This window comes from Kitasatospora sp. NPDC090091, assembly GCF_044747365.1.
Lineage (GTDB): Bacteria > Actinomycetota > Actinomycetes > Streptomycetales > Streptomycetaceae > Kitasatospora.
In genome coordinates, this window is the sequence record NZ_JBIVDY010000010.1 from 225,056 (window position 1) to 282,726 (window position 57,671).

Consider the following 57,671-nt stretch of genomic DNA (forward strand, 5'->3'; position numbering starts at 1 on the left):
GCGGCCCACCACCCGGGCGATGCGGCCACGTTCCGGATCGACCCGCGGGTCGGCCTGCGGGAGGACGACTTCGCGACGCTGGGAGCGTGGGCGGCCTCCCTGGACTAGGCCCTGTCCGCCGGCTCAGGAAGCCGGCGTGCCGGACGCCCCGCCCAGGACCGTGTCGAGTGCGGCCAGGAAGCGGTCGGTCGTCGCTTCGTCCCGGACGGCGATCCGGAGCCAGTCCCCGCCCAGGCCGGGGAAGGTGTCCCCGCGGCGGACGGCGAAGCCGTGCTCGCGCAGCCGGGTGCGGACGGCGGCCGCGTCCGGCAGCTCGATCAGCACGAACGAGGCGGCCGGCTCGCCGTGCACGCGGACGGACGGGAAGGCGGCGAGGCCCTTCAGCAGGTGGTCGCGGTGCTCGGCCAGGAGCCGGGCCGCCGCCTCGGCCTCGGCGAGCGCGGCCGGTGTGCTGCAGGCCTCGGCGGCGGCCAGGGCGGGGGTGGAGACCGGCCAGAGCGGCTGGGCGGCGCCGAGCGCGGCGATCAGCGGGGCCGGGCCGAGCACGTAGCCGATCCGCAGGCCGGCCAGCCCCCAGGTCTTGGTGAGGCTGCGGAGCACGACCACCTGGCCGGGCAGGTCCCGGACGGCGGCGAGGGACTCGGTCTCGCCCGGCACGGTGTCCATGAAGGCCTCGTCCACCACCAGCGTGCGGCCGGGGCGGGCGAGGGCGGCGACGGCCTCGGCCGGGTGCAGGACGGAGGTCGGGTTGGTCGGGTTGCCGAGCACCACGAGGTCGGCCTCGTCGGGCACGGCGCCGAGGCGGAAGCCGTCCGACGGGGAGAGCAGCACCCGGTGCACGTCGTGCCCGGCGTCCCGCAGCGCCGCCTCGGGCTCGGTGAACTGCGGGTGCACCACGGCGACATGGCGCGCCGCCAGCACACGCGCCAGCAGGACGAACGCCTCCGCGGCGCCGGCGGTGAGCAGGACCTCCGCGGCCGGGCGCCCGTGCCGGGCGGCGACGGCGGCGCGCGCGGCCGTCCCGTCGGGGTAGGCCGCGAGGTCGCCGAGCGTGGCCGCGAGCCGGTCGCGCAGCCACTGCGGGGGCGTGTCGGTGCGGACGTTGACGGCGAGGTCGACCAGGCCGGACCCGTCGGCGCGGACCTCGGCGTCCCCGTGGTGGCGCAGGTCGGGCTCGGTGGGGGAGGCGGGGGTCACGGGAGGTCTCCTACAGCGGGTGCGGGTGCGGGTGCGGGTGCGGGTGCGGGGTGCGCGGGCAGGGGGTCGGGCCGTGCCGGCCCGGACGCCGGGGCGTCGGCGGGGCCGCCCGGCACCCGGACGACCGCCACCGTCGCGGCGGCCGATTTGCGCTTGGGGACGACGAGTTCGCCACCGGGCGCGCTCGCCAGCGCCGCCGCCTCGGCGACGCTGACCGACCCGACCGCGGCGGCGACGGCGGCGGACGGATGGGGGACGGCGACGCCTGCCAGCACCTCGGCCGGGTGCTCGTCGACGTCCGTCCCCAGCCCGGCGGCCGCCCGGCGGACGGCGGGGTGTCCGGCCTTGCCGGCCAGGGTGGCGAGCCGGACCACGGACGTGCCGGGCAGCCCGGCCTCGGCCAGCGTCCGCCGGATCAGCCCGAGCACCTCTGCCGGCGCGGTCGAAGGCCGCAGGCCCACGCCGACCACCAGCCCGCCCGGCCGGAGGCCCGCAGCCTCGCCCGGCCGGGGGCCCGCCCCGGCGCCCGGCTCGTCCACGTCCGGAACGCCGTCCGAACCCCTCACGCCGTCACGCCCTCACGCCCTGCTCACGTCCCTGCTCCTGCGCGTCACCCGCCCGACACCTCCGCGGCAGCCGGCGCCGGACGACGGCCACCCGAGGCGGCCGAAACCCGTCGGCGCGCCGGAGGGCCGAGGCCCCCGGGGGCCCGTACCGGGGCGGTCGGAGCCCCCGGAATCCCACCACGGCCACGACAGAGGGGTCAATCGGGACAGCTGTGACCTACGACGGGCCGCCAGTCTCGGCCGCCGACCGCTGTTCGCCTGTTCTTCACCCCGCCCCCCGGGCACGCGCCACCGTGCCGCTCCTACTGTTCTCGGCGCTCCAGACCCGGCGCTCCCCGCCGCCGGGCCACCTCGTCCCGCCCCCAGCAGTTCCCGATGCACGGAGGACAACGATGCCCGAGACTCCCGACACCGTTGACATGAACGCCGCCGCAGTGGCCCCCGCAGTGGCCCCCGCCGCGCCGAAGCGCTCCCGCCGCCGCACCCTGACCGCCCTCGCCGCCGGAGTCGCCCTGACGGCCGGCTCGCTGGGCCTCTGGGCCGTCACCGGCACCGCCGCCCAGGCCGCCACCCTCCCGGCGCCCGACCACATCGTGGTCGTCGTCCTGGAGAACCACGCCTACTCGCAGCTCATCGGCAGCTCCAGCGCGCCGTACATCAACAACACCCTCAAGGCCGGCGGTGCCAACCTCACCCAGTCCTACGGGCTCACCCACCCCAGCGAGCCCAACTACTACCAGCTGTTCTCCGGCTCCAACCAGGGCCGCACGGACGACAGCTGCGTGAAGGTCGGCTCGATCGGCGCCCCCAACCTGGCCTCCGAGCTGATCGCCGCCGGCAAGACCTGGGGCAGCTACAACGAGGGCCTGCCGAGCCAGGGCTCCACCGCCTGCTCCAGCGGCAAGTACGCGCAGAAGCACAACCCGTGGTTCGGCTTCAGCAACGTGCCCACCAGCACCGCGTACACCTTCAACCAGTTCCCGACCGACTACACCCAGCTGCCGAAGGTCTCCTTCGTCATCCCGGACCTCTGCAACGACATGCACGACTGCTCGGTCTCCACCGGCGACACCTGGGTCAAGAACAAGCTCGGTGCCTACGCCGCCTGGGCCAAGAACAACAACAGCATGCTCGTGCTCACCTTCGACGAGGACAACCGCCTCTCCGGCAACCGCATCCCCACCCTCTTCTACGGCGCCCACGTCACCCCGGGCTCCTCCAGCTCCACCACCTACAACCACTACAACGTGCTGCGCACGCTGGAGGACCTCTCCGGTCTGACCACCCACGCGGGCAACGCCAACACCGCCGCCACCATCACCGGCATCTGGAACTGACGCCCGTGTACGTCGCGGAATCCCGCAGCTCCAAGGCCCCCGTCGCCCCGGCTCCGCAGCCGGGGCGGCGGGCGGCCGCCGCCGTGCCCGGCACCGTGGTGGTGCTGGGCGCCGTCAGCCTGGTGACCGACGTCTCCTCCGAGATGGTCAGCGCGGTGCTGCCGCTCTACCTGCTCACCGGGCTCGGCCTCTCCCCGCTCGGCTTCGGCCTGCTGGACGGCATCCAGAACGGCTTCAGCGCCCTGGTCCGGCTGGCCGGCGGACACCTCGCCGACCGGCCCGGCCGCGACGGCGCGCCCCGGCACAAGGCGGTCGCCGCGTTCGGGTACGGCCTGTCGGCCCTCTGCAAGCCGCTGCTGCTGCTCGTCCACACCGTGCCGCTGATCGGCGCCGTGCTGGCCGCCGACCGCACCGGCAAGGGCCTGCGCACCGCCCCGCGGGACGCGATGATCTCGCTCGCCACCGAACCCGCCCACCGCGGGCGGGCGTTCGGCGTGCACCGGGCGATGGACACGGCCGGTGCGCTGCTCGGCCCGCTCGCCGCCTTCCTGGTGCTCCGGCTGGCCGGGGGCCCGCTGCTCGCCGACGGCGGCGACCGGCACGGCTACGACGCGGTGTTCGCCGTCAGCGCCTGTGTGGCGGTGCTCGGCGTGCTGCTCCTGCTGCTGTTCGTGCCGAACCGCCTCACCCCCGCCGCGGACGCGCCCCCGGCCGCCGGGCGCCCGCGGCTGCGCGACGGCCTCGCCCTGCTGCGCCTGCCCGAACTGCGCCGGCTGACCCTCTGCGCCGTCCTGCTCGGCCTGACCACCGTCAGCGACTCCTTCCTCTTCCTCCTCGTGCAGCGCCGGCTCGGCCTCGCCACCGACCTCTTCCCGCTGCTGCCGCTCGGCACCGCCGGCGCCTTCCTGCTGCTCGCCGTGCCGCTCGGCGCCCTGGCCGACCGGGTCGGCCGCCGCCGGCTCTTCCTGGCCGGCCACGGCGTGCTGCTGCTGGCGTACGGGCTGCTGCTCTCGCCGCTGAGCGGGCTGCCGGTGGCGGTCTGCGTGCTGGTGCTGCACGGCGCGTTCTACGCCGCGACCGACGGGGTGCTGGCGGCCGCCGCGGCCGACGCCGTCCCGGCCGAGCGGCGCGGCGCCGGGCTGGCCCTGGTCGGCACCGGGCAGGCGCTCGCCCGGTTCGCCTGCTCGCTGGTGTTCGGCGCGCTGTGGAGCGCCGTCGGCGGCACCTCGGCGCTGGCCTGCTCGGCCGTCGCACTGGCGGTCTGCGTGGCCGGGGCCGCCGTGGTGTTCCGTGAACCCGCCGCCGTCCCCGTGCACGACCCCACGACGACCGACCGCACGACCGACCGTACGACCGACCCCGAGGTGCCCTCGTGACCACGTCCCTCCGGAACCGCACCCGGGTGCTGATCCTGCTGCTCGCCGTGCTGCTGCTCGGCTCGGTCGGCACCGGCGCGGTGCTGTACGCCGCCGACCGCTCCGCCGAGCGCGACCGGGCGCAGCCCGGCGGCCCGGTGGTCACCCGCGGCACGGTCTCCCTCAAGCCCGGCCAGGCCGGCACGCTGGTCTTCCGGAACATGGCCTGGGGCCCGCACCGGGACGAGCTGGCCACCGTCGCCGCCGACCACCCGGACGGGCCGCGGACCGCCTCCGGCGTCCAGTGCCTGCGCTTCCACACGGCCGGCGGTACCGGGATCTGCCTCCAGGCCGAGCGCGGCGCGCTGCAGGACAGCTACCGCGCGGTGGTGCTCGACGACCGGCTGCACGAGCTGCGCTCCTTCCCGGCCGCCGGGATTCCGACCCGCTCCCGGGTCTCGCCGTCCGGCCACCTCGCGGCGTGGACGGTCTTCGTCAGCGGCGACTCCTACGCGGGCACCGACTTCTCCACCCGCACCTCGATCGTCGACGTCCGCGACTGGAACCTCCGGGACAACCTGGAGGACTTCGACCTGATCAAGGACGGCAAGCCGTACCGGGCGCCGGACGTCAACGTCTGGGGCGTCACCTTCGCCGACGACAACACCTTCTACGCCACCGTCGCCACCGGGGGCCGCACCCACCTCGTCCGCGGCGACCTCGCCGCCCGCACCCTCACCACGCTCCACGAGAACGTCGAGTGCCCCTCGCTCTCCCCGGACGGGACGCGGATCGCGTACAAGAAGCGGGTCGCCGACGCCTCCCCGGACGCGCCCTGGCGGCTCTACGTGCTCGACCTCGCCACCATGACCGAGACCGCCACCGCCGAGCAGCGCAACATCGACGACCAGGTGCTCTGGTCGGACGGCGCCACCCTGCTCTACGCCCTCCCGGGCGACTTCGGCGCCGACCTGTGGACCGTCCCGGCGGACGGCGGCGGCGCGGCCGTACGGCTGCTCGAAGCCGCCGTGGCCCCGGCATATCCGGGCTGATAGGGCCGGTTGGTCCCACTCGGAACTTCGAGCGTAGTGTCCACGTCGACACTACGAGTCGAGCACGACGAGTGGCGGCGGCGCCACGACGCGTCGACGGACCGGGGGAGCAGGAACAGTGACGCAACGAGGGCCCGACGGCGGGCTGTCGCCCGAACGCATGTCCAGCGACTCCTGGCCGGCCCTGCACGGGCGCCCGGTCCTGCGGCGGACGGTCGCCATCGGGCTGGTGCTCTCCGTCGCGGCCCTGGCGGCCCTCGCCGTCCGGGGCGTCAACGCCCTGACGCTGGGGCGCGGCGCGGTCGAGACCGACCGGGACCGCGCCGAGCTGCTGGCCGGGCTCCACCCCTCCCAGCACCCGGGCGCGGGCCGCTACTACGTCCCGGTGGGCGCGGTGTACACCCACCTCGCGGACGGGGCGCCGGTCGCCTACCTGCACTACCGGCTGGCCGGCGGCCAGGACGTCGGTGTCGGCGACTTCCTGCGCACCTACGGCCTCCCGGCCCCCGGGCCGACGGCCCCGCTGCCGACCGACCTGACCGCGGCCCTGGGCGGCGACGAGCCGGACACCGCCCAGGAGCTCACCGACGCCGAACCGGCGCAGCCCTCGCCGTCCCCGACGCCGACGGCCACCCCGGAGGCCACTGCGACGGCCACTCCGTCGCCGTCGCCGACGGCCGGGCTCTCGCCGGCCGCGACTGCGACTCCGACCCCGACCCCGACCGTCGCGCCCTCGCCGACCGCGACCGACGGCGCGTCCCCGGAGCCGGCGGGGCCGTCGCCCTGCCCCGACGAGGAGCCGTCGGACGAGACCGCCGCCGAGGACGGGGACGGTACCGAAGCCGCTGCCCCGTCCCCGTCCGGCCTGCGCTCCGCCGACGACCCCGAATCCCCGGCCCCGTCCCCCTCCCCGACCGCCTCGCCGAGCCCGGACCCGACCGCCACGCCCACCCCGACCCCGACCCCCACTCCCACCCCCACGCCCACGCCGGCCCCCGTCCACCTCGTGCCGGGCCGCCGCATCTACGTCGCCACCATCCCCAGCGGCCTCCCCGGCGCCGCCGACATCTACGTCCGCGCCATCGGCGGCTGACGGGGCCACCAGGCCCTGGGCGGCCGGAGGTGCACCCTCCGCGGCCGCCTGCAGTGGCCCCCGAAACCGCACGGCCCGGCACCGGGCACGGCACGGGGCGGAGCGGGAAGTCGGACCGGCCGACTTCCCGTGCGCGTCGGAACGGGGTGGGCAGTGAAGCTGAGGACGACGATCCACCGGGTCCGGCTCGGCCGGGACGAGTACCGGGTGATGACCGCCGCCCCGCGCGACGGCCGGGCGGTGCTCCACGACGGCGACTGGTCGCTCCAGCTGTACGCCGACCGGCCGGCCGCCGAGGACCTCGCGGCCGCCTGGGCCCTGTCCGGACGGGTGAGGGCCCCGACCGTCGGACGGTCGGGGCCCTCATCGGGTGCCGGGCGGGTCGGTGCCGGGCGGTTCAGTGGTGGACGGGTCCGTGCTGCCGGGCCTCGGCCTGCTCCTGGAGAAGGCCGGCGATCCGGTTCAGGTCGTTGACCACGTCGAAGAAGGTGTTGATGTCCTGGGTGGAAGCGCCGTTGACGGCCAGGTAGAAGGTGTGGAGGCGGCCGTGGCCGGCGGCCAGGTAGCCGCCGAGGGTCTCGGCGCCGACGGCGAGCCGCTGGTTGACCGCGTCGAGGCCGACCACCGAGCCGGGCTTGGCCCACACCTTGCCCTTGCCGGGGCAGGTGGGGCAGCCGTCGCAGGCGAAGGCCAGCGAGCCGTCCACGCCGAGGATCGGCAGCGCCTCGCGGAACCGGTCGGCGTCCGGGGTGCCCTGCCAGTAGTGCAGGATCTCGTTCTCCACGTCGGGGGTGACCCGGTCCACCGGGTTGCCGCCGCGGCCGTCGAGCAGCTGCACCTTGGTCGGGTCGATGCCGGCCTGCCGCAGGAACGCGTTGATGCCGCCGAAGCCGTCCGCGCACTCGTGGCTGCCGGCCGCGACGGCCATCAGGCAGATCCCCAGATTGGCCCCGAGGTTGTGGCTCACCTTCAGGATCAGCCGGGCGTACTGCTCGTAGACGGGGGAGACGTACGCGGCGACGCGCTCGGTGCCGTCGTAGGAGGGCGGCAGGTCACCGACCGGGTTGGGCCCGGTCGGCGGGGCGGTGACGGTGACGCCGGCCCGGGCGAGCGCCTCGATCAGCGCGGTGCGGCCGAAGGCGTTCGGGTCCTGGATGTGGGAGACCCTCAGGGTGGGCTGCGCGTCGGCCGCGATGGTGCCGGAGACGGTGATGCGGGTGCCGTCCGGCGAGGCGGTGACGACGAGGTCGGTGGTGCCGCCGGCGGCGACCGTCCGCACGGTCGACTCCACCTGGTACGGCGCGACCTGCGGCCGCCAGCTGAGCTCCGCCGGTTGGCCGGGGGCGGTGGGGGTGGTCAGCAGGTCGATGAGGTTGTCGTTGATGATCAGCGGGGTGGGGCTCGGGTCCAGCTCGGAGAAGGACGTGAAGAGCCGGGGGTCGATCGCGACGTCCCCGTGGACCTCGGTGATGCCGGCGGCGCGCACCTGACCGGCGATCTCGTTCAGGCCGGCGAGCGGGTTCTCGGGCGTCAGCGTCGCCCCGGGGAGGTCGTTGGCGTAGGTGTGGTCGATCGGGGTGAAGTCGACGGTCCCGTCCGGCTTGGTGCGGCCGCCCATGGTGAGGTCGCCCTGCGCGACCAGGACCAGCGAACCGTCCAGGACCGGGCCGCTGCGGGTGCCGAGGGCCTGCACGGGCGTGGTGAACCGGTGGTCGCCGCCGAGGGTGTGCCAGGTGCTGGAGACGCTGACCAGCTTGGCCGTCGAACCGGGGATGAAGAACTGGTTCGGGTAGAGCGAGTGGATCACCTCGCCCGTCGTGTCGTCGATCTCCAGTAGGCCCCACTGCGCGTGCTCGTAGGCCGGCTTGTTCATGATCGCCAGGATGTCCGGGCTGAGCCCGGCGTCCTGGACGGGGGCCGCACCCGCCGTCCCGCCACTCATGACGGTGGCCGCCGTCGCGGTGACGACGGCGGCCACGGCACGCAGGCCTCGGGCAATCGCTCTCGATCTCATGAACCCACCTTCCGGGCGGTACCCCGACCGCTCTGACGGTCGGTCGACCCGGCCAGGCATACCGCGCCGCACCCGCCCGCCGAACACCCGCCCACGCCGTTCACCCGCATGCCGCCCCGGACGGCGCAGCGTGCTGCCGCCCGGGGGCGGCGTACGGGCGAAGGGCGCGGGCAGGGCCCGACGGCCGGTCGACGCCCGGCGTGTGCCCCGTTGAGGCCGCGTCAGGAGGCGGTGCGCGTCAGGCGATGGTCACGTCCACCTCCATCTGTTCGGCGCCCGACGATCCGGCGATGTCGAGGGTGACGCCGCTCCAGGTGCCGTCCGGCTCGTTGAGTGCGGGGACGGTGTTCTGGCCGATGCTGGTGTTGCCGAGCGAGGGGTAGAGGTCGGTGTTGTCACCGCGGTTGCCGGTGCCGAAGATCTTCGCCAGGTCGCGCCGGCCGTCGGCCTGCAGCAGCTCGATGGCGAGGTGGTGTTCGTCGTTGACGTTGTCGATGGCCTCGTCCACCACGTAGGCGGCGATGCCCTGGTCGGGCAGGAAGCGGTCCTGGCCGGACTTCCGGCGGTACTCGACGACGATGTACTGGCTCTCCTTCATCCGCTGCGGGTTGCGGACGAAGAGCAGGTCGCCGCCCTCGGCGACCGGCCGCAGCACGATGCCGCGGGTGGTGCTGACGACCTCCTGCGGCACGGTCCAGCCGTGGAACATCCGGAGCATGCCGTTCGGGAAGACCGGTGTGATCCCCTCGTTGCCCCAGGAGCCGGCCGCCATCAGGCAGTAGTTGCCGAGGCCGTTGGAGGTCGTCGCCTCCAGGCGCCCGGTGTCGTAGAAGTCGGCCCAGCGGGCGGCGAGGTGGCCCCACTCGTGGGCGCAGACGCCGACCGCGCAGTCCTCCGGGACGGTCAGGAAGGTCTGCACCCGCAGCTTGGGGCCGACCTCCACGCCGTTCACGTCGGGCGGGTTCCACTTGAGGCTCCAGAGGTCGCCCGGCTGTCCGGACTGCTCGGCGCCGGAGCCTGCGTGGACGATGAACAGGGCGGTGACGAGGTGCTCGCCGAGGGCGTCGAACCCGGTGAAGTCGATGCCCTCCTGCTTGGCGAGCGCCAGGGCGTCGGCGGCCATGCCCTGGGAGTTCCGCGGCGGGTTGCCCATGCCGGACTGGTCGTCGGCGTAGAAGGAGAGCGGGTGCGGCAGCCGGAACCAGCCGTGCACCTCGCCGACCACGTCGATGCCGCCGTTCGCCGGGTGGGTCGGGTCGAAGCCGCTGACCAGGCGGTAGAAGTCGCGCATCGAGCCGGTGGCGAAGGTGTCGGTGCTGAACAGCATCTGCTCGAAGTGCCCGACGGTGTGGTCGGGGCCGTGCGGCAGGTCGGGGAAGTCCACCAGCAGCACCAGGGTGCGGACCTCGTCCTTCAGCCGCTTGGTCGGTCGGGTGATCAGCTGGGCCCCGGTGCTGGGGCCGGGCCGGACGGCGCCGTCGTCGAGGCCGATGACGTTCTCGCCGCGCCGCCGGGAGCGCCAGACGTAGTAGTACTGCTCGAAGGAGACGTCCTCCGGCAGCCGCCGGCTCTCGACGAGGTCCTGGTAGCGGGCACGGAGTTGGGCGAACGCCTTGGGTGCCAGCGGCACCGGGCAGGCGTGGCGGTGGTCGGTGGGGTGGTGATGCAGCGGGGTTAAGTCGATACGCATCGTGACGGCTCCCTGAGCCTGTCCACCCCGCGGGGGCGGCTTCGGCGACCCCGCCGAGTGGGCGGTCGCCGGCAATCGGTCGGCTCGCCGGAGGCGGTCGGGTCTGGCCGGTACCGGTTGCGATTGGGGCGATATGCGGTTTTCTGTCCCCATTCTGACGCCCGGACGGGGGCGGCACCAGACCCGAGGGGCCGTCGGTTCGGCTCAGCCCGCGCGATGGGCCGCCGCGGCCGCCGCGAACGTGGCGGCGAGCTGTGGTGATCCCGCCCAGTGCAGGTGCAGATACGAAGCGTGAACGTTCGCCCCGCCCGTGCCCGGGCCCGTGCTGCCGCCCGCACCCGCTGCGCCCGCCCCCGCGCTGACCGCGAACCCCTCGGTGCGCGGGCCCGTCGGCAGCCGCCAGCCCCACGCGGGCCGTTCCCCGGCCGCCGGCTCGCAGACCGTGCGGTGGAACTCGTGCCCGCGCAGCCGGGTGCCGGCCGGCGCCAGCGGCGAGTCGTGCAGCGCCACGGCCTCCCGGTACCCGAGGGTCAGCCGCTCGGTCATCCGGGCCGTGGTCTCCACCACCCCGCACATCGGCAGACCGTCCAACTCCCGCCCGAGGTAGAGCAGTCCGGCGCACTCCGCGGCGATCGGCCCGCCCGCCGCGGCGAACTCGCCGATCGCCTTCCGCAGTCGGGCGTTCGCGCTGAGTTCCCGGACGTACAGCTCGGGGAAGCCCCCGCCGATCACCAGGCCGGCCGTGCCTTCGGGCAGCCCGTCGGCGTGCAGCGGGTCGAACGGCACGACCTCGGCGCCGGCGGCGGTGAGCAGCTCGGCGTTCTCCGCGTAGGAGAACGAGAACGCGGCGCCGCCGGCCATCGCGATCCGCGGCGCGCCGGCCACCGGGGCGACCTCGCGCGCCGGGTCCCACGGCTCGGCGTCCAGCGGGGGAGCGGTCCGGGCCAGCGCCAGCACCGCGTCGAGGTCCACCGAGGCGGCCACCAGCTCGCCCATGTCGGCGACCGCCCGCAGCGCCTCCGCCGAGCGCTCCACGGCCGGGATCAGGCCGAGGTGACGCGACGGTGTGGCGACGGCGGTCGAGCGCCGCACCGCGCCCAGCACCGGCACCCCGGAGCCCTCCTCCAGGGCCTCGCGCAGCAGCAGCTCGTGCCGGTCGGAGGCGACCCGGTTGAGGATCACCCCGGCGAGCCGGACCTCCGGGTCCCAGGAGGCGAAGCCGTGCACCAGCGCGGCCACCGAGCGGGACTGCGAGGAGGCGTCCACCACCAGCACCACGGGCGCCCGCAGCAGCTTGGCGACGTGCGCGGTGGAGGCCAGCTCGCCCCGGCCGGACGCGCCGTCGAACAGCCCCATCACGCCCTCGACCACCGCTACGTCCGCCCCGGCCGCGCCGTGCAGGAAGAGCGGCGCGATCCGCTCCGGCCCGCACATGAACGCGTCCAGGTTGCGGCCCGGCCGCCCGGCGGCCAGGGCGTGGTAGCCCGGGTCGATGTAGTCCGGGCCGACCTTGTGCGGCGAGACCGCCAGCCCGCGCGCGGCGAGCGCGGCGATCAGGCCGGTGGCGACGGTGGTCTTGCCGGAGCCGGAGGACGGCGCGGCGACGACGAGGCGGGGGATGTTCACGTGCAGGGGTCTCCCGGGGCTACCACTCGATGCCGCGCTGGCCCTTGCGGCCGGCGTCCATCGGGTGCTTGACCTTGGTCATCTCGGTGACGAGGTCGGCGAAGGCGGTCAGCGGCTCGGGCGCGTACCGGCCGGTGATGACGACGTGCTGGCTGCCGGGGCGGTCCCGCAGCACGGCGACCACCTCCTCCGGGTCGACCCAGCCCCAGTGCATCGGGTAGGTGAACTCGTCCAGCACGTAGAAGCGGTAGGTCTCGGCCGCGAGGTCGCGCTTGACCTGCTCCCAGCCCTCCTTGGCCGCCGCCTCGCTGTCCATCTCCATCTCGGAGGAGCGCTGGATCCAGGACCAGCCGGAGCCCATCTTGTGCCAGTCGACGGTGCCGCCCTCGCCGGAGGCGCCGAGCACGCGCAGCGCGTTCTCCTCGCCGACCTTCCACTTGGCGGACTTCACGAACTGGAACACCCCGACCGGCCAGCCCTGGTTCCAGGCCCGCAGCGCCATGCCGAACGCGGCCGTGGACTTGCCCTTGCCGGGGCCGGTGTGCACGGCGGTGATCGGCTGGGTGCGGCGCTGGCGGGTGGTCAGGCCGTCGTCGGGAACGCTCTCGGGAACGCCCTTGGGCATGGGGATCAGGCCGCCTTTCGCAGGGGAGTGGCACGGTTCTCGCGGACGAGCGAGGCGACGCCCTCGGCGCGCAGTTCGTCCAGGGTCACGGCGGAGGCGCCGAGCCGCGCCGCCAGGGTTCGGGCCAGGCCGAGCCGGACCGGGCCGGCCTCGCAGTCCAGCACCACGCCGGTCACGCCCTGGGCGGCCAGCAGCCCGGCCGCCCGGTGCGACCGGGCCACCGCGTCCCGGTCGCCGGTGGCCCGGCCGTCGGTCACCACGACCAGCAGCGGCCGCCGGTGCGGGTCGCGCATCCGCTCGACCCGCAGCACCTCGTGCGCCCGCAGCAGCCCGGCCGCCAGCGGGGTCCGGCCGCCGGTGGGCAGCGACTCCAGGCGGGCCGCGCCGACCTCGACGGAGGAGGTGGGGGGCAGGGCCAGCTCGGCGCCCGCCCCGCGGAAGGTGATCATGCCGATCTTGTCGCGGCGCTGGTAGGCGTCCATCAGCAGCGACAGCACCGCGCCCTTGACGGCGGTCATCCGCTGCCGGGCCGCCATCGAGCCCGAAGCGTCCACCACGAACAGCACCAGGTTGGACTCCCGGCCCTGGCGGACCTGCTCGCGGAAGTCGTCCTTGGCCAGCACCAGCGCGCGCGAGGTCCGCCCGCGCGCCACCTGGTGCGGCGCGGCGGCCTGCAGGGTGGCGCTCAGGTGCAGCCGGGCCAGCCGGCCCTGCGGGCGCCGGGCCCGGATGGTGTGGCCGCCGTCGGTCTCGGCAGGGGAGCGGCGGCCCTGGGCGCCCCGCCCGGTGCCGTCCACCTTGAACAGCCTGGTCCGGTACGGCTCGCCGGCCGCCACCGGGGCGGCCTCCCGTCCGGGCGCGGGCGGCTGGACGGGCACCGGCTGCTGCGGGGCCTCCTCGGGCCCCGGCGCAGGTGCGTCGGTGCCGGTCGGGGCGGGCGGGCCGGCCGGTTCGGGGGCGCCGCCCCCGCCGCCGTCCGGACCGCCGTCCGGGCCGTCGCCGTCCGGCTCGGGGCCGTCGTCCCCGGGCCCGCCGTCGGCGGGGCCCTCCGGCCGAGGGTCCTCCGCCGCCGGCTCCTCGGGCTCCTCCGGTCCGGCGTGCTCCGCCAGTGTCCGGTCCAGCTGCTCCTCGTCCAGGCCGGGCGCGTCGAAGGGGTTGCGCCGGCGCCGGTGCGGCAGCGCCAGCTGTGCGGCCTTGCGGACGTCCTCCTCCAGCACCTCGGTGCGCCCCGCCCAGGCGGCCAGCGCGACGGCGGTGCGAGCCATGACGATGTCCGCGCGCAGCCCGTCCACCTCGAACGCGGCGCAGACCGCGGTGATCTGACGCAGCGCCCGGTCGGTCAGCTCGACCTCGGGCAGCAGCTTCCGGGCCGCGGTGATCCGTTCGGCGAGCTCCCGCTCGTCCGGCGCGAACCGCGCGGCGAAGCCCGCCGGGTCGGCGTCGTAGCCGAGCCGGCGGCGGACCACCTCGGCCCGCTCGGCCGGCTCCCGGGTGGCCGCGATCTCCACGGTCAGGCCGAACCGGTCGAGCAGCTGCGGCCGCAGCTCGCCCTCCTCCGGGTTCATCGTGCCGACCAGCAGGAACCGCGCGGCGTGCCGCACCGAGACGCCCTCGCGCTCGACGTAGGAGCGGCCCATCGCGGCGGCGTCCAGCAGCAGGTCCACCACGTGGTCCTGGAGCAGGTTGACCTCGTCGATGTAGAGCACGCCGCGGTGGGCCTGGGCGAGCAGCCCCGGCTCGTACGCCTTGACGCCCTCGGCGAGCGCCCGCTCCAGGTCCAGCGAGCCGACGATCCGGTCCTCGGAGACGCCGACCGGCAGTTCGACCAGCCGGGCCGCGCGCGCCGACGCGGGTGCGCCGTCGTGCGCGCCGTCCGGGCACTGCGGGTCCGGCGCGGCCGGGTCGCAGGCGAAGCGGCAGCCGTCGACGGTGGCGATGGACGGCAGCAGGCCGGCCAGCGCGCGCACCATGGTCGACTTGGCGGTGCCCTTCTCGCCGCGCACCAGCACCCCGCCGACGGCCGGGGAGACGGCGTTGAGCAGCAGCCCGAGCCGCAGGTCGGCCATGCCGACGATCGCGGTGAACGGGTAGCGGACGTCACTCATGATTCTCCAAGGGGGCCCCGGGCGGCAGGAACGGCAGCGCGCCCGCGGCCGGCACCCCGCCCTCGATCAGCTTCCACAGTGCGTCGGTGTCCGCGTGTTCCTCGATCAGGTCGCCCAGCCGGTCGAGCCGGGCCTCGCGGGCGGCGGCGAAGGAGGTGTCCGGGGCTGCGACGAAGTCCCGGCCGGCGGCGGCGGCCACCTCGCCCAGCAGGGCGCGCCGGAAGCCGTCGTTCTCCAGCGCGCCGTGCCAGGTGGTGCCCCAGACCGCGTCCACCCGGCAGCCGTCCAGGAAGGGCGTGCCGCCTTCGACGGTCACCACGCCGTGGTGGATCTCGTACCCCTCGACCCGCTGCCCGTAGGCCTCGCCGACCGGCCGGCCGAGCACCTTCTCGGCGCCGAACCGGACGTGCGTCGGCAGCAGGCCGAGCCCGTCCACCGCGCCGGCCCGGGACTCGACGCCGTCCACGATCTCGCGCGCGAGCATCTGGTAGCCGCCGCAGACGCCGAGCACCGGCTGTCCGGCCGCGGCCCGCGCCCGGAGGGCCGATTCCAGCCCGCGCTCGCGCAGCCAGGCCAGGTCGGCGACGGTGGCCCGGGTGCCGGGCAGCACCACCAGGTCGGCGTCGGCCAGCTCCTCCGGGCGGGTGGCCCAGCGGACCAGCACGCCCGGCTCCTGGGCCAGCGCGTCCACGTCGGTGAAGTTGGAGAGCCGGGGGAAGCGCACCACGGCCACCCGGAGCACGTCCCGGCCCACCGGCCCGCGGCCCTCGGTGCGGTCCACCACGGTGGTGAGGTCGAGCGAGTCCTCGGCGTCCAGCCAGAGCCCGGACAGCATCGGCAGGGTGCCCAGCACCGGACGGCCGGTCAGCTCGCGCAGCATCTCCAGCCCGGGGGCGAGCAGCCGTGCGTCGCCGCGGAACTTGTTGACGAACCAGCCGGCCACGTGGCGCTGGTCCTCCGCGGAGAGCAGCGCCAGCGTCCCGTACATCGCCGCGAACACGCCGCCGCGGTCGATGTCCCCGACCACGACGACCGGCAGCCCGGCGGCGGTGGCCAGGCCCATGTTGGCGATGTCCCGGTCCCGCAGGTTGATCTCGGCCGGCGAGCCGGCGCCCTCGCAGACCACCACGTCGTAGCGGCGGCGCAGGTCGGCCAGGCACTCCAGGGCCCGCTCCAGCAGGACGGGCTTGCGCTCGCGGTAGTCCAGCGCGCCGACCTCGGCGACCGGCCGGCCCAGCAGCACCACCTGGCTGCGGCCGTCCGCGCCGGGCTTGAGCAGCACCGGGTTCATCGCCGCCTCGGGCTCGACCCGGGCCGCCTGCGCCTGCATCGCCTGGGCCCGGCCGATCTCGGCGCCGTCGGCGGTGACGAACGAGTTCAGCGACATGTTCTGCGCCTTGAACGGCGCGACACTGACGCCCTGCCGGGCCAGCCAGCGGCAGATGCCCGCGGTGACCACGCTCTTGCCCGCGTCCGAGGTCGTCCCGGCGACCAGCAGCGCGTTGCTCATGCCCTTCCCCTCCTGCCCAGGACCGCCCGGAGCAGCAGGTGCCCCGCGACCGTCGTACCCAGGGCCAGCGCGCCCACCCGCCGGGAGAGCTGACAGGCCCGTTCGATGTCGTCCACCCCGACCGGCCGCAGCTCCGCACCGAGGACCGGCCGGTGCTCGACCCGGTCGCCGTAATGGAGCGTGCCTCCCAGGCGGACGCCGATGGCGCCGGCGAAGGCCGCCTCGGCCTGGCCCGCGTTGGGGCTGGGGTGCGCGGAGCCGTCCCGGCGCCAGACCCGCCAGGCGGTCCGGGGTTCGGGCGCGGCGGCCACCGTGAGCAGCGCGGTCAGCCGGGCGCCCGGCCAGCCCGCCACGTCGTCCAGCCGGGCCGAGGCCCAGCCGAAGCGGGTGTGCCGCGGCGAGCGGTGGCCGACCATCGCGTCCAGGGTGTTGACGGCGCGGAAGGCGAGCAGCCCGGGCGTGCCCGCGACGGCGCCCCAGACCAGCGCGTTCACCACGGCGTCGGCGGTGTTCTCGGCGACCGACTCGACCACGGCGCGGGCCACCTGCTGCTCGTCCAGCGCGCTCGGGTCGCGCCCGCACAGGTGCGGCAGCCGGGCCCGGGCCGCCGTCAGGTCGCCCGCGGCGAGCGAGCGGCCGATGGTCCGGGCCTCCCGGGTGAGCGAGGTGCCGCCGAGCACCGTCCAGGTGGCGGCGGCGGCCAGCGCGGCCCGCCCGGGCAGGCGCCGGCCCAGCAGGCGCTCGGCGGCCAGCGCGCCGGCCGTGACGGTGCCCACGCAGAGTGCGGTGTAGGCGGCGCCGACGGCGCGGTCGTCGCGCCAGATCCGGCGTTCCAGGCGGCCGGCCGCGCTGCCGAAGAGCGCCACCGGGTGGCCGCGGCGCGGGTCGGCGAACCGGGCGTCGGCGAGGCTGCCGGCGACGGCGCCCAGGGCGAAGGCGGCGGCGCGGGTCAGCGGGCGCACGGCAGGCAGCGGAGGTCTCGGTGGGGCTGGGCAGCCTGCATCGCGTGCGTGTCCTCACTCAGGGTCCGCGCCCTGGATCGACGTACCGGGGGCGAGAGTCTCCTGGCTTCCGGGTCGAACGCACGGCCGCGCCTTCCAGCGGCTTCTGACGGCCTGCCGGTGGGCCGCTCCTGCCCGTCGGCGGGCAAGGAGGGCTTTGTCGGACGTGCTCCCCGGTGACAGTGGCGGGACCGCGCCGGACTCGCACCGGCTTCCTCTGCATGCCTCCGTATTGGCTGAAGGATCCCATCACGCGGCCGAACCGCGAGTCAACCAAGGTCGCGGAGGGGTTGGTCACACGGCCTCACGCCGCCGCACCCCCGTTTTCACCGTTCCCGACCACGTCGCTATCTCCGATCATGACTGCCGCAGGGGCATGACAGGCTGTGGGATCGTCCATCCGCCTGGAGGTACCTCCAGGCCCGCTTCGTGCGTTCGGCGGCTGGGGCGCCGATGGACCAAACCCCTACGGTCGGCGCATGCGACGCAGACAGCCACCCGCCCTGCCGCCGGTGCCCTTCTCCCCGGCGGCCGCCCGTGCGCACCGCGCCGGCCTCGGCCTGACCCCCGAGCAGGTCGCCGAGGGAATGGCCGCGCACGGGATCCGGCTGCTGCCCGCCCATGTGCTCGGCTGGGAGAGCGGCGGGCTGCGCCCGACCGAGGAGGAGTTCATCGCCCTCGCCCGGGCGCTCTGGTGCCCGCCCGCCCAGCTGATGGGCGCCCACCCGGCCCGGCTGCGGGACTTCCGGGTGGCCCGGGAGCTCAACCAGGAGGCCGCGGCCCGCCGGATCGGCGTCCCGCTGCGGCACTACCAGCAGGCCGAGGCGGCCGACCGCTGGGACGGCGACGAGGCGCAGACCCACGCGCTCGCCCAGGTGCTCGGGCTGCGGCTGCGCGAGCTGGTCGCGGTGACGGGCCGTCGGGAGGAGCTGGACCAGCGGCTGAAGCAGTGCGTGGACGGGCGCTGGCAGGCGCACGTCCGTGCGATCGGCCGGATCGTGCCGGTGCACGAGGAGGACCTCGCCGCCGTGCTGACGGCGCTGCAGAGCGAGTACCAGGTCTCCTCGCACTGGGGCGCCGGCAGCTGGGGCTCGCCGGCCCCGGCGGCCGGGCCCGCCGTCACCCGGGACCGGCCGGCCGGCGAGCGGTTCTGGGAGCTGCTCGCGCGGCGGCAGCCCGACATCCCGGTGTGACGGCCGGGCCCTGCCCCCCGGCGCCCGGCCGCCCGCCCGGGGGCCCGGCCGCCCGCCCCGGGCCCGCCGGCCGCCCCGGCGTGACCCGGACGGCCGCGTCCGGTGGCCGGCCGCCTCCCCCGCGAGTGGACTGGTGCGCACAGAGTGCCCAGTCCGCGACCGACAGAGCGGGGAGCGATATGCGTTGGGGAACCGCGGCCGTCGTGGCGGCCGCCGCCGTCGGAACCGGGGTCGCCGTGCTGGTGATCGGCCGCCGGGCGTCGGAGCGGATGGTCCGTCCGACGGCCGCCCGCGAGGCGCCCACCGGCCCCGTCCTGGTGCAGGCCCTCGGCGCCGGCCGGGTCACCTTCACCCCGGGCCCCGACAGCGCCCGGCCCGGCCGCTGGGGCGTCGAGTGGGCCGGCGGCGGGCACGCGGTCGTCGACGAGATCCTGCACCGGGACGACCGGGGCGTCACCCGCCGCCTGGTCCGCGCCGACCGGGGCACGCTGACCGCCGGCACCGAGGTCCGCTTCACCCCCCGGGTGCACCTGGGCGACCCGATCGGGGCGCTCGGCCTGGCGTACGGCGAGACCGCCGCCGAGGGCGAGCTGGGCGCCCTCCCGGCCTGGTACCTGGACGGCAAGCGCGGCACCTGGGTCGTCCTGGTGCACAGCCCGGAGGCGGACCGGCAGCAGGTCCTCCCGGTGCTGCCGGTCCTGGACCGGCTCGCCCTGCCGGCCCTCGTCGTCACCTACCGCGGCGACGCCGGTGCGCCCGCCTCCCCGGACGGCCTCGGCCACTTCGGCGAGACGGAGTGGCGGGACGTCGAGGCGGCCGTCCGGCTCGCGCTGGACAACGGCGCCGCCCGGATCGTCCTCTACGGCTGGTCGGTCGGGGCCACCATCGCCCTGCAGATGGCCGCCCGGTCCGCCTGGGCCTCCTCGGTCGCCGGCCTGGTGCTGGACTCGCCGGTGCTCGACCTGCCCGCCTCCGCCCGCCGGGGCGCCGCCCGGGCCGGCTTCCGCGGCGCCGCCGCCGACCTCGGCGCGCTGGCCGCCGAGGGCCGCACCGGCGTGGACCTGGCGGGCTTCGCCCGGATCGCGGACGGCACCGACCTGCGGGCGCCGACCCTCGTCCTGCAGAGCCCGGACGACCGGATCGCCCCCTGGAAGGCCGCCGCCCGCCTGGCGGCCCTGCGCCCGGACGTGGTCAGCCTCCAGGCGGTCCCGGGCGGTGAGCACGCGGCGCTCTGGAACGCCGACCCGGACGCCTACGAGGAGCTGCTGCGCCGCTGGCTGACCCCGCTGCTCTGACGCCGCGGGAGGGCTGTCCGCCCCCTCCCACCTCCCCGGTCGCACCCGGGAGGTCAGGATGGCGTGGCCACGTCACACAGTTTCGGCCAGGCGGTTTGGGGCCTGTTGCCCGATCTTGTGGACCCCTTGCCGCCGTGCGCCGGCACCGGAGGGGAACCGGATGTGACAGATGGCCGGTACAAGGGGAAGACTGCTCGACGTGACGTCTCGGAACCCGCGCGACCGTGATGCCCCGCTCCCGCCGACGATCGGTTCCGGTGCGACGGTGACCCGTCTGCCCGGCACGGCCCACCGCCCCGCCGGCGCCAGGCCGGGCGGTCCCGGCGTACCCCGCAGGCGAGGGCCCGCACCCGCACCGGGCCGAGGCCGGGTCCCGGTGCCGGAAGGCTTCCCCGCCCCCGCCGAGCTCGCCCCGCTGGCCCGCCGGATGCTGGTCGACGCCGTCCGCATCGCCCGCTGGGCGGGCGAGCTCTCCGAGGTCGACAAGCGCGGCGAGCTGCTCCCGGACGACGCCCGCGCCGCCGGCCGCGCCCTGGCCATGACGGTCGGCGCCGCCGCCAAGGCCTGGGGCCAGGCGCTCCTGGTCGGCCTGGTGGAGGCCCGGGACGGCGGCGCCGCCCCCGGCTGGCGCCTGCACGCCTGGGAGCACGACGACGAGGCCGTGGTCCGCGGCTGGTCGGCGCTATTCGACGCCTGGACGCTGCTCGCCCCGGTACCGCCGGCCGCCCTGCGCGGCGTCTTCGCGGTGCTGGCCGGGCAGGCCGTCGACCAGGCGCCGCAGCTGCTCTCCTTCCTGCACCTGGTGGCCGGCCCGGTCGCCGACAGCGAGCTGCTGGAGCTGCTGCGCCGCGGCCTGGACGAGCGCCGGGTGGCCGGCGGCACCGCCGCGCTGTCGCTGTCGCCCGTCCCGCACGCCGCCTCCGCGGTCTCGGCGGTCCGCGGCACCTGCCGCGAGCCGCAGATCGACACCCCGGCCGCGCCCGGCGACGTCGCCGCCGTCCTGGACTGGATGCTGGACGGCCTGGCCGCCGTCGGCGCGGTGGTCCGCAAGGACGACGCCGCCGAGCTCTCCCCGCTCGGGCACTGGGCCGTGCGGGCCAAGCTGGAGGAGATCTGCACGGTCGCCCAGACCGCCGCCGGGCACATCGAGCAGAGCGCCCTCGAACTCCTGAACGCCTGTGCCGACTACTCGCCGGGCCCGGCCCGCGCCGAGTTCCGCGCCTGGGTGGCCGCCCGCCCGGCCGACCGGGCGGTGGCCGAGCTGCTGGACGCCGCGCAGGGCGACGACGCGCTGGTCCGCGGCCTCGCCTTCGAGGCGCTGCGGGTGGCCGGCCCGACCGCCGAGCAGGCCGTCCGGGCCGCCGTGGACGCGCCGGCGCTGCGCCCGTACGCGCTGCTCTGGCTGGCCGAGCAGTCGGACGAGGGGGTCTCCCCGGCCGACGTGCTGGGCGCGGAGGACGCCGCCTGGCTCTGGGTGGACACCGCCGCGGCCGTCCTGGACCACGGCGAGACCGAGCTGCTGGTGGGCCACGTCGAGGGCGCCTCGGCCGGCGACCCGGTGCGGCTCTTCGCCCGCGCCCGGCAGTCCGGGCACCCCCGGGCCGCCTCGGTGCTGACCGCCGTCTCCGGTGTCCACCCGGACCCGGGCGTGGCGCGCGCCGCCCGCCGCTCGGCGTTCAGCGTCCACCACGGCGGCGCCTGAGCGGACCTCGGGCCCCGGGCCGCTCCCCGGCGGCACGGCGGGCCCACGAGGGCCGCAGCGGGGCACCGGCGCCCCGGGACATGCGAAAGGGCCCGGATCCGATGGATCCGGGCCCTTCGTCGTACCGTGGCCGGCTCAGCCGATCCGGGACTCCGCGCGGCGCGCCCGCACGTCCCCGACCTTCTGGCCCACCTTGCGCCGGATGACCAGCAGCGGGGCCATCGCGGCCAGCGTGATCTGCGCATAGGCGCCGATGTGCAGCAGGTTGTCGCCGCCGGGGGCGCCGGTGGCCCAGGCCGCCAGGCAGCCGATGGAGAGCACGATCCAGCAGAGCGTCGCGGTGGCCAGCAGCCCCTGCGGCTTCGGGTACTCGATCCGGCTCACCATCAGGTACGCGGCGCCGAAGATGGCGAGCAGACCGGGCAGGAACGGCGGGTCGAGCAGCACGATGGCGATCACCGTCATCGCGCCCATCGGGCAGGGCATGCCCTGGAAGACCCCCGGCCGCATCTTCACGGCGGAGAAGCGGGCGAGCCGCAGGACCACCGCGAGCAGCACCGTCAGCGCGATCAGCGCCGAGAGCCGGCTGTTGGAGCCCGGCGAGACCATGCCCCAGACCGCGACGAAGTAGGCCGGCGCGATGCCGAAGCTGATCAGGTCGGCCAGGTTGTCGAGTTCGGCCCCGAGGGCGGAGGAGCGGAGCTTGCGCGCCACCAGCCCGTCGAAGAGGTCGCACATCGAGCCGATCAGCAGCAGCGTCACCGCGGTGGCGGCGCTGTGCTTGTCCGGAGCGGCGTCCGGGTTGGTGATGTGCGGGACCAGGACCCCGGTGGTGATCGAGTAGATCGCCAGGAAGCCGCAGACGGCGTTCCCCAGGGTCAGGAAGTCGGCGGTGGACAGGTGCTGCGGCGAGCGCGGCGCGCGCAGCTCGCGGTCGCGGGCCCAGCGGCGGCGGCGCAGGGCCGTCTCCTCGTCGTCCAGGCCGACGATCGTCTCAGGATCAGTCACGGTCAAGGCGTGTCACCCCGGCTGTGGTCTTCTGGCCGACCTCGACGCCGACCTCGACGCCGGCCGGCAGGTAGGTGTCGACCCGGGAGCCGAACCGGATCAGGCCGATCCGGTCGCCCTGCTCGACCTTGGTTCCGGCGTCCACGTACGGCACGATCCGGCGGGCCACGGCCCCCGCGATCTGGACCATCTCGATGTCGCCGAGCTCGGTGTCGAAGTGCCAGACGACCCGCTCGTTCTGGTCGCTGTCCTTGTTGAACGCGGGCACGAAGCCGCCCGCGACGTGCTCGACGGACGTCACGGTGCCGGGCAGCGGCGCGCGGTTGACGTGCACGTTGAGCGGGCTCATGAAGATCGCAACCCGGGTGCGGCCGTCCGGCCAGGCGTCGATGCTCTGCACCACGCCGTCGGCGGGGGAGATCACCCGGCCCGTGCCGATCTCACGCTCGGGGTCGCGGAAGAACCACAGCATGCCCGCGCTGAGCGCGCAGGCCGGAACCGCCGCCAGGGCCCACTTGCCGCTGCGCCGGGTGAGGGCGGTGGTCACGGCGGCCGTGGCGAGGGTGGGGACGAACCAGGGGGTGGCTCCGCGCGCGATGGTCACGCGGGGTCGCCGACCGGCCGTCGGGGCGGCGAGGGCATCGCGGTCCGTGACGGAGGTGTGAGGGGACGGGCTGATGGGCATCGAAGACCTTAGTCGCGGGGGATCATGGCCGCTGGACGGGGGCCACCGCGGGGATCGGGTACGAGAGGGACGGCTGCTGTCCCGGTGGATGCTATCGGGAGCACACGGTGGGTGGGCAACCCGCCTGCTCGTTCATGTGTCCTGCGCGAGGCGCCGTTGCGCCTCCTTGGTATACGACCGTAGCTCGCCCCGGTCCGGTTCCCAAGGCTCCCGACACGGCTGGTGACACTTGTCTCAACGGGCGCGCCGACTGAACCCGTCGCGTGCCTTCGGCGTGCCGCCGGCGGGTCGGATCCGGCCCGCGGGTGCGCCGAAGCGGCCGCAAGGGCGTGTGACAGCAGCTGTACGCCCTGCGGCCGCTTCGGGAGCCGTGCCGGACCCCAGGCGGACCAGGCCGGGGCCCAGGTGGCACGGCCGGTGCCGGGACGGGCCCGCACGCCCGTCGACCGGCCGTCACGGGCCGTCGATCGGCCGGCGCCGCGCGTCACCGCGCGGCCCGGCGGATCGCCTGGATCACTCCGCGATGCGGTACTCCTCCAGCAGCCGGCGTCCGACGATCATCTTCTGGATCTCCGCAGTACCTTCACCGATCAGCAGCATCGGGGCCTCGCGGTAGAGGCGCTCGATCTCGTACTCCTTGGAGAAGCCGTAGCCGCCGTGGATGCGGAAGGCGTCCTCGACGACCTCCTTGCAGTACTCGGAGGCGAGGTACTTCGCCATGCCGGCCTCCAGGTCGTTGCGCTCGCCGCTGTCCTTCTTGCGGGCGGCCATCACCATCATCTGGTGGGCGGCCTCGACCTTGGTGGCCATCTCGGCGAGCTTGAACTGGATCGCCTGGTGCTCGGCGATCTTCTTGCCGAAGGTGGAGCGCTGCTGGGCGTAGGAGATGCCCAGCTCGAAGGCGCGGCGGGCGACGCCGCAGCCGCGGGCGGCGACGTTGACGCGGCCGACCTCGACGCCGTCCATCATCTGGTAGAAGCCCTTGCCCGGGACGCCGCCGAGGATGCGGTCGGCCGGGATGCGGACGTCCTGCAGCACCAGCTCGGTGGTGTCGACGCCCTTGTAGCCCATCTTCTCGATCTTGCCGGGGACGGTCAGGCCCGGAACCTTCGGGTTCGGGCCGAAACCGGCCTCCTTCTCGATCAGGAAGGTGGTCATGTTCCGGTACGGGGTGTTGCCGCCCTCGTCGGTCTTGCAGAGCACCGCGACCAGGGTGGAGGTGCCGCCGTTGGTCAGCCACATCTTCTGGCCGTTGAGGACGTAGAAGTCCCCGTCCTTGACGCCCTTGGTGCTGATCGCAGCGACGTCGGAGCCGAGGCCGGGCTCGGACATCGAGAAGGCGCCGCGGATCTCGCCGGCGGCCATCTTCGGCAGGAAGTAGTCCTTCTGCTCCTGGGTGCCGTGGGCGTTGATCATGTGCGCCACGATGAAGTGGGTGTTGACGATGCCGGAGACCGACATCCAGCCGCGGGCAATCTCCTCCACCACCAGGGCGTAGGTGAGCAGCGACTCGCCCAGGCCGCCGTACTCCTCGGGGATGGTCAGGCCGAACAGGCCGAGCTGCTTCATCCCCTCGACGATGGCGGTCGGGTACTCGTCCTTGTGCTCCAGCTCGGTCGCGACCGGGATGATCTCCTTGTCGACGAAATCCCGCACAGTGGCGAGGATGTCCCGCTGGATCTCGGTGAGGCCGTCGGTCTGTGCGAGGCGTCCCATCGTGCGGCTCCTGTGGCGAAGGGGAATGAGGGTGGGGGAGGAGAGAAGAGCGGGGGGGGGAATGCCGGGGGCCCTGCCGGCGTGGCTGCGGCAGCAGGGCCCCCGTACCGGGTGGGGGATCGGCCGATGACGGCGGCCTACCCCTCCGGGGTCGGTGGGGTCAGGCCAGGGGGGTCGGGCGGCCGGGCTGCTCGCCGCCGCGCTCCTTGATGTAGGTCTCGGTCGGCACCATCACCTTGCGGCGGAAGATGCAGACGACCGTGCCGTCCTGCTTGTACCCCTTGGTCTCGACGTAGACGATGCCGCGGTCGTCCTTGGACTTGGACGGCCACTTGTCGAGCACCGTGGTCTCGCCGTAGATGGTGTCGCCGTGGAAGGTCGGCGCGACGTGCCGCAGCGACTCGATCTCCAGGTTGGCGATCGCCTTGCCCGAGACGTCCGGGACGGACATGCCGAGCAGCAGCGAGTAGATGTAGTTGCCGACGACGACGTTCTTGCCGAAGTCCGTCGTCTTCTCCGCATAGTTGGTGTCCATGTGGAGCGGGTGGTGGTTCATGGTGAGCAGGCAGAAGAGGTGGTCGTCGTACTCGGTGACCGTCTTGCCGGGCCAGTGCTTGTAGACCGCGCCGACCTCGAACTCTTCGTAGGTGCGTCCGAACTGCATGATCAAGGCTCCTTGGGGAGGTCAGGCCTGCGGGGGCTCGAACTTGGAGGTGCGCTCCATGCCGGCGGCGCGGCCCTTGCCGGCGATGACCAGGGCCATCTTGCGGCTGGCCTCGTCGATCATCTCGTCGCCGAGCATCGCCGAGCCCTTGAAGCCGCCGGCCTCGGAGGTGCACCAGTCGTAGGCGTCGAGGATCAGCTCGGCGTGGTCGTAGTCCTCCTGCGCAGGCGAGAAGAGCTCGTTCGCGGCGGCGACCTGGTCCGGGTGGAGCACCCACTTGCCGTCGAAGCCGAGGGCGGCGGAGCGGCCGGCCACCTCGCGGTAGCCCTCCTGGTTGCGGATCTGCAGGTAGGGGCCGTCGATCGCCTGGAGGTCGTTGGCGCGGGCGGCCATCAGGATGCGCATCAGGATGTAGTGGTAGGCGTCGGCCGGGTAGCCGGGCGGCTGCTCGCCGACCACCAGGGACTTCATGTTGATCGAGGCCATGAAGTCGGCCGGGCCGAAGATGATGGTCTCCAGCCGGGGCGAGGCCGTCGCGATGGCGTCGACGTTGATCAGGCCCTTGGCGTTCTCGATCTGTGCCTCGATGCCGATCCGGCCGACCTCGAAGCCCATGGTCTTCTCGATCTGGGTGAGCAGCAGGTCCAGCGCCTTCACCTGCTCGGCGTCCTGGACCTTCGGCAGCATGATGCAGTCGAGGTTCGGGCCGGCGCCCTCGACGACCGTGATCACGTCGCGGTAGGTCCAGTGGGTGGTCCAGTCGTTGACCCGGACGACCTTGGTCTTCTTGCCCCAGTCGCCGTTGTTCAGGGCGTCGACGATGTGGTGCCGGGCGCTCTCCTTGACCAGCGGGGCGCAGGCGTCCTCCAGGTCGAGGAAGACCTGGTCGGCCGGGAGGCCCTGGGCCTTCTCCAGGAAGCGCGGGTTGGAGCCCGGTACGGCGAGGCAGGAGCGGCGGGGGCGCAGGCGGTTGACAGCGGTCATGAGGGTGGTTCGGTCCTTCCAGTGGTCAGCTGGCGGTCGCGGGTGCGGGCGACCAGGGCTGGAGCTTGTTGGCGAGCCGGATCTCGTCCACGATCCGGCCGATGATGGTCGTGATGCCGAAGTCCTTCGGGGTGAACACGGCCGCGACGCCGGCGGCCCTGAGGGCCTCGCCGTCCGCTGCCGGGATGATGCCACCCACGATCACCGGGACATCCTCCACCCCGGCCCGCCGCAGCCGCTGCAGAACGTCGGGAACCAGTTCGGAGTGGGCGCCGGAGAGGATCGACAGGCCCACGCAGTGCACGTCCTCCGCGACGGCGGCGGAGACGATCTGCTCGGGCGTGAGCCGGATGCCCTGGTAGACCACCTCGAACCCGGCGTCACGGGCCCGGACGGCGATCTGCTCGGCGCCGTTGGAGTGCCCGTCCAGGCCGGGCTTGCCGACCAGCAGACGCAGCTTGCCGGTGCCCAGCTCCTCGGCGGTGGCGGCCACCGCGGCGCGGACCGCGGCCAGTTCGCCGCCCGGCTCGGCCGCGACCGCGACCGGGGCGCCGCCGACGCCGGTGGGCGCGCGGTACTCGCCGAAGACCTCGCGCAGGGCGAAGGCCCACTCGCCGGTGGTGACCCCGGCACGGGCACAGGCGAGCGTCGCGGCCATCAGGTTGGTGTCGGTGGCGGCGATCTCCTTGAGCTCGGCCAGCGCCCGCTGGGCGGCGGCCTCGTCGCGCTGCTCGCGCCAGGCCTCCAGCGCGCTCAGCACGGACTGCTCGGAGGCCGGGTCGACCACCATGATCGCGGTGTCGAGGTCGGCCGTGAGCGGGCTCTCCTCGGTGGTGTCGAAGCAGTTGACGCCGACGATCTTGTCCTCGCCGGACTCGATCCGGGCCCGGCGGGCGGCGTGCGAGGCGACCAGGTTGGACTTGAGGTAGCCGTTCTCGACGGCCGGGATGATGCCCCGGTTGCCCGCCTTGGCGCCCATCTCCAGCACCTTGGCGATCTCGGCCTCGGCGCCGGCCAGCAGCTCGGCGGTCTTGGCCTCGATCACCTCGGAGCCGTTGAAGATGTCGCCGTACTCCAGCAGGTCCGACTCGTAGGCGAGCACCTGCTGGATCCGCAGCGACCACTGCTGGTCCCACGGGCGGGGCAGCCCGAGCGCCTCGTTCCAGGCGGGCAGCTGGACGGCGCGGGCGCGGGCGTCCTTGGAGAGGGTGACGGCGAGCATCTCCAGCACGATGCGCTGGACGTTGTTCTCCGGCTGCGCCTCGGTCAGGCCCAGCGAGTTGACCTGGACGCCGTAGCGGAACCGGCGCTGCTTCGGGTCCTGGATGCCGTACCGCTCCAGCGTGACCTTCTCCCACAGCTGGGCGAAGGCGCGCATCTTGCACATCTCCTCGACGAACCGCACGCCGGCGTTGACGAAGAAGGAGATGCGGGCGACCACCTCGCCCATCCGCTCGGCCGGCACCTGGCCGGAGTCGCGCACCGCGTCGAGCACCGAGATGGCGGTGCACATCGCGTAGGCGATCTCCTGGACCGGGGTGGCCCCGGCCTCCTGGAGGTGGTAGCTGCAGATGTTGATCGGGTTCCACTTGGGGATGTTGCCGACCGTGTAGGCGATCATGTCGGTGATCAGGCGCACCGACGGCCCGGGCGGGAAGACGTGCGTCCCGCGCGAGAGGTACTCCTTGACGATGTCGTTCTGGGTGGTGCCGGTGAGCTTGGCGATGTCGGCGCCCTGCTCCTCGGCGACCACCTGGTAGAGCGCCAGCAGCCACATGGCGGTGGCGTTGATCGTCATGGAGGTGTTGGTCTGTTCGAGCGGGATGCCGTCGAACAGCGCGCGCATGTCGCCGACGTGGCCCACCGGCACGCCGACCCGGCCGACCTCGCCGCGGGCGAGGATGTGGTCGGAGTCGTAGCCGGTCTGGGTCGGCAGGTCGAAGGCGACGGAGAGGCCGGTCTGGCCCTTGGCTAGGTTCCGCCGGTAGAGCGCGTTGGAGTCCTTCGCCGTGGAGTGCCCGGCGTAGGTGCGCATCAGCCAGGGGCGGTCACGCTTCTGCTCGGCCATCACACGTTCCGGAAGCGGTTGATGCCGTCGATGTGCTTGGCACGGAACTCCTCGTCGCGCACTCCCAGGCCCTCCTGCGGCGCCAGGCAGAGCACGCCGACCTTGCCCTGGTGCTTGTTCTGGTGCACGTCGAGGGCGGCCTGGCCGGTCTCCTCCAGGGAGTAGACCTTCGACAGGGTCGGGTGGATCTTGCCCTTGGCGACCAGGCGGTTGGCCTCGAACGCCTCGCGGTAGTTGGCGAAGTGCGAGCCGACGATGCGCTTGAGCGACATCCACAGGTAGCGGTTGTCGTACTGGTGCATGTAGCCGGAGGTGGAGGCGCAGGTGACGATGGTGCCGCCCTTGCGGGTGACGTAGACCGAGGCGCCGAAGGTCTCGCGGCCCGGGTGCTCGAAGACGATGTCGACGTCCTCGCCGCCGGTGAACTCGCGGATCTTCGAGCCCAGGCGCTTCCACTCGCGCGGGTCCTGGGTGTGCTCGTCCTTCCAGAACTTGTAGCCCTCGGCGGAGCGGTCGATGATCGCCTCGGCGCCCATGGCGCGGCAGATCTCGGCCTTGGCCTCGTTGGAGACCACGCAGATCGGGGTGGCGCCGCCGGCGAGCGCGTACTGGGTGGCGTACGAGCCGAGGCCGCCGCTGGCGCCCCAGATCAGCACGTTGTCGCCCTGCTTCATGCCCGCGCCGTTCTGCGAGACCAGCTGGCGGTAGGCGGTGGAGTTGACCAGACCGGGGGAGGCGGCCTCCTCCCAGGTCAGGTGCTTCGGCTTGGGCAGCAGCTGGTTGGTCTTCACCAGCGCGATCTGGGCCAGGCCGCCGAAGTTGGTCTCGAAGCCCCAGATGCGCTGCTCCGGGTCCATCATCGTGTCGTTGTGGCCGTCCGGGGACTCCAGCTCGACGGAGAGGCAGTGCGCGACGACCTCGTCGCCCGGCTTCCAGGCGTTGACGCCGGCGCCGGTGCGCAGCACCACGCCCGCGAGGTCGGAGCCCAGGACGTGGTACGGCAGATCGTGACGCTTGGTCAGCGGGGACAGCCGGCCGTAGCGCTCCAGGAAGCCGAAGGTGGACACCGGCTCGTAGATCGAGCTCCAGACGGTGTTGTAGTTCACCGCGCTGGCCATCACGGCGACCAGGGCCTCGCCCGGGCCCAGCTCGGGCAGGGCCACCTCGTCGAGGTGAAGGGACTTGCGGGGGTCCTTGTCGCGGCTGTCGAGGCCGGCGAACATCTGCTCCTCGTCCTTGTGGAGCGTGACCGCCCGGTAGGACTCGGGGAGCGTGATGGCGGCGAAGTCCTCCGACGTGGCGTCGTTGCTGAGGATCGCGTCGAGGATTTCCTGCATGGCTGCCTCCGAAGGCGTACCTGTGTGAGGGGCACAGGGCGTCTGGGGGAGCCGGGAGCGGACACCGGCTTCGCTGAGATGGGTGGTGGATGGGTGGCTGGTGGGCCAGGTGTGACGAGCACAGCTCCCGGGGTGTGGGAGCGCCGGACGACGGCGCGCCGAGGTGGGGAGCCGCGGCGCCGCGACTGGTGGGTAACAACGTAGTGGCACCCTGTGCCACTCGTAAAGACACCGGGTGTCATCAATTCCGGGGAATCGCAGGCGGCTCGGCGGGGCCGTCCGCGGGCACGGAAAGGGCCCGTGCCGGTACTCCGGCACGGGCCCTCGAAACTGCTCCGACCTGCGAAAACGCCGCCGGTCAGGCCTGCTTGGCGCCGCTCAGTGCGGCCCTGATGCTGTCCACCACCACGTCCAGCGGAGCGTCGGTGCGAGCCACTGTGATGAGGACCTCACCTCCGGGGCTGGCACTCAGTGCGCTTGTGGCACCTTCCTCCCACTCCGCCACACTGGCACCGGGTGCCACCAGGGATCCGCGCCGGCGGGCACCCGGCTCGGCGGAGGCCCAGAAGGTCCGCCGGATCACCTCGAAGGAGTGGTCCAGCTGCGCCTCCACGTCGCCCCGGCCGCCGGCCCGCAGCCAGCGCCGCAGCACGTGGTTGTGGGCCGCGACGACTGCCGCCGCCGACACCTCGGCCAGCATCGAGTCGTCCTCGCCGCCGCGCTGCCAGCCCGGCGGGATCGCCTCGGCGGTGTCGAACCGCCCGAGCAGGTACCGGGTGAACAGCCGCTCGTACCGAGCGACCACGGCGATCTCCCGCTCGCGCAGCGCCGGCACCTGGCGGATCAGCTGGTACCGGGCGACCGAGACGGCCGGGGTGGAGGCGTACATCCGCAGCACCTCCTTGATGCCCCGGCAGACCACGTCGAGCGGGTGCTCCTCGGGCTCGGCGCTGGCCAGCAGGTCGGCCACCCGGACCAGGGTGTCGTCGTGGTCCGGGAAGATCGCCTCCTCCTTCGACCGGAAGTACCGGAAGAAGGTCCGCCGGGCCACCCCGGCGGCCGCGGCGATCTGGTCGACCGTGGTCTCCTCGTAGCCCTGCGAGGCGAACAGCTCCATCGCGGCGGTGGCCAGGTCCTGGCGCATCTGCTGGCGCTGCGCGGCCGCCCGGCGGCTGCCCGGGCCCCCGTCCGAGGGGCCGGGCCCGGCCGACCGGTCGGCGCCGCGCGGTGCGGCGGAGTGCTGCGGGGTGGCTGACTGAACCCGATCCATGCCCGGAACGCTACACGTCCCCGGCGCAGGTGCCGCGGGCCTTCCCCGGCGCACCGGGGCGACCGGGCCGGTCACGGCCGGTCTCGGCCACCTGGCGGCGGCCGCCCCCGGGCCCCAGGCGGCCCGCGGCGGCCCGTACGGCACCGCGCCCGGGGCGGAGCGGCCGCCCGGGGCGGGCGACCCCGGCGAGGGCGTGGTCACCGGCGCGCGTGGTCGCGGAAGCCGCGGCCGGTCTTCCGGCCGAGGCAGCCGGCCGCCACCAGGTGCTCCAGCAGCGGCGCGGCCGCCAGGCCCGGCTCGCGGAACTCCTGGTGCAGCACCTGCTCGATGGTCAGCGAGACGTCCAGGCCGACCACGTCCAGCAGCTCGAACGGACCCATCGGGTAGCCGCAGCCGAGCTTCATCGCGGTGTCGATGTCGTCCACCGTCGCGTAGTGCTCCTGCAGCATCCGCACCGCGTCGTTCAGGTAGGGGAAGAGCAGCGCGTTGACGATGAACCCGGCCCGGTCGCCGCACTCCACCGGGTGCTTGCGCACCTTCGCGGTGAGGTCCAGCACGGTCGCGGTGACGTCCGGCGCGGTCAGCACGGTGGAGACCACCTCGACCAGCTTCATCGCCGGCGCCGGGTTGAAGAAGTGCATGCCGATCACGTCCTGCGGCCGCGAGGTCGCGGTGGCGCAGCTGATCACCGGCAGCGAGGAGGTGGTGGTGGCGAGCACCGCGCCCGGCTTGACGATCTTGTCCAGGGCGGCGAACAGCTCGCGCTTGACCGCCAGGTCCTCGGCGACCGCCTCGACCACCAGGTCGACGTCGGCCAGGTCGGCGTACTGCCCGGCCGGCGTGACCAGGGCCAGCGCCGCGTCCCGCTGCTCCTCGGTCAGCCGGCCCCGGCTCACCGAGCGCTCCAGCGACTTCGCCAGCTGGGCCTTGGCCTTCTCCGCCTTCTCCTGGCTGCGGGCGGCCAGCACCACCGGGTAGCCGGCCTTGGCGAACACCTCGACGATGCCGGTGGCCATGGTGCCCGAGCCGCAGACGCCGATCCGGTTCACCTCGCGGCCCGGGCCCTTCGGGCGGGCCGGCCCGCTGACGGCGTCGACCATGCGGGACGAGCCGGGGGCCTCGTAGGTGTAGAAGCCGCGGCCGGACTTGCGGCCGAGCAGGCCGGCGGCGACCAGCTGGCCGAGGATCGGCGCGGGGGCGTGCAGCCGGTCCTTGGACTGCTCGTACATCGCCTCCAGGACGGTCCGGGCGGTGTCCACGCCGATCAGGTCGAGCAGCGCGAGCGGGCCCATCGGCAGGCCGCAGCCGAGCCGCATCGCGGCGTCGATGTCCTCCCGGGTGGCGTAGCGCGACTCGTACATCGAGGCGGCCTGGTTCAGGTACGCGAAGAGCAGGCCGTTCACCACGAAGCCGGCCCGGTCGCCGGCGGCCACCGGCTCCTTGCCGAGGTCCCGGGCGAACGCCGCGGCGTCCTCGGCCACCTGGGGGCCGGTCAGCACGGTGCGGACCACCTCGACCAGCTTCATGGTGTGCACCGGGTTGAAGAAGTGCAGTCCGAGCACCCGCTCCGGGCGGGCGGTGGCGGCGGCGATCCGGGTCACCGACAGCGCGGTGGTGCCGGTGGCCAGCACCGTTGCGGGCGGGCAGATCCGGTCCAGCTCGGCGAAGAGCTCCCGCTTCAGCTCCAGCTGCTCGGGGACCTCCTCGATCACCAGGTCCGCGTCGGCGGCGGCCTCCAGCGCGTGGCCGACCGAGATCCGGGCGAGCAGCTCGCCGCGCTCCTCGGCGGTGAGGCGCTCGCGGGCCACCGCGTGCGCGGTCGCCTCCTCGATGCGGGCCAGCGCGCGGGCGGCGGAGTCCTCGCTGGCCTCGATGCCGATCACCCGGCGGCCGCTCTTCGCGACCGCCACCGCGACACCGGCACCCATCGTGCCGAGGCCGACGACGGCGACTGTGGGGAAGGGACGCTCCATCTGTCCTGACTCCTTGTCAAAGGTGCCCGCGCGCGCCGAGACGGACGCGCCGCCGCAGGAGGGTCCGCGCGCGGGGCTGGGGAGATGACGGGTGCGGCCACCGGCGCAGCCGCCGGTCCGCTCCGGCGTGCTGCGGGTGTGCCGTGGTACTCAGGCGCTCGAGGTGAAGGAAGCGGCTCTGATACGAGGAGAGAATCCGGCCCGCCGCGATCCGCGGCACCGGCCGGTGAAAGACGCACGCCCGGCCCCGCGCGCGATGCGCGCCGACCGGCGACCCCGCCGGTGCGGCTCCCGAAGCCCGGCGGTGTGCGTGCCGACACTGTAGCGAAGCTACTGGCCGGTAGGAAGGGGGCGGGAGCGCCTGGCGGAAATTCGTTCGGCGCCGCCCGGGCGGGCTCGCTAGGGTGGGCGGCGCGGGGGCGGCTCCGCGGCGTGCTTCCTTCTCCTCATCCTTTGAAATGAACCGAGTGCGCCCACTCTCCGCCCCCGCTTCGTCGTATCCACGGGGGAGCGCCAGTGAAGAAGCCGACCACCACCACGCCCGACGACGCCCTCGAAGCGCTGCTGCTGCGGCGCCGCGGCGCCGTGGTGGTCCGGGGCGGGGCCGACCCGGGGGAGCCGGAACCGTGGAGCGCCCAGGGGCTGGTGGTGCTGGAGGCGGACCTCGCGCAGCGCGGCCACGTGCTGACCCGGCCGCTGCGCGCCGCGCTCGCCCGGCTGCGGCCGACCGAGCTGGCCGACACCGGCACCGCCCTGCTGCGCCGGATCGACGGTGCGCTCGGCGCCGACCGCCGGCACCGGCCGCTGTTCCGCGGCTTCCCCGACGGCGTGCCCCGGCACGCGCACAGCCTCTACTCGGCGCACGTCCGCGCCTTCCTGCTGAACCGGCCCGACCAGCCGTGCTGCTGCTGCGACGGCCCCGGGGCCGAGTCCGGCATCGGCGCGCTCTCGCCCTGCGCCCACCTGGTCTGCGAAGACTGCAACGACGAACTCGCCGGCTTCGGGCACTGCCCGCTCTGCGGCGCCGCGCTCGACGAGCCGCGCCACCTCCCGCTGGAGGCCAAGGCCGTCCGCAACGCCGCCCGCGAGCACGGCGCGGACGCCGTGCTGCGCCCGCTGCGGCTGGCCGAGGGCACCGACGCGCCCGCCGTCGCCGCCGCCGAGGCCGCCGCGCTGCTCGCGCGCCGCACCCCGCTGAACCCGCAGGACCGGGCGGACCTCGCCGTGCTGCTGGACCACACCCCCGCCGACCCGGCCGCCTGGCTGCCCGCCGAGATCCCCGTCCGGGAGAGCCGCGCCACGGTGCTCGCCGCCCTGCTGCGCCGCGACCCGGAGAGCGCCCGCCCGCTGCTGGCCACCCACCTCACCACCGCCACCGACGTGCTGCGGCTGCTCTGGGCCTGGTCCGGCGCCGAGCCCGACCTGCTGCCCGCCACCGGCAAGGGCCTGCGGCTGCGCAATCTGCCCCGCCCGCTCCGCCGCGAGCTGCTGGCCGTCCTCGACGCGCTCCCGGTCGGCACCCTCGCCGAGGACCTCGGCCGGCACCGCCAGGCCTGGCTGCGCGCCGGCGAGCTGCTGCACCCCTACGAGCACCGGCGCCGCTTCCCGTACGCGGCCGCGGCGTTCGCCGTGCTCCGGCGCACCGACCTCGACCTGCACGGCCTCGGCCCCGAACTGCGCGAGGCCCCCGCGCCACTGACGGCCGGCACGACACCCGGCGGCCACACCCGCCTGGTCGCCGTCACCTTCGCCGCGGGGGTCGAGCGGGCCCTGGCCGCCGGGGACGTCCCGGCCGCCGTCCGGCTGCTCGCCCGCCGCCCCGGCGAGCTGGTCCGCCGGCTGCACCACCTGCTCCGGGTGCACGAGACCTGGTACCCGGGCGCGCCGCTGCCCGCCGCCCTCGCCGAGGCGCTGCCGGCCGCGCTGCGCAAGGTCGCGCCCGGCCCGCTGCTCGGCGCGTACGGGCGGCTGCGCGCCCGGCGCGTGCGCGGCGAGCGCCGGCTGTACTTCCCGCGCGGTCGGGTCACGCTGGCGCACGCCCGCGACGACTGGGGCACCAAGGTGCCGGCGGCGCTCGGTGCGCCGGTCTGCGCGCTGATCGAGGCCGAGCTGCTGCGCCGCGCGGCCCGGCACGAGCGGTTCGACCTCGCGGTACTGGACGACGGCCTGGCCGACCTGGTGGTGCCGTTCGCCGAGCGGGCGAGCGCGCGGACGCTGGTCGCCGTGCCGCGCGGCAGCGTCCAGCGGCTGCCCGACGGCCGCACGGTCCGGCTCTTCCTGCACTGGATGCAGCGCCCGACGCAGCGCGTCGACCTCGACCTCTCGGTCGCGCTCTACGACGACGCGTGGCGCTTCGCGGGCCTCTGCGACTACACCCACCTGGTGCACGGCCCGCGCGCCGCGGTGCACTCCGGCGACTTCACCTCGGCCCCGCCGCCGCACGGCGCCACCGAGTTCGTCGACCTGGACCTGCCGGCGCTGGCCGCGGGCGGCGCACGCTACGCCGTGGTCGTCGTCTTCAGCTACAACGACGTCGCGTTCGACGACCTCGCCGACGCCTTCGCCGGCTTCCTGGAGCTGGACGAGGCGGCGTCCCGGCAGCGGCGCGGGGGCTTCGTCCCGAACGCCGTCCGCCAGCGGCTCGACCTGGCCGGCGATGCCAAGGTCTGCCTGCCGATGATCGTCGACCTGGCGAAGCGCACGTACACCTGGACCGACCTCAACACCGGCGCGTCCGGCGGCTTCCACAACGTCTGGCGGTACCGGGACCGGATCGGCACGCTCGCCGCGGACGTGCTGGCGCACTTCGCCGAGGGCTCCCGCGCCACGCTCTGGGACCTCGCCTGCGCCACCGCGGCCGCCCGGACCGACGAGGTGCTGGTCCGCACCCGGGACGGCGGCACGCTCGACACCTACCGCCGGGCCGCGGACGAGCCGGCCGCGGCCTTCGCCGCCCGGCTGCGCGCCCGCCACCACCCCGACCGGCGCCGGCACACCCCGGCCGACGACACCGGCCACGCCCTGGCCGGGCGGCTCGCCGGCGCCCGGGCGTTCACCGCCCTGGTGCACGCCGACGTGCCCGCCCCGGCGGGCCTGTCCGGCGCCGGCTACCGGCTCTACCCCGGGCGGCTGGACGAGGCGCCGGACGCCGTGGCACGGCTCACCGCGGGGGATCTGGTCGCCCTGTTCCAGCCGGACGAGTGAACCGGAGGACACACGTCCGCACGGACCACCCGATAGGGGAGTTCCGCGGGCCCAACCGCCGGGGCAGCATGGAGGCATGAGCACCGGAACCGTCGTGTCCGCCGGCCTCGCCGACCCCTCCGAGCCCGCGGCCGGCGCCGCCGCCCGGTCCGCGGGCGGGCGGGCCGCCGGCTCGCTCGCCGTCGCCCTGCCGCCGCGCGCCGACCGGGCGGAGCGGGCCCAGGCGGCCGTCGAGCGGCTGCGCCCCGCCGGGGTCGAGGCGGTCGCCGTCACCTGGGTGGACAACGCCGGCATCACCCGGGTCAAGGCCGTCCCGCTCGCCGGCCTGGTGCACGCCGCCGAGTGGGGCGTCGGCGCCGCGCCCTGCTTCGACGTGTTCCTCGCCGACGACACCATCACCACCAGCCGGCTGATCGGCGGCCCCACCGGGGACCTGCGCCTCTACCCGGACGTCGACCGGCTGGTCCCGCTGGCCGCCCAGCCCGGCTGGGCCTGGGCCCCGGGGGAGCGCCACACCCAGGACGGCGCCCCGTACCCCGGCTGCCAGCGGCTGTTCGCCCGCCGGACGACGGCCGCGGCCGCCGCACTGGGGATCACCCTGCAGGCCGGCATCGAGGTCGAGTGGGTGGTCGCGCTCGCCGGGGCACCGCACGAGGAGCCGCAGTACCCGACGCACGGGCCGGCGTACGGCATGCACCGGCTGACCGACCTCTCCGACTACCTGCGGGACGTGCTCCGCGCCCTCGGCGAGCAGGGACTGACGGTGCTGCAGATCCACCCCGAGTACGCGCCGGGCCAGTTCGAGGTCTCGGTCGCCCCCGAGGGGCCGGTCGAGGCCGCCGACACCACCGTCCTGGTCCGCCACACCGTCCGTGCGGTCTCCGCCCGGCACGGCCTGCGGGCGTCCTTCGCCCCGGTGGTGGAGGCCGGCTCGGTCGGCAACGGCGGTCACCTCCACCTCAGCCTCTGGCGCGACGGGCGGAACCTCGCCCGCGGCGGCTCCGGCCCGCACGGGCTCACCGCCGAGGCCGAGGGCTTCCTGGCCGGGGTGCTCGGCGCCCTGCCGGAGCTGCTGGTGCTCGGCTGCTCCAGCCCGGCCGGGTACCTGCGGCTGGTGCCCTCGCACTGGGCCGGCGCCTACCAGTGCTGGGGCCTGGAGAACCGGGAGGCCGCGCTGCGGCTGGTCACCGGCTCCACCGGCGAGCGGACCACCGCGGCCAACGCCGAGATCAAGTGCTTCGACGCCACCGCCAACCCGTACCTGATGGTCGGCGCGGTGCTCGCCGCCGGCCTCGCCGGGCTGGACCAGCGGCTCGCCCTGCCGCCGGAGTTCACCGGGGACCCGGCCGAGGCCGCCCCCGGCACGGTGCCCCGGCTGCCGGCCGGCCCGGCCGAGGCGATCGCGGCCTACCAGAAGTCCACGGTGCTGCGCGAGGCGCTCGGCGAGCCGCTGTACGAGGCGGTGCTGGCGGTGCGCCGGGCGGAGAGCGAGCAGTACGCCGCGGCCACCCCGGAGCAGCTGGTCGCGGCCACCCGCTGGAGGTACTGAGCGGTGCCGTCGCTGGACGTCCCGGCCCTGGTCGACCACCACTGCCACAGCGTGGTGGCGGCCGAGCTGGCCGACGACGCCCTCGCCGGGCTGCTCACCGAGTCCGACCGGCCGCCCGCACCCGGCACCTCGCCGTTCGACAGCGCGCTCGGCCTGGCCGTCCGCCGCTGGTGCCCGCCCGCGCTCGGGCTGCCCGTGCACGCCCCCGCCACCGACTACCTGGCCCGCCGGCGCGAGCTGGGGGCCGCCGAGGCCACCCGCCGGCTGCTCGCGGCGGCGGCGTTGGACACCTGCCTGGTGGACACCGGGCTGACCGCGGCGGCCGGCCATCCGCTGCTGCCGCTCAGCGAGTTCGCCGAGGTGTCCGGCGCCCGGGTGCGCGAGGTGGTCCGGCTGGAGTCGGTTGCCGAGGCCGTGCCGGCGGGCGCCGGGGCCTGGCCTGCCGCCGTCCGCGAGGCGCTGGCGGCCGCGGCCACCGGCGCGGTGGCGGTCAAGTCGGTGCTGGCCTACCGGCACGGTCTGGCGGTGCCCGCAGAGCGCCCGGGCCGGCCCGAGGTGGTCGCGGCCGCGGGGCGCAGGCTGCAGGCCGGGCTGGGCCGGCTGACCGACCCGGTGCTGCTGCACCACCTGCTCTGGACCGCCCTGGACGTCTGCGCGGAGCTCGGCCTGCCGCTCCAACTGCACACCGGCTTCGGCGATCCCGACCTCACCCTGCACCGGGCCGACCCCTCGCTGCTCGCCGACTTCGTCCGGGCGGCCGAACCGAGCGGGGTGCCGCTGGTGCTGCTGCACGGCTACCCGTACCACCGGCAGGCGGCCTGGCTGGCCCAGGCCTTCCCGCAGGTGCACACCGACCTCGGGCTGACGGCCTCGTACGTCGGGCCGCGGGTGGCGTCGGTGCTCGGCGAGATGCTGGAGCTGGCGCCGTTCGGCAAGGTGCTCTTCTCCACCGACGCCTACGGCCTGCCCGAGCTGTACCTGGTCGGCGCGGCCCAGTTCCGGCACGGCCTGGGCACGCTGCTGGACCGCTGGCGGGCCGACGGCGCCTGCTCGGCGCCGGACGCGCAGCGCCTCGCCCGACAGGTGGCCGCGGAGAACGCCCGCCGGCTGTACCGCCTCTGAGCCGCGGTATCCTGACGGAATCTGTCATGGACACTCCGTAGACACCCCTTCGGGATGGATCGTCTGCGCCCTGTCGGTATGCAATTCCGCGTCAACCGGATATTCACCGTATGGATTGACGAGGGGTCTGCCACCCAGACGGCGCAACCTTCGCAGGTGATCGAACGGTGTCGATTAGATGACTACCTCTTGCGGATTACTACGCATGTTCACTAGCGTCCCGATCATTCCACTGCACCTGCCATCTGCAGCTGCACGACGACTCGGGAGGGCCAACCCCTATGAGTGTTCCTCGGATCAGCCGGACCCGGTTCGCCGCGGTGGGCGTCGTGCTCGCCACGGCCGGCGCACTGGCTCTGCCCGCCGGCACCGCCGTCGCGGCCACCGGGGCCGAGCCGACGACCGGGCCGCTGCTGAGCTACGTCGTCAACACCCAGGCCAACCACGGCCAGGTGCAGAAGGTCGAGAAGGCCATCACGACCCTCGGCGGCAGCGTGGTGTACTCGTACGAGCAGATCGGCGTCGTGATCGCCCGCTCGACGGACACCCAGTTCGCCGCGAAGCTGCGCAAGGCCAAGGGCGTCCAGTCCGTCGGCACCAGCCGCACCAAGGGCATCACCGCCGCCGAGAGCCGCAAGGCCGAGGTCGCCGCCGAGCCGGCCGCCGCGCCCACCGCCGGCGAGGAGCCCTACTGGGCCAACCAGTGGGACATGCGCCAGATCGGTGTCGACAAGGCCCACAAGCTGTCCCTCGGCAGCAACAAGGTCACCGTCGGCGTCCTGGACTCCGGCATCGACGCCAACCACGAGGACCTCAAGGCCAACGTGGACGCCTCGCAGTCGGTCTCCTGCATCGACGGCGGCAAGCCGAACACCGCCTTCGAGGCCTGGCAGCCGGGCGTCGACGGCGACCACGGCACCCACGTGGCCGGCACCATCGCCGCCGCCAAGAACGGCAAGGGCATCGAGGGCATCGCCCCCGACGTCAAGCTGGCCGCGGTCAAGGTCGTCGACGACGCCGGGTTCATCTACCCGGAGTACGCCGTCTGCGGCTTCGTCTGGGCCGGTGAGCACAAGTTCAAGATCACGAACAACAGCTACTTCGTCGACCCCTGGATGTTCAACTGCCAGAACGACGCGGACCAGGCGGCGATCACCACCGCCGTCCGTCGCGCCGTCGAGTTCTCGCAGCGCAAGGGCGTCCTCAACGTGGCCGCGGCGGGCAACGAGAACATCGACCTGGCCCACAAGACCAAGGACGTCGCCAGCCCGGACGACACCACGCCCGGCGAGCGTCCGATCACCCAGGACTGCCTGAACCTGCCGACCGAGCTCGACGGCGTCATCTCCGTCTCCTCGGTGGGTGTCAACGGCGACAAGTCGTACTACTCCACCTACGGCAAGGGCAAGGTCACCGTGGCCGCCCCCGGTGGTGACCGCCGTTACCAGATCCCGAACACCCCGGACCAGAACGGCCGCACCCTGTCCACCATCCCCGGTGGCAAGTACGGCTACATGCAGGGCACCTCGATGGCGTCCCCGCACGCCGCCGGTGTGCTCGCGCTGCTCGCCAGCACCCACCCGTGGGCCAGCGCGGAGGAGCTGACCGAGATGCTGACCAGCCAGGCCGAGTCGCACGCCTGCCCGTCGGCCCCGTACAACCCGGGCGGCGCCGGCGAGTGGACCGCCACCTGCGAGGGCGGCGCGGACGACAACGGCTTCTACGGCGCCGGCATCATCAACGCCGAGAAGGCGGTCCAGTGGTGGCGCTGACGCGCTGACCGGTTGACCGGCTGACGCGACGACGCGCGGTGGGGAGCGGGACCTGACCGGTCCCGCTCCCCACCGGCATTTGAGTACCGGTACTCAGGCGAACGCCCGGGGCCGATCCGCACAATGGGTCCGCACGACCGAGTGGAACCCACCGTACGAGGAGCAGCGCACCATGGCACAGAGCTACACCGGCCGACCGTGGCCGACCGACCGCCCGAGCGGCGGGCGGAACTGGCCGTGGGTGCTGCTGGCCGTCGTCCAACTGCTCGTCGCAGCACCGCTGCTGACGCTGATGGCCTTCGCCGGCCTGGCGATCGGCATCGGCGGTCTCGCCGCCGGCGGGACCACGACGGGGGCCGTGCTGCTCCGCCTGCTCCTGCTGGCGACCGGCCCGGCGCTCGGGCTGCTGCTGCCCGCCCTGGCGCTGTTCTCGCCGGCCGTGCGCCGGGTGAACTCCGCCGCGCTCTTCGCGCTGTTCTGCTCCGGCCTGCTGACCGGGACGGTGGTCGAGTACTTCGTCTGGGTCCGCCCCGCCGGGGGCTGACGCCGGGCGGCGGGCGTCCGGGCGGCGGGCGTCGGGGCGGTTGGCGTCCGGGCGTCGGTCGCCCGGGCGGCGGGCGCGTCACTCGAAGTGGTGGTCCCAGACCGTCTCCACCGACGGCTTGCCGTGCAGGTCCGGCACCTCCTGGAGCCAGGCGGGCCGGCCGGCCCTGGTCCGGGCGGCCCGCTGGAGCTCGGCCGCGCGCAGCTGCTCGGCCGTGGGGAACTCGTCCGGCAGCCACTCGGCGGAGAGTCCGGCCCGGGCGGCCAGGTGGTGCACGTAGGCGCGGCGCAGCGCGTCCACCGAGTCGAAGCCGGGCTCGTCGGCCAGCCACGCGTCCGGGACGAGCGCCACCACCTCCTCCAGCAGGCCGGTGGTGACCAGCGGCCCGAGCTCCCGGTCGGCCAGCGGGACGTCCGGCCGGTAGCCGCCGAGGGCGTGGGCGCTGAGGTCGTACCTGCGGCCGACGGCGGCCGCGGCGCCGGACCAGCGGTGGTGGAAGACCAGCGCGGCGCCGTTGTCGATGAGCCAGAGCTTCCCGTGCCAGACCATCAGGTTGGGGTTGTGCACGGTGCGGTCGACGTTGCCGGTGAGCGCGTCCAGCCAGACGATCCGGCCGGCTGCGACCGGGTCGACGTCGATCATGCCGGGCTTGAAGTCCCGGGCGCCGGGCAGCAGGTCCATCCCGAGATTGATCCCGGTGCTGGCCCGGAGGATGTCCTGGATCTCGGTGTCGGGTTCGTGCTCGGCCACCGCGGGGTCGAAGTCGACCAGCCGCAGTTCGGGCACCGGGAGGCCGAGCCGCCGGGCGAGTTCGCCGACGATCACCTCGGCCACCAGCGCCTTGCGGCCCTGGGCGGCGCCGGTGAACTTGACCACGTAGGTCCCCAGGTCGTCGGTCTCCACCACGCCGGGGACGGAGCCGCCGGCCCGCAGCGGGTCGACGTAGCGCAGAGCTGTCACCTGATCGAGCACACCGGCCACCCTAACGCGGCCACCCGCCCCCCACGCGAACGGTTTCCCGCCGTGGGGCGCGGCCCGTGCCCTACGCCTCCTCCGCCGCCACCGCGCGGGCGTCGGCGAGCGCCTGCCGGACGGCGCCCGGGATGTCGGTGACCGGGAAGGTCACCCGGCGCACGGTCCGCCGGCGGTCCAGCACCAGGACGGCCCGCTTCAGCCGCAGGCCCTGGCCGACGTGGAAGGTCGGCAGCCGCAGTGCGGCCGCCAGCCGGACGTCCAGGTCGGACAGCAGTGGGAACGGGATCTCCTCGGCCTCGGCGAACTCCCGCTGCTCGTCCGGGCGTTGGGTGGAGACTCCGCGCAGGGCCAGGCCGGCCGCGCGGAACTCCGGGTACGCCTCGCGGAACAGCCGGTTCTCCAGCGTGCAGCCGGCCGCGCCGGGGATGTCCCCCCAGCCGGCCGGCAGCGGCCCGGGCCGCCCGGTGGCCGGGTAGCAGAACAGCACCGTGGCGCCGGCCGCCGGGTCGACCGGGTCCAGCTCGCCGCCGGTGTGTGCGGGCAGGGTGAGCGCGGGCAGCCGGGTGCCGGGCAGCGCGGCCATCCGGGCGGCCTCGGCGCTGTCGGGGGCGGCGGAGCCGGAGAGCGCGCCGTCGCCGAGCAGCCAGCGGTCGGCCCAGTCCTGCATCGCCACCAGCACCGGCAGCAGCGCCCGCCCGGAGTCGGTGAGCCGGTACTCGTACCGGACCGGGCCGCTCTGGTAGGGCACCCGCTCCAGCACGCCGGCCCCGGTGAGGTGGCCGAGCCGTTCGGTGAGCACCTTGCGCGAGATCGAGAGCTCCTGCTGGAGCTCGTCGAAGCGCAGCCGGCCGCGCGCCGTCTCGCGGACGATCAGGATGCTCCACCAGTCGCCGATCACGGCCGCAGACTGGGCGATCGCGCAGCTCGCATCCCGCTCGGGCACGTCTCTGAGCACCCGTTGCTCCTCTCACCATGTGGACGGTCCATCCTTTCACCCCCTTGCGGGTTCCGAAAGGGAACTTGTAAGTTCCTGATGGGAACTCAATCCGCGACGAGAGGGGGAGCAGATGCCCGTCGCCTGGGCGACGCTGCGCCGCACCTGGACGATGACCAGCCGGGCCTACCCGTGGTCCTACGCGGTCGGCTGCCTGCTGATCGGCGTCCTCACCATCGGCCTGTCCTACCTGGGCCTGCACGCCATCGGCGGCGGCACGGTCGCCGAGGACTTCACCGCCCGCACCGGCGGCGCCGACTACCTCGGCTACATCGCGATCGGCGCGGGCGGCTACATGTTCACCGTCCGGATGCTGCTCTGGAGCAGCAAGGCGCTGATCACCGAGCAGCGCCAGGGCACGCTCGGGGCGCTGCTGATCGCGCCGGCCGGCCGGCTGCCGTACCTGCTCGGCTTCACCGGCTTCGCACTGCTGAACACCGCCGTCGAGGTCGGCCTGCTCGGCGGGTTCGCCGCGCTGCTCGGCGTCACGCTGCCCGCCTGGCACCCGCTGGCCGCGCTGGCCGGGGTGCTGGCGCTGACCGCCGCGGTCTTCGCGGTCGCCGTCGTGCTCGGCGCGCTGATGATCGTCGCCGGCGAGGCGCACATCTCGCAGAACACCGTCTTCCTCGCCGTCTCGCTGCTCTGCGGCATCACCTTCCCGAACAGCTACCTGCCCGCACCGGCCCAGTGGCTGGCCGAGCTGCTGCCCGTCACCTCGGCGATGGACGTGCTGCGCGACGCCCTCGGCCAGGGGCGGCCGCTCGGCGAGCTCGCCCCACGCCTGGTCACCTGCCTCGCCCTCAGCCTCGGCCACCTGCTGCTCGGCCTGCGGCTGCTGCCCGCCGCCGAGCGCCGCGCCGTCGAACGGAGCTTCTGACATGATCCGCACCCGCGCCCTGCGCAAGACCTTCCGCACCCGGGAGAAGGGCCTGTTCGGCCCGCGCGCCGTGAAGACCGCCGTCGACGGCCTCGACCTGGAGATCCCGCCCGGCCGGGTCACCGGCCTGCTCGGCCTGAACGGCGCAGGCAAGACCTCCACCATCAAGATCCTCGCCACCCTGCTCCGCCCCACCTCCGGCACCGTCGCCCTGGACGGCCTCGACGTGGTCGAGCACGCCCGCGAGGCCCGGCGCCGGATCAACCTGATCGCCGGCGGCGAGCGGATGGTCTACGGCAAGCTCACCGGCGCCGAGAACCTCCGCTACTTCGGACACCTCTACGACGTCCCCAACCCGGTGCTGCGCACCCGGGTCGGCGAGCTGCTGGAGCTGGTCGGGCTCACCGACGCCGCCGACACCCCGGTCGAGCGCTACTCGCGCGGCATGACCCAGCGGCTCTCGATCGCCCGCGGCCTGATCAACGACCCGGCGTACCTGCTGCTGGACGAGCCCACCCTCGGCCTGGACGCGCCGATCGCCCGCGACCTGCGCCGGGTGGTCGCCGCCCTGGCCGCCGAGGGCCGCGGGGTGCTGCTGACCTCGCACTACCTGGCCGAGGTCGAGGAGCTCTGCGAGCACGTGTACGTGATCTCCGGCGGGCGCCACCTCGCCGCCGGCAGCCCGGACGAGCTGAAGACGGCGACCGGGAGCCACCGCAGCGTCCGGGTCACCGTCACCAACCCCTCGCCGGAGCTGGAGGAGGCCGTGACGCGGTTCGCGCACGGGCTGGGCGTCCGCGCCGAGCTGACCGCCACCGGGGAGGGCGCGCTGCTGGTCGGCGTCCGCCACCCGGAGGACGTGGCCGGTCCGCTGGCCGGGGCGATCGTCGCCGCCGGCGGGGCGATCGGTGGCCTGGAGGTCACCGGGGCCAGCCTGGAGGACGCGATCCTGGCGCTCACCGAGGACCGCGCCGCGGACGCCGCCGCCGCTGACGCCGCCGCCGCAACCGCCGACGCCCGGGCGGAGGTCGCCGCATGACCGCCCGCCCCGCGGACCTCCTGTCCGTCGACGCGCTGCTGCTGGCCGCCGACCGCGGCGTCCGCGCCCCCCTCCCCGCCGGCCGCACCCTCCCGCCGCCCCGCCCGGGCAGCGGCACCCGCCGCCCCCGGCCCGCACCGCGGGGCCGGCGCCGCACCCTGCGGCACGCCGGCAAGGTGTTCGCCGCCGAGGCGCTGAAGCAGCACCGCACGCTCTTCGGCCAGCCGCTGGTGGTGGCCTCGATGCTGGTCTGGCCGCTGCTCCAACTGGCCGCCACCTACTACACCCTGCACCCGGTCACAGCCGGCTCGGCGGCCGCCGCCCGCTGGCCGCTCGCCGCGGACCCGGCCCGGCTGCTCGGCTTCCTCGCCACCGGCGCGCTGGCCTGGGCGTTCTTCTTCTCCCTGGTGCAGTCCGCGTGGAACTTCGCGTTCGAGCGCACCACCGGCACCCTGGAGCTGCTCTTCCTCTCGCCCGCCGACCGGCTGGTCCTGATGCTGGCCAACGGCGCCGGCGCCCTGCTGCAGAACGCCTGGCTGCTGACCTGCTTCCTGGGCGCCGCCGCGTTCGGCTTCGGCGCCCTGGACGTGGCCGGCCCGTGGATGTACCCGGTGGTGCTGCTGGCGTTGCTGCTGCCCGCGGTGGCCTGGGGCGCGCTGCTCAACAGCCTGATGGTGTTCTCCCGGGACTCCACCTTCGTCTACACGGTGCTGGACGACCCGATGTGGTTCGTCGCCGGGGTCCGGCTGCCCGCCTTCGCCCTGCCCGGCGTGCTGCGCCTGCTCGGCGCGGCGCTCCCGCTGACCGGCAGCCTGGCCGTGGTGCGCGGCGCCCTGCTGGAGGGCCGCGGCCTGGGCGAGCTGGCGCCCCGGCTGGCCTGGCTGGCCGCACTCTGCGCGCTGCTGCTGGCCGGTGCGGTGCTCGCCCTGCGGCTCGGCGAGGCCCGGGCGCAGCGCACCGGAGGCCTGCGGCTGGCCTGAGCCGGTGCGGCGCCCGGCCCCTGAGCTGTCCCGGGCCGTCCGCTGTGGTTGGCTTGCCGGTGGAACCGGAAACCACGGACGAGGAGAGCAAGGTCATGGGACAGGTGCTGGCCACCACCGAGCGGGTCTACGACGCCGCCCCCGAGCGGGTGTACGAGGCGCTGGCCGACTACCAGGTGACCCGCCCCAAGCTGCTGCCCGCGCAGTACAGCGAGTACGAGGTCCGGGCCGGGGGCAACGGCGCGGGCACCCAGGTGCACTGGAAGCTGCAGGCCACCGAGAAGCGGGTCCGCGACTGCCTGTTCACCGTCTCGGCGCCCGAGCCGGACCAGCTGGTGGAGAAGGACGCCAACTCCAGCATGGTCATCACCTGGACGGTCGCCGCGGCCGGCGAGGGCCGGTCGAAGGTGACCGTCTCGGCCACCTGGCAGGGCGCCGGCGGCATCGGCGGCTTCTTCGAGCGGACCTTCGCCCCGAAGGGCCTGAACCGGATTCACGACCAGGTGCTGGCCAACCTGGCCGACGAGGTCCGCTGACCCCGCCGTCCGGACCGGACGGGAATTCGAGCGGTCCGTCCACCCGTACGAGCGGCAAGCCGTACGGGTGGACGGCCGCCACCTGCGGGTGACGGCGGACCCCGGGCGCGGCGGCGCCACCCTAGGCTCGCCGCCGTGCATATGACGATCCTTCACATTTCCCAACCCGTCGACGGCGGGGTCGCCCGCGTGGTGGTCGACCTGGTCCGCGGCCAGCGCGAGGCCGGCCACCGGGTGCTGGTCGCCTGCCCGCGCGGCGGCCGGCTGGCCGGGGAGGCCGCCGCGGTCGGCGCCCTGGTCCAGGACTGGCCGGCCCGCCGCTCGCCCGGCCCGGCCACCGCCCCGGAGGCCTGGCGGCTGCGCCGGATCGTCCGCGCCGCGGCGCCCGACATGGTCCACCTGCACAGTGCCAAGGCCGGGCTGGCCGGCCGGCTGGCCATCCGCGGCGCGGTGCCGACGGTCTTCCAGCCGCACGCCTGGTCGTTCGCCGCGGTGGACGGCCCGCTGGCCGCCGCCACCCTGCGCTGGGAGCGGCTGGCGACCCGCTGGGCCCACCGGCTGCTCTGCGTCAGCGTCCAGGAGCGGGCCGACGGGGTCGCGGCCGGCCTGCACGCCGACTGGGCGGTGGTGCCCAACGGCGTCGACGTCCGCCACTACGCGCCGGCCGAGCGCCGGGCCGCCCGGATCACGCTCGGCCTGGACCTGGACGCCCCGCTGGCCGTCTGCGTGGGCCGGCTCTGCCGTCAGAAGGGCCAGGACGTGCTGCTCGCCGCCTGGCCCGAGGTGCTCCGCCGGGTGCCGCAGGCCCGGTTGGCGCTGGTCGGCGGCGGGCCGGACGAGGCCCGGCTGGCCGCCGCCGTGCGCGAGTCGGCCGAGCCCTCCCGGGTCCGCCTGGTCGGGGACGTGCCCGACCCGCGGCCGTGGCTGGCGGCGGCCGACCTGGTGGTGCTGCCCTCGCGCTGGGAGGGGATGGCGCTCGCCCCGCTGGAGGCGATGGCGGCCGCCCGGCCGGTGCTGCTGACCGACGTGCCGGGGGCCCGCGAGTGCCTGCCGCCGGCCGAGCGCGGGCGCGCCGTGGTGCCGTCCGAGGACGCGGCCGCGCTCGCCACCCGAATGGCCGAAGCGCTGTCCGATCCGATCGAGTGCGAGCGGCGCGGTTCGCGGCTGCGCGAGCACGCGGTGGCCCGCCATGACGTGCGGTCGGTGGTCGAACAGGTGGACGCGCTCTACCGGGACCTGCTGGGTGCCGGTCCGGCGGCCGGACGCCGCCGCGCCCGTGTCCCGCAGCGGATCTGATCGTTTCACATGCCGTGAATGCCCGCCGTTCCGGCGCTGTCGTATTCGCACCCTCAGCCGGATGTCGGCGAAGGGTGAAATCAGAAATACCTATTAATGGGCGGCTGGAATGAAATGGCAAGTCAACTTCCGGCGCCCTGGCCCCCGTTCGGTAATGTCTGATTTTGCCTGCTTCGTTTCGATTTCATGCCGGGAATTCGCGAGAACCTCGAAAGTCGCCAGCGGCAGCAGGCGCTGTCAGGACCGAGCCCGCCGGGCCGCGACGGCCGCTCCGGGTCAGCCGGTTCCGGAACGGCGTCACCCCGGGCACACAGCAGGGGAGTTCGTGCGCTGATGACCATTGACCACGACAGCGTCCCGAGGCCCGGGCGGTCCCTGTCCGGACAGCGCCGGCCGGCCACCGGGCTGCTGGACCGCCCGGCCCGGTCCGCCCCGCGCAACGCCCCGCCGACCCGGCGCCACCGCCGGCCGGTCCGCTCCCGGCTCGCGCTGCCCGCCGCGCTCGCCGCGGTCGACGCCGTCGCCCTCTGCACCGCCACCGGCATCGCCAACCGCGTGCTCGACCCGGCCGTCCGGGTCGAGCCGCTGCTCGGGGTGGCCGCCCTGCTGCCGCTGCTGCTCCTGCTCAACCTGGCCGGCGGCCTCTACCGCACCAGGCTCACCCTCTCCGTCCTCGACGAACTGCCCGCGCTGGCCGTCCGCGCCGTCGTCGCCACCGCCTTCGCCGTCACCCTGGCCGGCTGCCTCGACGGCCGCTGGCCCGACAGCGGCCCGGCCACCCCGGGCCGGCTGACCGTCCTGCTCGGCACCCAACTGCTGCTCGCGGTCTGCGGCCGCGCCCTGCTCTACCACCTGGTCCGGCGGATCCGCCGCAGCCGCCCCAGCCCCGTCCTGGTGCTCGGCGCCGGCCGGCTCGGCCGCCGGGTCGCCGCCGCGCTCACCGCCCGCGGCGAGTACGGCATGCGCCCGATCGGCTTCGTCGACCCCGACCCGCCGCTGCTCTCCGGCGACACCGACCTGCCGGTGCTCGGCGGCCGCGAGGTGCTGGAGCGCGAGGTCCGCCGGCACCGGATCCACCACGTGGTGGCCACCGCCGGCGCCGCCGACGAGGCCGAGACCGCCGCCGCCCTGCGCGACGCCGCCCGGCTCGGCTGCCAGGTCTGGCTGGTCCCCGCGCTGCGCGAGTACGGCTCGCTGGCCACCGGCCGGATCCCCGGCGGCGACCAGCTCTGGGGCTTCCCCTGCCTGCGCGTCGGCCGCCCGGCGATGGGCCGCCCCGGCTGGGCGGCCAAGCGCGCGCTCGACGTCACCGCCGCCGGACTCGGCCTGATTGCCCTCGCCCCCGTGCTCGCCCTCTGCGCGCTCGCCGTCCGCTTCGACACCGGCCCCGGCGTGCTCTTCCGCCAGCAGCGCACCGGGCTCGACGGCCGGGTCTTCACCGTCCTCAAGTTCCGCACCCTGCGGCCCAGCAACGAGCACGAGTCGGCCACCCGCTGGAACATCGCCCAGGACCACCGGATGGGCACCGTCGGCAAGCTGATGCGCCGCAGCTCCCTGGACGAGCTGCCGCAGCTGTGGAACGTCCTGCGCGGCGACATGAGCCTGGTCGGCCCGCGGCCCGAACGCCCGTACTTCGTCATGCGGTTCAGCCAGGCCTACCCCGAGTACGCCGACCGCCACCGCGTCCCGGTCGGCCTCACCGGCCTCGCCCAGGTCAACGGCCTGCGCGGGGACACCTCGATCGAGGACCGGGCCCGCTTCGACAACCGCTACATCGAGAGCTGGAGCCTCTGGCAGGACGTCAAGATCCTGTGCCGCACCGCGGCCCTGATGCTCCACCCGGACGGGAGCTGAAACCGGCGTGGCCCTCCCCCTCACCGCCGTCCCCGACCCGGCCCGGGCGTTACGCCGGGCCGCAGCCGCCCTTCGGGAACGCCCCAGCCTGCTCGCCGCGGCCACCGTCCTGCTGGTCTGCGTCCCCACCGGCGAGAAGGACGTCGCCGCCGCCGTCCACGTCACCGCCGCCGACCTGGCCTCGCTCGCCCTGGTCGGCCTCACCGCGGTGCACCTCCTGCGCGGCCGCACCCCCGCGATCGGCCGGACCGCCGCTCTCCAGTTCGGCGCGGTCGTGGCCGCCGCCGCCGTCGCCACCGTCGGCTCGATCGACCCGGCCACCAGCCTCACCGGCTTCGTCCGGCTCACCCAGGTCTTCGTCCTGGTGCCCGTCGCCGTCCTCTGCTCACTGCGCGACCGCACCGACCAGCGCCTGGTGCTCGGCTCGTTCGTCGCCGCCGCGCTGATCGAGGGCGTCGTCGGCGCCGAGCAGTACCTCACCCGGACCGGCGCCTCCTACGCCGGACAGCCGATCCGGGCCGTCGGCACCTTCGGCGCGCTCGACGTCATGGCGATGTCCTCCGTGGTCGCCTACGGCCTGCTCGCGGCGCTGGCCCTCGCCCTCGGCGAGCGGGGGCCCGGCGGCAACGCCGGGCTGCGCCGGGCGATGTACGCGGCCGCCGCCTTCCTGGCCTTCCCCCTCGCCGTCTCCTTCAGCCGCGGCAGCTGGATCGCCACCGCCGCCGCCGCCGCCGTCCTGCTGCTGCGCGCCGACGCCCGGCTCGCCGTCCGCAGCGCCGTCCTCGCGACGGCCGCGGCGGTCGTCCTGGTCGGCGGTCTCGGCCTCGGCGCCTCCGGCGTCACCCAGCGGCTCAGCTCCATCGGCGCCGTCTCCGCCGCCCCCGACCAGTCCGTCTCCGACCGCTACGACCTCTGGGCCACCGCCGGGCGGATCTGGCAGGACCACCCGGTGGCCGGAGCCGGGCCCAAGGCCTTCCAGCAGCTGCGCGACAGCCACGCCCCGCTGCGGCTCTCCTCCGGCAGCGACGCCGCCGACGCCACCATCGGCTTCCGGCGCGAGCCGCTGCTCTCCCCGCACAACATGTACTTCCTGGTCCTCAGCGAGCAGGGCCTGATCGGCATCACCGCCTACGCGGTGCTCTTCCTCGGCCTGCTGCTGCGCTGCCTGCGGCGCGCGAGCGGCACCGGCCTGGCCGCGCTCGCCCTGCTGGTCTGGGTGCTGGTCGACTTCCTCTACGCGGACATCGGCGGCACCACCACCGTGCTGACCTCCGTCGTCCTCGGCCTCGCCGCCCACACCGCACACGGCCTGCGCGCCGGGAGCGGGGCGGAACGCCCCGGAGGCGGGCGATGACCACCGAACCGCCGGCCGCGCTCACCCCCGCCTTCCCCGCCCCGCGCAGCGCGCCGGCCGCCGGGCCCCCGGCCGTCGGCGACCCGCGGCACGGCTTCGTCGCCAAGGCCTTCGGCGTCACCGCCGTGCTCACCGCCGCCGGCTCCGTCCTCGGCATGCTCCGCGACCTGCTGCTCGCCACCTTCTTCGGCGCCAACCAGGGCACCGACGCCTTCCTGGTCGCCTGGACCGTCCCGGAGACGGCGGCGCCGCTGCTGATCGAGGACTGCATGGCGTTCCTGATGGTCCCGGCCTTCAGCCTCGCCCTGGTCCTGCGCGAGGAGCGTCCCGACGGCCCCGACCCGGTGCGGCAGCTGGCCCGGGCGACGCTCCCCGGACTGCTGCTGGTGCTCTGCGCGCTCACCCTCGGCGTCGTCCTCGGCGCCCGCCAGCTGGTCGGGCTGCTCGCCCCCGGGCTGGCCGACCCGGAGCTCGCCGTCACCTGCACCCGGATCACCGCCTGCACCATCCTGCCGTTCGGCCTCGCCGGCTACCTCGGCTCCGCCCTGCGCGCGCACCACAGCTTCATCGCACCGGCCGGCATCTACGTCGCGTACAACCTCACCATCCTGGCCGCGCTGCTCACCGGCCACGACCTGCTCGGGGTGGAGTCGGCCGCGATCGGGGTGGCCGCGGGGAGCCTGCTGATGGCCGCCGTGGTCGCCGTGCCGATCGGACGCCGGCTGCGCCAGGGCCGCCGCGGCCCGGCCCGGTCCCCGCTCGCCGACCAGGGCCTGGTGCTGATCCCGCTGGCCGTGCTCCCGGCGGTCGCCTTCACCCTGACCCGGCAGGCACAGGTCTTCGTCGAGCGGTACCTCGGGTCCGGACTGCCCCCGGGCAGCATCTCGCACCTGAACTACGCCGCCAAGATCTCCCAACTGGCCATGACCGTGGCGATCCTGCTGGTCACCGTGACGTTCCCGCTGGTCGCCCGCGCGCTCGCGGCCGGGGACCTGGACGCCGCCCGCGACCGGGTGGAGAAGGACCTCGGCCAGGGCGCCGCGCTCGTCCTGATCGGCACCGCCTTCCTGATGGCCTGCGCCCCCTCGGTGGTCGCCCTGCTCTTCCAGCGCGGCGCCTTCGGCCCCCGGGACGCCGCGGCCACCGCCGCCGTCATCCGGGTCTACAGCTTCGGCCTGCCCGCCCAGGCGCTGATCGGCGTGATGATCCGCCCCTACTTCTCGCTCCGCCCGGTGGTCCGCCGGGCCGGCGACCAGTGCGACGACGGAGGCCGCCGGCTGCTCGACTGGTACCCGGCCGCCGCCATGGCGCTCGGCCTCGTCGTCACCGCCGCCGTCGGCCTGGCCGCCACCGACCGCTTCGGGGCGCTCGGCCTGGCCGCCGGGAACGCGGCCGGCATCACCACCACGGCCGTGCTGCTGCTGCGCGGCCTGGTCCTGCGGGGGATCGCGCTGCGGCTGCGGCTCGTCCTCGCCGGCCACGCCCGGCTGCTGGGCGCGGCCGCCGGCGCGGCCGGCCTCGGCACCCTCGCGGCCGGGCTCGCCACCGACCCCTTGCTCTCGACCTTGCTCGGGGGCCTCACCGTGGCGCTGGCGTTCGCCGCCCTCGGCACCGTCCTCGGTGCCCGCGAGGTGCGCGGACCGGTCCTCGCCGCAGTCCGGGCCCTGAGCCCGCCAGCCGTTGCCGATGAAGGGAAGCTTCCCCATGGACGTTGAACGGGGATCGGTCCGTTCGGCCCTGTCGGGCGTGCTCCGCACGGCCGTGCCGCGCACGGTCGGCGCACTCGCCGACGCGCCGCGCACGGGGGTCCGCCGGCCGCAGGCGCAGCTTCCCGGAAGCCGCCAGCCCGCCCACGAGGCCATCGCCGCGGAGCCCTCCTCGCCGTGGATCCTGATGTACCACTCGGTGGCGGTCGAGAAGGAGGACCCGTACCAACTGACCGTCAGCCCCGAGCGGTTCGCCGAACAGATCGCCTGGCTGCACCGGCGCGGCCGGCGCGGGGTCTCGGTGCGCGAGCTGATGCGGGCCCGGGCCGCCGGGCGGGCCGACAACCTGGTCGGCCTCACCTTCGACGACGGGTACGCGGACTTCGCCCGCCACGCCGTACCGATTCTGCAGGCGTACGGCTTCACCGCCACCGCCTACGTGGTCGCCGACCTGCTCGGCCGGGCCAACGACTGGGACGTGAAGGGCCCGCGCAAGAAGCTGCTCACCGTCCAGGAGGTCACCGAACTGGCCGCCGCCGGCTGGGAGATCGGCTCGCACGGCCTCGGTCACCAGGCGCTGCCCGGCCTGCCCCCCGAAGCCCTCGCCGTCCAGACCCGGGAGAGCCGCCGGGCCCTGGAGGAGGTCGTCGGCGGCCCGGTCACCGGTTTCTGCTACCCGTACGGCGCGGTCGACCTGCCGGCCACCCTGGCCGTCCGCGACGCCGGCTACGACTACGCCTGCGCCATCGCGCACTCCCCGCTCACCGGCCGGTACGCGCTGCCGCGCTGCTACGTCGGCGACCGCGACGGCGCCTGGCGGCTGCGCGCCAAGCGCGGCCGGCACCACCTCCGCGACACCGTCACCGAGCTGCGCCGCAGCCGCCTCGCGGGCCGCCTCGACCGCAGGGCCCGGCTCGACCCGGCGGCCCGGCCCGAGCGCCCCGGGGGCGAGCCCCGCCCCGAGCCGAAAGGGCGCGCCGCTGCCGAGAGCGACGAGCGACCGGGGAGCGCAGCGACCGCAGGAGGGTGGGGGCACCTCCCGGCCGCCGGGCTGGGGGAGAGCGTCGGCAGTGGGTCCGAGCGCCCTGGAGGCGAGCGGGCGAGTCACAGCAGCACCAGCACGAGCACCAGCACCAGCACCAACAACAGTGCCGGGAGCGCCCGATGAGAGTGCTGCACATCGTCACCGGGCTCGCCTCCGGCGGTGCCGAGCGGCAGCTGCAACTGCTGCTCCGGCACCTCCCCGCCCACCAGCACTGCGAGGTGGCCGCGCTGACCAACCCCGGCGCGGTGGCCACCGCGCTGCGCGCCGAGGGCGTCACCGTCCACCACCTGGCGATGCGCGGCAACCGGGACCTCGGCGCGCTGCCCCGGCTGGTCCGGCTGATCCGCGCCGGCCGCTACGACCTGGTGCACACCCACCTCTACCGGGCCCAGCTGTACGGGCGGCTGGCCGCCCGGCTCGCCGGGGTCCGGGCGGTGGTCTCCACCGAGCACTCGCTGCACGCCGGGGTGATCGAGGGCCGTCCGGTCACCCGCGGGGTCAAGGGCCTCTACCTCGCGGCCGAGCGGCTGGGCACCACCACCGTCGCGGTCTCCCGCCAGGTCGCCCAGACCCTGCACGGCTGGGGCGTCCCGCCGGCCCGGATCGAGCTGATCCCGAACGGCATCGACACCGCCCGCTACCACCGCCCGGACGCCGACCGGGCCGCCGACCGGGCCCGGCTGCGGGCCGAGCTCGGCCTCCCGCCGGGGAGCTGGGTGGTCGGCGGCGTCGGCCGGCTGGTCCCCGGCAAGCGCTTCCACGTCCTGGTGGAGGCGCTGGCGGAGCTGGACGGCGCGGCCCGTCTGGTGCTGGTCGGCGACGGCCCCGAGCGGGCCGCCCTGGAGCGGCGGGCCGCCGAACTCGGCGTCCGGGAGCGCCTGCTGCTCACCGGCGAGCGCGACGACGTCCCCGAACTCCTCGCCGCGCTCGACGTGCTGGCCGCCCCCTCGACCGCGGAGACCTTCGGCCTCGGCGTGCTGGAGGGCCTGGCGGCCGGCCTCCCGGTCCGCCACAGCGCCTGTCCGGCGCTGGACGAACTGCCGCCCACCGCCGCCCCGCAGGCCCGCCGGATCCCCTCCGACGCCGCCGCCTACGCCGCGGCGCTGCGCGACCTGCGCCACCTCAACGACCACAGCACCGACCCGCTGCCCCGGCCGCCGGCCGTCGGCCACTACGACATCGCCCGGGTGGCCGCGGCCCTCGGCGCCCTCTACGACCGCCTGGCCGCCGCCTGAGCCGCCGGCGTCCGAACCGCCGGCGTCCGAACCGTCGAACCGTCGGGCCGTCGGCCGGGCGGCCCGCACATCCAAGGAGCACCCCATGTCCGAACCGCGCCGAAGCGCCCGAAGCCTGGCCCGCCGTTGGTGGCCGGTCGCCCTCGCGGTGCCGCTGGGCGCCGCCGCCGGCGCCGGGTACGCCGCGGTGGCCCCGCCCTCGTACGCCGCCAACTCCTATGTGATCGTGGTGCCGCAGAACCCGGGGGAGAGCGCGACCGCGGTCAACTTCGCCCAGGCGTACGGCCGGTTGGCCGGGCAGCCGCAGGTGCTCGCGGCCGCCGCGGCGGACACCGGCCACACCCGCGCCGAGCTGGAGGCGCTGGTGCACGGCACCACCTCGCCGGACGCGCCGATGATCGAGATCACCGGGACCGGTGGCAGCCCGCGCGAGGCGGTCGACGCGGCCGACGCGGTGGCGGGCTCGCTGGTCTCCTTCGCCAACGCCAGCAGCAAGGAGACCGGCGTCCGGCTGGTCCCGCTCGCGCCCGCCGCCGAGCCGGACAGGCCGACCACCCCCTCGGCGCAGCTGGACGTGGCGGTGGGCGGTGCGGCGGGCCTGCTCATCGGGGCCCTGGTGATGATGACCCGCCGCCGCGGCGGAGGCGCGCCCGAGCCGGCCGCCGCGGTGGCCGAGCCGGTGGCCGCCGTCCCGGCGCCGGCCGCCCCCGGCCTGCGGGCCGCGATGGCGGCGGCGGAGCGGGCCGCGGAGCGCAGCGCCCCGGAGCAGGCCCCGGAGAAGGCCGCCCCGGCCAAGGCCCCTGCTCCGCAGAAGTCCGCCGCCGGGGGCGGGCGATGAGCACCGAGGCCCGGGCCACTCCGGGCCCGCCCGGTCAGGCCGGTCCGCCGCGCTGGAGCACCGAGCTGCACCGGGAGGACGACGCCCTCGACGCCCTCGCCGAGGAGTGGGACGACCTGGCCGCCCGCTGCCGGACCGCCACCTTCTTCCAGGCCGCCGCCTGGCAGCGTTCCTGGTGGCGCCAGTACGGCAGCCCCGGGGGCCTGCTGGTGGTACTGGTCCGCCGGGACGGCCGGCTGGTCGGCGCGGGCGCGTTCCGGGGCCGCGGCGGTCCGCTCGGCGGCCTGACCGGGCTGGGCGGCGGCCTGGCCGACTTCACCGACGTCCTGCTCGACGACGACTGCGCCGACCGGGCCGCCGCCGAGTTCGCCGCCGCCCTCCCGCTCACCCGCCCCTGGCACACCCTGGAGCTGCGCGAGGTGCACCCGGAGGCCGCCGTGCAGCGGGTGTACGCGCACTGGACCGGCCGCCGCCGGCGGTTCGACGACTCGATCTGCCAGTACCTGCCGGGCGTGCCGATGGACGAGCTGCTGAAGCGGCTGAAGGGCAAGACCGCGCAGCGCAACCGGGTGAAGCAGCGCAGGATCGCCGAGGCCGGGGTCGAGGTCAGCACGACGCCGCCGGAGGAGGTGCCGCAGGCGCTCGCCGAGCTGCTGCGGCTGCACTTCCTGCAGTGGCAGGAGCGCGGCGTCACCCCGGAGCACCGCACCGAGCGGTTCGCCCGCCACCTGGCCGACTCCACCACGGGCCTGGTCGCCGGCGGCCTGGCCGTCGTGCACCGCTTCCGGCTGGACGGCGAGCTGGTCGCGGTCAACGTGCTGCTGCTCTGTCCGGCCTTCAGCGGCCTCTACCTGTACGGCGCGCACCCGAAGCTGCGCGAGCGGCTCGACATCGCCGGGCTGCTGTTCGGCGCGGCGCTGGACGAGACGGTCGCGGCCGGCATCCCGGTGATAGGCCTGCTGCGCGGCCAGGAGCCGTACAAGCAGCGCTGGCGCCCGGACCCCCTGCCGAACCAGCGGCTGCTGTTCGGCCCGCGGGGACCGGCCCCGGCGCTCACCGCGCGGGTGGGCGCGGTGCGGGCCCGCCAGGCCGCGGTGCACCTGTTGGACGACCGGATGCCCGGACTCAAGCAGGTGCTGCTGGCCCGCCGCCGGAGCTGACCGGCGGCCGCCCGCCTCAGCGCCGGGCCGGCCGGCTGCTCGGTGCCGGTTCGGCGGAGGCGGAGGCGGAGGTGGAAGCGAGGGCGGAGTCGGAGGCCGAGGGCGAGGAGGCCGCGGTCGCGGTGGCCGACGGCGGGGCCGGAGCCGTCGCCGCGGGAGAGGGCGGTGCGGTCGGGGAGGCCGGCGCGGCCGGGGACGGGGCAGGGGTGATCTTCGGGGCGGGTGCCGGGGGCGTCGGCTGCGAGCCGGCCGGCGCCCCCTTCGAACCGGTCATCAGCTGCTTGAACAGGGCGCTGGAGCGCGGATTCTGCCCGCACTGCCAGAAGCCGTGCGGGCAGTAGTCGGTGACGGTCTGGTAGCTGGTGTCGTGGGTGCGGATCCACTCCACCATCCGCTGGACGAACTGCGGGTTGTCGCCGTTGCGGAACAGCCCCCACTCCGGGTAGGAGACCGGCTTGCCCCGCTTGGCCGCGAACTCGACCTGGTCCTGCAGCCCGTACGGCTCGCGCACGTAGTCGTCGAAGG

General features: G+C 75.0%; 46 protein-coding genes and 1 riboswitch (2 of these 47 running past the window's edge). Of the genes, 25 read left to right on the forward strand and 21 right to left on the reverse strand.

Going from position 1 to position 57,671, the window contains the following annotated elements; translation table 11 throughout:
• Positions 1-108: the end of a hypothetical protein gene (locus ACIPSC_RS19560; RefSeq protein ID WP_400827077.1), read on the forward strand. It extends 426 nt beyond the left edge of the window; 108 of the gene's 534 nt are visible here — the last part of the coding sequence; its start codon lies off the left edge, out of view; its stop codon occupies positions 106-108.
• A 15-nt stretch (positions 109-123) separates the two neighbouring features.
• Here the strand turns inward: ACIPSC_RS19560 and cobC are convergent, their stop codons facing one another.
• Positions 124-1,197: an Rv2231c family pyridoxal phosphate-dependent protein CobC gene (gene cobC, locus ACIPSC_RS19565; protein WP_400827078.1), complete on the reverse strand. Its 1,074-nt coding sequence runs from the start codon at positions 1,195-1,197 to the stop codon at positions 124-126.
• Entirely contained in the window at positions 1,194-1,763 is a 570-nt protein-coding gene (locus ACIPSC_RS19570; protein ID WP_400827079.1) for a cobalamin biosynthesis protein, read from the reverse strand. The genes cobC and ACIPSC_RS19570 overlap by 4 nt, the downstream gene beginning before the upstream one ends.
• Positions 1,764-2,182: 419 nt before the next feature.
• On the opposite strand from ACIPSC_RS19570, the gene ACIPSC_RS19575 reads away from it, so the two are divergent.
• The 4 genes from ACIPSC_RS19575 to ACIPSC_RS19590 all read left to right on the forward strand — a co-directional run bounded on the left by ACIPSC_RS19575 (position 2,183) and on the right by ACIPSC_RS19590 (position 6,600).
• On the forward strand, positions 2,183-3,100 hold the full coding sequence (locus ACIPSC_RS19575; RefSeq protein WP_400827187.1) for an alkaline phosphatase family protein: 918 nt from the start codon (positions 2,183-2,185) through the stop codon (positions 3,098-3,100).
• 5 nt (positions 3,101-3,105) lie between these two features.
• Complete coding sequence (locus ACIPSC_RS19580; RefSeq protein WP_400827080.1) at positions 3,106-4,476, forward strand: MFS transporter; 1,371 nt, start codon at positions 3,106-3,108, stop codon at positions 4,474-4,476.
• Positions 4,473-5,507 carry a TolB family protein gene (locus tag ACIPSC_RS19585; protein ID WP_400827082.1) on the forward strand — a complete coding sequence of 345 codons (1,035 nt, stop codon included), beginning with the start codon at positions 4,473-4,475 and terminating at the stop codon, positions 5,505-5,507. The genes ACIPSC_RS19580 and ACIPSC_RS19585 overlap by 4 nt, the downstream gene beginning before the upstream one ends.
• Before the next feature lie 118 nt (positions 5,508-5,625).
• Entirely contained in the window at positions 5,626-6,600 is a 975-nt protein-coding gene (locus ACIPSC_RS19590) for a hypothetical protein (protein ID WP_400827083.1), read from the forward strand.
• 397 nt (positions 6,601-6,997) lie between these two features.
• On the opposite strand, the gene dacB is transcribed toward ACIPSC_RS19590, so the two are convergent.
• The 7 genes from dacB to ACIPSC_RS19625 all read right to left on the reverse strand — a co-directional run bounded on the left by dacB (position 6,998) and on the right by ACIPSC_RS19625 (position 17,132).
• Positions 6,998-8,614 (reverse strand): D-alanyl-D-alanine carboxypeptidase/D-alanyl-D-alanine-endopeptidase, encoded by a 1,617-nt coding sequence (dacB, locus tag ACIPSC_RS19595; protein ID WP_400827084.1) that lies wholly within the window; start codon positions 8,612-8,614, stop codon positions 6,998-7,000.
• A 238-nt stretch (positions 8,615-8,852) separates the two neighbouring features.
• Positions 8,853-10,304 carry a M6 family metalloprotease domain-containing protein gene (locus ACIPSC_RS19600; protein ID WP_400827085.1) on the reverse strand — a complete coding sequence of 484 codons (1,452 nt, stop codon included), beginning with the start codon at positions 10,302-10,304 and terminating at the stop codon, positions 8,853-8,855.
• A 204-nt stretch (positions 10,305-10,508) separates the two neighbouring features.
• Positions 10,509-11,930, reverse strand: coding sequence for a cobyrinate a,c-diamide synthase (locus ACIPSC_RS19605; protein ID WP_400827087.1), 1,422 nt, complete (start codon positions 11,928-11,930; stop codon positions 10,509-10,511).
• A 19-nt stretch (positions 11,931-11,949) separates the two neighbouring features.
• Positions 11,950-12,555: a cob(I)yrinic acid a,c-diamide adenosyltransferase gene (cobO, locus tag ACIPSC_RS19610; protein ID WP_400827088.1), complete on the reverse strand. Its 606-nt coding sequence runs from the start codon at positions 12,553-12,555 to the stop codon at positions 11,950-11,952.
• Between the two features lie 5 nt (positions 12,556-12,560).
• Positions 12,561-14,660 carry a putative cobaltochelatase gene (locus ACIPSC_RS19615; protein ID WP_400827089.1) on the reverse strand — a complete coding sequence of 700 codons (2,100 nt, stop codon included), beginning with the start codon at positions 14,658-14,660 and terminating at the stop codon, positions 12,561-12,563.
• Positions 14,653-16,170, reverse strand: coding sequence for a cobyric acid synthase (locus ACIPSC_RS19620; protein ID WP_400827090.1), 1,518 nt, complete (start codon positions 16,168-16,170; stop codon positions 14,653-14,655). The genes ACIPSC_RS19615 and ACIPSC_RS19620 overlap by 8 nt, the downstream gene beginning before the upstream one ends.
• Positions 16,167-17,132 (reverse strand): cobalamin biosynthesis protein, encoded by a 966-nt coding sequence (locus ACIPSC_RS19625; RefSeq protein WP_400827091.1) that lies wholly within the window; start codon positions 17,130-17,132, stop codon positions 16,167-16,169. Before ACIPSC_RS19625 ends, ACIPSC_RS19620 begins: the two co-directional genes overlap by 4 nt.
• 95 nt (positions 17,133-17,227) lie before the next feature.
• A riboswitch (cobalamin riboswitch) is annotated at positions 17,228-17,390 on the reverse strand.
• A 260-nt stretch (positions 17,391-17,650) separates the two neighbouring features.
• Here ACIPSC_RS19625 and ACIPSC_RS19630 point away from each other — a divergent pair.
• The 3 genes from ACIPSC_RS19630 (at position 17,651) to ACIPSC_RS19640 (ending at position 21,361) form a co-directional block, all read left to right on the forward strand.
• Positions 17,651-18,364: an XRE family transcriptional regulator gene (locus tag ACIPSC_RS19630; protein WP_400827092.1), complete on the forward strand. Its 714-nt coding sequence runs from the start codon at positions 17,651-17,653 to the stop codon at positions 18,362-18,364.
• Positions 18,365-18,543: 179 nt separating this feature from the next.
• Complete coding sequence (locus ACIPSC_RS19635; protein ID WP_400827093.1) at positions 18,544-19,659, forward strand: alpha/beta hydrolase family protein; 1,116 nt, start codon at positions 18,544-18,546, stop codon at positions 19,657-19,659.
• 376 nt (positions 19,660-20,035) lie between these two features.
• On the forward strand, positions 20,036-21,361 hold the full coding sequence (locus tag ACIPSC_RS19640; RefSeq protein ID WP_400827095.1) for a hypothetical protein: 1,326 nt from the start codon (positions 20,036-20,038) through the stop codon (positions 21,359-21,361).
• A 135-nt stretch (positions 21,362-21,496) separates the two neighbouring features.
• On the opposite strand, the gene ACIPSC_RS19645 is transcribed toward ACIPSC_RS19640, so the two are convergent.
• The 9 genes from ACIPSC_RS19645 to ACIPSC_RS19685 all read right to left on the reverse strand — a co-directional run bounded on the left by ACIPSC_RS19645 (position 21,497) and on the right by ACIPSC_RS19685 (position 33,066).
• Entirely contained in the window at positions 21,497-22,375 is an 879-nt protein-coding gene (locus ACIPSC_RS19645) for a phosphatidylcholine/phosphatidylserine synthase (RefSeq protein ID WP_374209180.1), read from the reverse strand.
• Positions 22,362-23,054 carry a phosphatidylserine decarboxylase gene (locus ACIPSC_RS19650; RefSeq protein WP_224280704.1) on the reverse strand — a complete coding sequence of 231 codons (693 nt, stop codon included), beginning with the start codon at positions 23,052-23,054 and terminating at the stop codon, positions 22,362-22,364. Before ACIPSC_RS19650 ends, ACIPSC_RS19645 begins: the two co-directional genes overlap by 14 nt.
• Before the next feature lie 513 nt (positions 23,055-23,567).
• The gene (locus tag ACIPSC_RS19655) at positions 23,568-24,770 is read right to left on the reverse strand and encodes an acyl-CoA dehydrogenase family protein (protein ID WP_400827096.1); all 1,203 of its coding nucleotides are present in this window, start codon (positions 24,768-24,770) and stop codon (positions 23,568-23,570) included.
• Between the two features lie 160 nt (positions 24,771-24,930).
• Positions 24,931-25,434 carry a MaoC family dehydratase gene (locus ACIPSC_RS19660; RefSeq protein ID WP_400827098.1) on the reverse strand — a complete coding sequence of 168 codons (504 nt, stop codon included), beginning with the start codon at positions 25,432-25,434 and terminating at the stop codon, positions 24,931-24,933.
• A 21-nt stretch (positions 25,435-25,455) separates the two neighbouring features.
• Positions 25,456-26,418: an HpcH/HpaI aldolase/citrate lyase family protein gene (locus ACIPSC_RS19665; protein ID WP_400827100.1), complete on the reverse strand. Its 963-nt coding sequence runs from the start codon at positions 26,416-26,418 to the stop codon at positions 25,456-25,458.
• A 25-nt stretch (positions 26,419-26,443) separates the two neighbouring features.
• Entirely contained in the window at positions 26,444-28,486 is a 2,043-nt protein-coding gene (locus tag ACIPSC_RS19670) for a protein meaA (RefSeq protein WP_400827101.1), read from the reverse strand.
• A complete protein-coding gene (ccrA, locus tag ACIPSC_RS19675; RefSeq protein WP_400827102.1) occupies positions 28,486-29,823 on the reverse strand; it encodes a crotonyl-CoA carboxylase/reductase in 1,338 nt (445 codons plus the stop codon). The genes ACIPSC_RS19670 and ccrA overlap by 1 nt, the downstream gene beginning before the upstream one ends.
• A 358-nt stretch (positions 29,824-30,181) precedes the next feature.
• Positions 30,182-31,093 carry a TetR family transcriptional regulator gene (locus ACIPSC_RS19680; RefSeq protein WP_400827103.1) on the reverse strand — a complete coding sequence of 304 codons (912 nt, stop codon included), beginning with the start codon at positions 31,091-31,093 and terminating at the stop codon, positions 30,182-30,184.
• Between the two features lie 197 nt (positions 31,094-31,290).
• A complete protein-coding gene (locus tag ACIPSC_RS19685) occupies positions 31,291-33,066 on the reverse strand; it encodes a 3-hydroxyacyl-CoA dehydrogenase family protein (protein WP_400827105.1) in 1,776 nt (591 codons plus the stop codon).
• A 516-nt stretch (positions 33,067-33,582) separates the two neighbouring features.
• Here ACIPSC_RS19685 and ACIPSC_RS19690 point away from each other — a divergent pair.
• The 5 genes from ACIPSC_RS19690 to ACIPSC_RS19710 all read left to right on the forward strand — a co-directional run bounded on the left by ACIPSC_RS19690 (position 33,583) and on the right by ACIPSC_RS19710 (position 41,257).
• Positions 33,583-36,270 (forward strand): MXAN_6230/SCO0854 family RING domain-containing protein, encoded by a 2,688-nt coding sequence (locus ACIPSC_RS19690; RefSeq protein ID WP_400827107.1) that lies wholly within the window; start codon positions 33,583-33,585, stop codon positions 36,268-36,270.
• A 76-nt stretch (positions 36,271-36,346) separates the two neighbouring features.
• Positions 36,347-37,819, forward strand: coding sequence for a glutamine synthetase (locus ACIPSC_RS19695; RefSeq protein WP_400827108.1), 1,473 nt, complete (start codon positions 36,347-36,349; stop codon positions 37,817-37,819).
• Between the two features lie 3 nt (positions 37,820-37,822).
• Entirely contained in the window at positions 37,823-38,941 is a 1,119-nt protein-coding gene (locus ACIPSC_RS19700) for an amidohydrolase family protein (protein ID WP_400827109.1), read from the forward strand.
• 281 nt (positions 38,942-39,222) lie between these two features.
• On the forward strand, positions 39,223-40,713 hold the full coding sequence (locus ACIPSC_RS19705) for a S8 family peptidase (RefSeq protein ID WP_400827110.1): 1,491 nt from the start codon (positions 39,223-39,225) through the stop codon (positions 40,711-40,713).
• Positions 40,714-40,885: 172 nt separating this feature from the next.
• A complete protein-coding gene (locus tag ACIPSC_RS19710) occupies positions 40,886-41,257 on the forward strand; it encodes a hypothetical protein (protein ID WP_400827112.1) in 372 nt (123 codons plus the stop codon).
• A 78-nt stretch (positions 41,258-41,335) separates the two neighbouring features.
• Here ACIPSC_RS19710 and ACIPSC_RS19715 read toward each other — a convergent pair whose 3' ends face one another.
• Together ACIPSC_RS19715 and ACIPSC_RS19720 are read right to left on the reverse strand one after the other, a co-directional pair.
• Positions 41,336-42,229: a HipA family kinase gene (locus ACIPSC_RS19715; RefSeq protein WP_400827113.1), complete on the reverse strand. Its 894-nt coding sequence runs from the start codon at positions 42,227-42,229 to the stop codon at positions 41,336-41,338.
• A gap of 70 nt (positions 42,230-42,299) precedes the next feature.
• Positions 42,300-43,187, reverse strand: coding sequence for a winged helix-turn-helix transcriptional regulator (locus tag ACIPSC_RS19720; RefSeq protein WP_400827114.1), 888 nt, complete (start codon positions 43,185-43,187; stop codon positions 42,300-42,302).
• Positions 43,188-43,299: 112 nt separating this feature from the next.
• Between ACIPSC_RS19720 and ACIPSC_RS19725 the strand changes: the two genes are divergently transcribed.
• From ACIPSC_RS19725 to ACIPSC_RS19780, 12 genes are all read left to right on the forward strand, one after another.
• On the forward strand, positions 43,300-44,103 hold the full coding sequence (locus tag ACIPSC_RS19725; RefSeq protein WP_400827115.1) for an ABC transporter permease: 804 nt from the start codon (positions 43,300-43,302) through the stop codon (positions 44,101-44,103).
• 1 nt (position 44,104) lies between these two features.
• Positions 44,105-45,142: an ABC transporter ATP-binding protein gene (locus tag ACIPSC_RS19730; RefSeq protein WP_400827116.1), complete on the forward strand. Its 1,038-nt coding sequence runs from the start codon at positions 44,105-44,107 to the stop codon at positions 45,140-45,142.
• On the forward strand, positions 45,139-46,122 hold the full coding sequence (locus ACIPSC_RS19735; protein ID WP_400827117.1) for an ABC transporter permease: 984 nt from the start codon (positions 45,139-45,141) through the stop codon (positions 46,120-46,122). The genes ACIPSC_RS19730 and ACIPSC_RS19735 overlap by 4 nt, the downstream gene beginning before the upstream one ends.
• Positions 46,123-46,217: 95 nt before the next feature.
• A complete protein-coding gene (locus tag ACIPSC_RS19740) occupies positions 46,218-46,658 on the forward strand; it encodes an SRPBCC family protein (protein WP_400827189.1) in 441 nt (146 codons plus the stop codon).
• 141 nt (positions 46,659-46,799) lie between these two features.
• Positions 46,800-47,954: a glycosyltransferase gene (locus tag ACIPSC_RS19745; protein ID WP_400827118.1), complete on the forward strand. Its 1,155-nt coding sequence runs from the start codon at positions 46,800-46,802 to the stop codon at positions 47,952-47,954.
• A 333-nt stretch (positions 47,955-48,287) separates the two neighbouring features.
• Complete coding sequence (locus tag ACIPSC_RS19750; protein WP_400827119.1) at positions 48,288-49,808, forward strand: sugar transferase; 1,521 nt, start codon at positions 48,288-48,290, stop codon at positions 49,806-49,808.
• 7 nt (positions 49,809-49,815) lie between these two features.
• Positions 49,816-51,162 carry an O-antigen ligase family protein gene (locus ACIPSC_RS19755; protein ID WP_400827120.1) on the forward strand — a complete coding sequence of 449 codons (1,347 nt, stop codon included), beginning with the start codon at positions 49,816-49,818 and terminating at the stop codon, positions 51,160-51,162.
• A complete protein-coding gene (locus ACIPSC_RS19760) occupies positions 51,159-52,877 on the forward strand; it encodes a lipid II flippase MurJ (RefSeq protein ID WP_400827121.1) in 1,719 nt (572 codons plus the stop codon). The genes ACIPSC_RS19755 and ACIPSC_RS19760 overlap by 4 nt, the downstream gene beginning before the upstream one ends.
• Positions 52,867-54,036 (forward strand): polysaccharide deacetylase family protein, encoded by a 1,170-nt coding sequence (locus tag ACIPSC_RS19765; RefSeq protein WP_400827122.1) that lies wholly within the window; start codon positions 52,867-52,869, stop codon positions 54,034-54,036. Before ACIPSC_RS19760 ends, ACIPSC_RS19765 begins: the two co-directional genes overlap by 11 nt.
• Positions 54,033-55,148 carry a glycosyltransferase gene (locus ACIPSC_RS19770; RefSeq protein WP_400827124.1) on the forward strand — a complete coding sequence of 372 codons (1,116 nt, stop codon included), beginning with the start codon at positions 54,033-54,035 and terminating at the stop codon, positions 55,146-55,148. Before ACIPSC_RS19765 ends, ACIPSC_RS19770 begins: the two co-directional genes overlap by 4 nt.
• 85 nt (positions 55,149-55,233) lie before the next feature.
• Complete coding sequence (locus ACIPSC_RS19775) at positions 55,234-55,986, forward strand: Wzz/FepE/Etk N-terminal domain-containing protein (protein WP_400827125.1); 753 nt, start codon at positions 55,234-55,236, stop codon at positions 55,984-55,986.
• Complete coding sequence (locus ACIPSC_RS19780; protein ID WP_400827127.1) at positions 55,983-57,146, forward strand: GNAT family N-acetyltransferase; 1,164 nt, start codon at positions 55,983-55,985, stop codon at positions 57,144-57,146. The genes ACIPSC_RS19775 and ACIPSC_RS19780 overlap by 4 nt, the downstream gene beginning before the upstream one ends.
• Positions 57,147-57,162: 16 nt before the next feature.
• On the opposite strand, the gene ACIPSC_RS19785 is transcribed toward ACIPSC_RS19780, so the two are convergent.
• Positions 57,163-57,671, reverse strand: the final stretch of a protein-coding gene (locus tag ACIPSC_RS19785) for a glycoside hydrolase family 26 protein (protein WP_400827128.1). It continues 766 nt past the right edge of the window; only the last 509 of its 1,275 coding nucleotides appear in the window; its start codon lies off the right edge, out of view; the stop codon is at positions 57,163-57,165.

Coding starts and splice junctions, on each gene's coding strand:
- ACIPSC_RS19575 (WP_400827187.1), top strand. CDS start 2,183: ATGAACGCCGCCGCAGTGGCCCCCGCAGTGGCCCCCGCCGCGCCGAAG.
- dacB (WP_400827084.1), bottom strand. CDS start 8,614: ATGAGATCGAGAGCGATTGCCCGAGGCCTGCGTGCCGTGGCCGCCGTC.
- ACIPSC_RS19600 (WP_400827085.1), bottom strand. CDS start 10,304: ATGCGTATCGACTTAACCCCGCTGCATCACCACCCCACCGACCACCGC.
- cobO (WP_400827088.1), bottom strand. CDS start 12,555: ATGCCCAAGGGCGTTCCCGAGAGCGTTCCCGACGACGGCCTGACCACC.
- ACIPSC_RS19615 (WP_400827089.1), bottom strand. CDS start 14,660: ATGAGTGACGTCCGCTACCCGTTCACCGCGATCGTCGGCATGGCCGAC.
- ACIPSC_RS19620 (WP_400827090.1), bottom strand. CDS start 16,170: ATGAGCAACGCGCTGCTGGTCGCCGGGACGACCTCGGACGCGGGCAAG.
- ACIPSC_RS19630 (WP_400827092.1), top strand. CDS start 17,651: ATGCGACGCAGACAGCCACCCGCCCTGCCGCCGGTGCCCTTCTCCCCG.
- ACIPSC_RS19635 (WP_400827093.1), top strand. CDS start 18,544: ATGCGTTGGGGAACCGCGGCCGTCGTGGCGGCCGCCGCCGTCGGAACC.
- ACIPSC_RS19650 (WP_224280704.1), bottom strand. CDS start 23,054: ATGCCCATCAGCCCGTCCCCTCACACCTCCGTCACGGACCGCGATGCC.
- ACIPSC_RS19655 (WP_400827096.1), bottom strand. CDS start 24,770: ATGGGACGCCTCGCACAGACCGACGGCCTCACCGAGATCCAGCGGGAC.
- ACIPSC_RS19660 (WP_400827098.1), bottom strand. CDS start 25,434: ATGCAGTTCGGACGCACCTACGAAGAGTTCGAGGTCGGCGCGGTCTAC.
- ACIPSC_RS19665 (WP_400827100.1), bottom strand. CDS start 26,418: ATGACCGCTGTCAACCGCCTGCGCCCCCGCCGCTCCTGCCTCGCCGTA.
- ACIPSC_RS19670 (WP_400827101.1), bottom strand. CDS start 28,486: ATGGCCGAGCAGAAGCGTGACCGCCCCTGGCTGATGCGCACCTACGCC.
- ccrA (WP_400827102.1), bottom strand. CDS start 29,823: ATGCAGGAAATCCTCGACGCGATCCTCAGCAACGACGCCACGTCGGAG.
- ACIPSC_RS19680 (WP_400827103.1), bottom strand. CDS start 31,093: ATGGATCGGGTTCAGTCAGCCACCCCGCAGCACTCCGCCGCACCGCGC.
- ACIPSC_RS19685 (WP_400827105.1), bottom strand. CDS start 33,066: ATGGAGCGTCCCTTCCCCACAGTCGCCGTCGTCGGCCTCGGCACGATG.
- ACIPSC_RS19695 (WP_400827108.1), top strand. CDS start 36,347: ATGAGCACCGGAACCGTCGTGTCCGCCGGCCTCGCCGACCCCTCCGAG.
- ACIPSC_RS19705 (WP_400827110.1), top strand. CDS start 39,223: ATGAGTGTTCCTCGGATCAGCCGGACCCGGTTCGCCGCGGTGGGCGTC.
- ACIPSC_RS19710 (WP_400827112.1), top strand. CDS start 40,886: ATGGCACAGAGCTACACCGGCCGACCGTGGCCGACCGACCGCCCGAGC.
- ACIPSC_RS19725 (WP_400827115.1), top strand. CDS start 43,300: ATGCCCGTCGCCTGGGCGACGCTGCGCCGCACCTGGACGATGACCAGC.
- ACIPSC_RS19730 (WP_400827116.1), top strand. CDS start 44,105: ATGATCCGCACCCGCGCCCTGCGCAAGACCTTCCGCACCCGGGAGAAG.
- ACIPSC_RS19735 (WP_400827117.1), top strand. CDS start 45,139: ATGACCGCCCGCCCCGCGGACCTCCTGTCCGTCGACGCGCTGCTGCTG.
- ACIPSC_RS19740 (WP_400827189.1), top strand. CDS start 46,218: ATGGGACAGGTGCTGGCCACCACCGAGCGGGTCTACGACGCCGCCCCC.
- ACIPSC_RS19745 (WP_400827118.1), top strand. CDS start 46,800: ATGACGATCCTTCACATTTCCCAACCCGTCGACGGCGGGGTCGCCCGC.
- ACIPSC_RS19750 (WP_400827119.1), top strand. CDS start 48,288: ATGACCATTGACCACGACAGCGTCCCGAGGCCCGGGCGGTCCCTGTCC.
- ACIPSC_RS19760 (WP_400827121.1), top strand. CDS start 51,159: ATGACCACCGAACCGCCGGCCGCGCTCACCCCCGCCTTCCCCGCCCCG.
- ACIPSC_RS19765 (WP_400827122.1), top strand. CDS start 52,867: ATGGACGTTGAACGGGGATCGGTCCGTTCGGCCCTGTCGGGCGTGCTC.
- ACIPSC_RS19770 (WP_400827124.1), top strand. CDS start 54,033: ATGAGAGTGCTGCACATCGTCACCGGGCTCGCCTCCGGCGGTGCCGAG.
- ACIPSC_RS19775 (WP_400827125.1), top strand. CDS start 55,234: ATGTCCGAACCGCGCCGAAGCGCCCGAAGCCTGGCCCGCCGTTGGTGG.
- ACIPSC_RS19780 (WP_400827127.1), top strand. CDS start 55,983: ATGAGCACCGAGGCCCGGGCCACTCCGGGCCCGCCCGGTCAGGCCGGT.